Consider the following 57,671-nt stretch of genomic DNA (forward strand, 5'->3'; position numbering starts at 1 on the left):
CAGGACTGACTGACGTAATGGCAAGATTTACCACTGCCCTGGACAAATTGGTTTCTTCTTCGATATTTATGGGGCTGGAAAGCTGGTCAAAGGGGGATGAACAGGATATAAGCATCAGCACGGAGCCGATTGTTGCGATTGCTGCGAGTACAAAAAGACGGAAGAACGAAGCTGGTTTCATAAGTGGCCTCCTCTATTCGGTTGTATAAACAGCATGCCCCCGGTTTTTATTATTGCCTACCAGGAAAAATGTCACAGGCCCTAAGTATTTTTTCCCAGGGAACCAGTCTTGGCTAAAATCTTAAAAAATCCAAAGTATCCACAAATCTATGGTACTATAGCAATATGATTGACCTGCTGCATTATCGAAGGGGGCGAATATTTTTTACTGCCCTTTTTATACTGACCGCAGTTTTCGAAACAAGTGCTGCTCAGGTAGATGTTATCCCGCTTCAAGACCGCTGGCTATTTAGTTTTCAGGACAGAAATCCTATGACCGTTTTGGTTCCGAGCAATTGGATCTTGTACGGCAAAGCCATTCCTGCCCTTGGCTATGGCCGCTACGAGAGGCTCCTTACTTTGCCGCCCCCTGAAGCTCGGCCGCCCCTCATGCTCCGCATCGGGGAAATTGGAACAGCCTGTGAAGTCTATATTGATGACAAATTAATCGGAGGGCAGGGGACTTACAGTCCCGATCCGGCAGCCCATGTGCCTATGGTGGCTCCCTTGTATCTCGAAATCCCTCCAAACCTGCCCGACCAGGTTAAGCTGACCATTAAAGTATCCAACTATGAGGATACCAACGGCGGGGGCATATGGGGGCCCATACAGCTCGGCAGCAAAGATGAGCTTTTAGGCCGCCGTGACCGGGCTTTAATTCGGGACGCGGCTATGGCGGGGATCTTTTTTATCGTGTTCCTCTTTTATCTTATCCTCTACCTGTACCGCAGAAAAAATCAGGCCCTGCTGCTCTTTGCCTTGATATGCCTTGCCTTTGTTTTTAGACAGCTCGTTACGGGAGAAAAAATCCTTCTACTCCTCTTCCCAAAACTTTCTTGGAATCTATTGGTTCGTATCGAATACCTGAGCCTGTATGTGCTGGCACCGCTGTATATCCGGTTCTTTTCAGTCCTCTTTGGTCCCTACCGCTGGCCCAAACCTATTACCCTGGGGCTTACAGCTATAGGACTTGGTTCGAACCTCGCTGTCTTGTTCTTACCTGTACCATGGTTTATTGGCACCCTCATCGGAATACAAATCTATTGGCTCCTTCTCTTTGCCCTTACCTTGGCGGTGCTGGAGGGGGCTCGCAGATCCGGCGCAGAGGATGCGGGGCTGTTCCTCCTCAGTTTCAGCATCTTTGTCCTTGGGGGTCTCAATGACCTCTTGCTCACCCGGCTTTTTCTGCCGACCGTATCGCTTATCACCCTTGCCCAGCTTCTGTTTATCCTCTTTCAGTCCCTGGCGCTGGCCCGGCGTTTTGCCCGGGAATACCGGCGGACTAAAAACCTGGAAGAACTGAACAGCCATCTCCAAAAGCTAGATGAAGAGCGGTCCCGGTTTTTTGCCGCCGCAAGCCATGAACTGCGCACCCCGGTAAGCCTTATCATCACCCCGATAGATGGGATCCAAAAAGGTCTCTATGGCGAAGAGCTCCGGTATGATGCACCGGTTTTTGCCCTTATTCGCAGGAACTGCGACCGGCTCAAACATTTGTCGGAACAGCTTTTGAATGTGCTTAAAATTGATACAGGGATGGTGAAGCCCCTTCTGCAGCCCGTAGACATGCAGGTCTATCTCCAAAAATATATGGCCCTCTTTTCTGCTGAAGCGGAGAAAAAAAAGCTCCGCTTCGAGCTCGAAGCCGCCGAAATGCCCTCTGTGGCCCATACCGATCCGGTGCTCCTTGAAACGGTGGTGCTCAACTTACTGTCTAACGGGATTAAATTTACCCCCCCAGAGGGGGAATTGCGTATTCGTATAATGCCGCCGGAGAATGGATTCATTACGTTTATAGTCCAGGATTCAGGCCCAGGCATCCCCGCAGAACAGCAGGCAATGCTTTTTACCCGCCATGCCGCCGCGTCCCGGGCCCAGGGACCGGGAGTAAGCAGTTTCGGTATTGGGCTCCCCCTCTCTGCAGAAATAGTAAACCTTCTCGGTGGTACCATACGGGTCGTAAGCGAAATGGGTAAGGGGACGAGTTTTTTGGTTTCCCTGCCCCAGTCGCAGAAATCCCAAGAGTGTCAGAAGGCCCAAAGTTCCCGAGAGATTGCCCCAGATAAACAGATACAGGGCGAAACAGACAGGAAATTTCATCAACAGACCGTCATTCTCCTGGTCGAAGACGATGAAGATACCAGGAACATGCTGAGTAATGTGCTTTCATCACGCTTTGCGGTTCACAGCGCTTCATCGGGGGCGGAGGCTCTAGAAAAAATACAGCATGGGCTTGAGCCTGACCTTATCATTTCGGACCTTATCATGTATCCCATGGATGGCCTTACCTTTCGAGAGCGGCTTCTTGCAGAACCTGGCTTTGCTGCTATTCCCTTTTTATTTATATCCGCTAACCAGGAACCGACGATCCGTGAACGAGCCCTTGGTACCGGTGCGGTGGACTTTATCCAGAAACCCTTTTATATTGATGAACTGGTGGCCAAAATTGGATCTCTCCGTTTGCTGATGGAACAAAAGCAGAAACGTATGGAAGAGCGGATTCTGCAGGCCCTTCGCAAGGGCGATTCTCTACCGCGAAAGGATCGGGGCTCCTGGCGAGAGCGTCTGGCGAACATAAAACCCACTGAACGGGATTGGGAAGTGGTGGAGTACCTGCTCCAGGGGTTAAGCGACAAAGAAATTGCAAGCCAGCTGGGCTGTTCTGCCCGCACCATTTCTAACCGGGTATCCTCTCTACTGAAACGGACGGGCCAGCCAAGCAGGGCCGCCCTTATTGCTTATTTAGGCGGGGCTGAGTAAGGGCTATAGAGTAAGGGCTATAATGGAAACTGAACAGTGCTTATGGTGCCGTGGTCATTCTGCATGGTAAAGCTTCCCTTAAGCTCTTCTGCAAGCATATTCACTAAGGTAAGGCCAAAGCCTGTGGACTTACTCATAAGGCTCTGGGCGTCAAAGCCTGGTCCGTCATCTTTAATAACAAGGCGAATCTGATCCTCTGTTTTTTCAAGGCTTATCCTGATAGTTCCCGTTGTTCGGTCCGCAAAAGCATACTTAAGGGTATTGGTTAACAGTTCGTTAGTTATGATTCCGATAATTCCCGCCCGCTTAATGTCCAATGGAATGTCGGAAATATTCATTTCCAGGGTTACAGCGCAATGAAAGGTGAATATTTCCAAAATAGAGTTCACCAGGTCCTCTAAGTAGTTCTTCATGGAAATTTCCCGGTATTCTCCTGATAGGAGGAGTTTTTCATAGAGACTCTGCATGCTTTCTGTGCGGGCGATAGCCTCCTCTAAGCCCTGGCGGACCTCGGCATTTGCTGTCTCGTTGGCCTGAAACTTTAAGAGGGCCATGAGATTCGCCATATTGTTTTTTACCCGGTGATGCACCTCCCGGAGAAGGATCTCCTTCTCGGCAAGCTGCTTTTTAAGGGCCTCTTCCGCCCGTTTTCTGTCCGTGTCGTCATGGACTATCGAGTGGAGCACCGCTTTGCCTCTCATTTCCAGCTTGCTGCTGTAGACCTCCACATCCCGGACCGAGCCGTCGGCCAGGCGGTGCTTAAACTGGAAATAGTTCCGTTTGTTTTCTACTGCTTTTGCCATTTCCTTTGCGACAGCTTCTGGAGACAGGGTGTTAATTTCCTGGATGTGCATAGAACAGAGCTGTTCCCGGCTCCAGCCGTAAAATTCTACCGCCACAAGGTTTGCGTCTAAAATGCGGCCATCCTCTGGATCAATGAGCAGTTTTACCGCCTTGTGCTGTTCAAAAACATGCCGGAACAGGGCTTCGCTTTCCCGCAGCGCCTCTTCTGAATGTTTGCGTTCCGAAATATCCATGATAAAAGCAGAGAAAGTTCCCCCATCCGGACCGGGGTTGTATCGCAGGTGTATTTCTACCGGGTAGGTGCTTCCGTCTTTGCGGCGATGCACTGTTTCAAAATGCAGTTCTTCCTGGCGGCCTTCGATAAGGGGGCGGATGAATTCCCGAAACTTTGCTTCTGTGTATTCTGGTTTTATGTCTATGGGGGTCATAGTTTTTAATTCATCAAAAGTATAGCCCAGATTTCGGATTGCCCCGTTGTTAACATACTCAAAATGTAAGTCCCGGCCATTAAAAATGTATATTTCATCCAGAGCCTTTTCCAGGTAGCCTAATAGTCTCTGCCGTTCTTTCTCCGTTTTTAGATGTTCCATTTTGGATGTAAAAAGTTTCAGGGCCATTTTGATGGACGCATCCAGGACTGTGATGCCTGAGTTTTTTACCACATAGCCGTAGCCGCTTATGTTTTCTGTTTTTTCAACTATTTCTCGTTCATTGTGGGATGAACAAAATAATACGGGCATATCCTTGATGGCAAGAATTTGCGCCGCCGCTTCGGTTCCATCGATGCCGGGCCCCAAATCTATATCCATCAAAATTAAATCCACTGGCAGCTTTTGTTCTGCCACCGTGGCTACCGCCTCTTCTCCTGTTTTTACATGATGGACCTCATAACCATAGCGTTCAAGCTGGTTTTTTCCCATAAGGGCAGTAATGGCGTCGTCTTCTACAAGGAGAATACTGGCCTTTATTTTGTCCATTTCTTTTCCTCCTTGCATTATAGGCATCTCTTTACACTATAATGGATTTAGAATTGTGCTTACAAGGGTTTTTATTATTTGATGTTATTTTAAAAGCCGGTCCCTGTTCTCTTGTAAATCCCTGGCTTAAACAGCTAGAATATACAGTATGACCGGCCAGCTTACGCCCTATCAACTGAAAAAGTTCCGTAAATTATACAATGTTTTTAATGGTTTTAACTCCTTTTCGTTTACTATCCTGTCGGGCAGTGTCATTACCCTCTATGCCCTGCGCCTTGGCGCCACGTCGACTGTTATCGGTGTCTTAAACGCCTTTGTTTTTACCGCCTTCTTTTTTATGCCCGTAGGGAAAATCCTGGTGCGCCGTTTGCCTATTGTGCAGGTTTTTGCAACCGCCTGGCTTACCCGGTACCTGGTCATGATACCCCTGGTCATTGCCCCCTTTTTTGACCGGGTCGGCAGGAATGACATAGCCCTGGGGCTCATGATGATCGGCGTTTTTGCCTTTCATGCAAGCCGCGGTGTTGGTATGATCGGCAATAACCCTGTTCTGAACGAAATGGCCGCAGGACCTGATCGGGGTGCCTATATGACCCATATTCAGGTTATTGCCAGTGCGGTTTCCATGTTTACCAGTCTCGGTATAGCCCTGCTTTTAGGCCGTAAGCCTCCCCTCATGATTTATGCCATCCTGATGTCTATCGGTATTATTTCAGGTGTTATCGGAAGCCTCATGCTGTACCGGATACCTGAACCACCAGCAGAAGAGGAAGGCAAACGGGAAGAATTTTTTGCGGTGGTCCGCCGGGCCCTGCGCCGCGCCCCCTTTCGTCGGTTTATCATCATTTTTTTAGCCCTCAGCCTTATATCATCTGTGTCCCGGGCCTTTATTGTGGTGTACAGCAGGAGCGTCTACCATCAGGGAGATGGCATGGTCTCTCTTTATTCCGTTTTTGGCAGTCTGGGGGCTCTAGCTATTGGACTGCTCACCCGCCTTCTTGTGGACCGGGTCGGTGCAAAACCGCTCTATATTACCTATACCTTCGCTGCCGTCATTGGCCTTTTGCCAGCCCTCTTGTCTCCCTTTGTAGGTTCAGTCCATCCTTGGGCAATACCGCTTTTTTTGGCCCTATTGTTTTTTGTGGTCAACTTTGCCTTTGCAGGCACCGAGGGTGTGGCCCAGACCTATTTTTTTGGGCTTATCCGTCCCACGGACATGCTCGACCTGGGGATCCTTTATTATATCGTGTATGGTATCGCCGGTGCGGCGGGTTCCTTTGCGGCAGGGCTTTTTTTGGACACCCTGGTTGATGCAGGAATAGCGCCGGTGCTCGCCTTTCGGATTCTTTTTGCGAGTCTTACCTTGTTATTACTAGTGGTGCTGTTCTGGCAGCGCAAACTGATCCGTCTCGGAGCGCTCCCCCTGCGGGGAGCCCTGGGGGTGATTTTTTCATTTAGGGACCTGCGGGCCCTGACGCTGCTTGAACGGCTCGAAAAATCCCGCAGTGTCCAGGAAGAACACGAAGTGCTGGAAGCCCTGCACGATATGCCCAGCACGGTAGCACTTACGGAGCTTTTGGACCGGCTCAGGTCGCCCCGGCTTTCTGTCCGTATCGAAGCCCTTCGGGCTATTGAGGCCCTGGAAACCCTGAATTCCGAGGCAGAGGATGCCCTTTTGGAGGATGTGCAGAACAACCCCTATACTACTGCCTATATTTCCTGCCGCATTCTTGGAAACCATGGCGTACGCCGAGCCATCCCGCTGCTGAGAACCCTTTTTACCGCCGAAGACTACATGCTGGTCGGAGAAGCTATGCTCGCCCTGGCCCGTCTTGGAGACACCGAATCCCGGGTCAAAATAGAGGAATACATCAAAACAACTAAAAACCCCCGCATCCGTATTATGGGGGCTTCAGCTTTAGAGACCTTTGGTTCCTCCGAATCAATCCAGGTTTTACTAGATCTGCTGCGGGAGGAAAATCCTCCCCCCTATCTTCGGGACGAGGTTGTTCTTTCCATTGCAGGTATTGTCGGTATTATGGAGCGTTTTTATCCTCTCCTTGTACAGTATAGGGAAGATCCTGCTCTGGCTAATGCCCTTGCTCAGGACGAAATAGAAGAAATCACTGAAAGTATAGCCAGCAGAAAACGCAGCAAATATACCCAAAAGATAAAGACCGCCATTAAGGAACTAAAAGAAGCGGCAGGCCGCTTTACCAACGCTTATGATGGACAGCCCCTTTCCCGTTGGATCCTCACCTATCTCGGTGATACAAAGGATATGGCGGTATATCTCTTTTCCCAGGCTATACTGGAAGATGACCTTGTTGCCCATGACCGCTTTCGTCTGCTAGTATGTACCTGGGCAGCAAACCGTTTGCTGAATAATTAATCGCGTCGGCGATATATAATCGGGAACGGCAAAAAATGAGCATATTTTAGTCGGCCCTCATAACAAGATAAAGGTAGTGATAAGTATGTATATTGTAAGCCGGGAAAAACCAAATTGGTTGTTTAGGGCCCTCTGCATGGTCACCCTCTTTTTATCTATCCTTGGCTCCTGTTCAAGGCTTACAGGATGGGGGGTCCTTTTGTGGAATGTGGAAAATCCGTCCATACCATCGGGCACCCTCGTCCCTGTCTATATAAAATCCAATATCGATTCAGTGTATGTCATTGGCATTCCGAAAGAATATCAATTAAAGCCCGAAAAAAAAGGCGATCCGATTATTGATAAGACAGAAGTGCCCCTCTGGCAGATACAGTTTTTCCCAAGCAAAACCAAGGCTTCCGCGTTTGCAAAGCAATTTGCCGCCTATGCCAGCCTTTATGCCGAAACCCTGCAGGATGGGCTCCCGGTCCGTGCCGAACCAGATAATGGAGCCCGCCGGGTGTACCGCCTCAGACAGGGACAGGTAATTAAAATTCTTGCCAAGGCCCAGGGAAACCCTGCCATGAGCGGCTCAACCCCCCTCCCCGGAGACTGGCTTCAGGTGCTTACCGACGACGGCACGGTAGGGTACTGCTTTTCCTACCGGCTGAGGATTTTCGAAATAGAAGCGGGAAAGGCCGTTGCGGTTGCCCAGGGAAATACCACCCAGCCGGCGGAAGATCCCGCACTGGAAACCGTGGTCAGCAAAACCTGGTACCCCGATTGGTATAAAGACATGGTCGATGCCCAGATGATAGATCTGGACAACTTTACAGACCAGTACGGCTTTTTCCCCAATCCGGACACCGGTGTTATACGCCTTTCCCTTCCCGATTTTGATAAAACCTACAGTTACAGTTCTATCACAAAAGTAGATACCCAAAGCTGGCGTTTCGAAGGCACTCCGCTCATTGTAACCCTCAGGAATGAAAACCTCTTGGCGCTCCAATACCAGCCTCTCACGGGCCAAGGCTCTGCAAACCAGACCGCTGCGGGGCAGACCGCCGCAAACCAGGCCTCTGCGGGACAGGCTGGGAGCCAGACCGGCGGGCTGCGGACTAGCCTATTTGTCACCCTTCCCCAGCCGGTAGGCGACCTCATTGCCCAGGAGCAGGAGCGGCGGCTTAAATTGCTCCAGACCATTTGCGAACAGGGACCGCGGTTCCACAGCGAGAACTATGGCCAGCTCGTTTTATCGGAGGATGGCACCTTTACCTGGGAAGGTTTTGACCTCCTTGTACCGCGGATTATTCCCATTACAGCCGGGACCTCTGGTACCGTAGCCCTGCGGCTCTTTATCCGGGAAAGTATCCGTACTACCTATGACGGCGCCCTGACACTCTACTTTAACCCTGCAAGCAGTGATGCAAAAGCTCCATTGGCGGTGAATTTCTTATACAAGATTGAGCCCCGGGGCCTGCGCCTGGAATATCTTCCCCCCGCTTCCCTTTCAGGCGTTTCGGTGCTTCAGCGCTCCCCATCGCCCATCATCCTATACTTCCCCGCGGCGGAGCAGTAAACCATGGCTTTTGTGCAATTTACCCGGGTCTCCCTTGCCTTTGGCGACCGGGATATCCTTAAGGATGTCTCCCTGAATCTGGCCGCAGGCAGCCGCGCCGCCCTGGCAGGAGCCAATGGGTCGGGGAAGTCTACCTTGATGAAGGTAATCGCCGGTCAGATACATCCGGATTCTGGAGAACGGGCTGTTCAGCGGGGCTGCCGCCTATCCTATCTCCCCCAGTCTGGCATTGTGCACTCAGTTAAAACCCTGCGGGAAGAGGCCGAGACTGCCTTTATTGGCATTCAGAAACTTATAGCACGCATGGACGAGCTCGGAGCCCAACTGGAGCAGTCTAAAAGTGATACCAAGCAAACCGCCCAGCTCCTTGAGGAACACCATCGCCTTCACGAAACGATAGAGAATTCCGGATACTACCAGCGATCCCAGCGGATTGCCATGGTGCTCACCGGTCTTGGTTTTTCCGAAACCGATCTGGATAGGCCTGTTGATGAATTTTCCGGGGGCTGGCAGATGCGTATCGCCCTGGCCAAGGTTTTGTTGGAGGCTCCAGACATTCTGCTTCTGGACGAACCGACCAACTATCTGGATATCGAAGCCCGCTCCTGGCTCGAATCCTGGCTCCAGGATTTTAAGGGCGGGTATCTCCTCGTGTCCCACGACCGCTATTTTCTTGATGTAACGGTGAACGAAGTATACGAGCTTTTTCAGGGCTCCCTGAAGCGTTATGCGGGCAACTATAGCAACTATGAACGGATTCGGAAGGTAGAACTGGAAGGCCTCCTTGCCCGCTACGAAGCCCAGCAGGAAGAGATTGCAAAAACTGAAGACTTTATCCGTCGGTTCAGGTACAACGCTTCCAAGGCCGCCATGGTGCAGGACCGGGTCAAACGGCTTGAAAAAATGGAGCGGATCGAGATACCCGAGTCGCTTAAAAAGATACACTTTTCTTTTCCGCCGCCGCCCCATTCCGGCCGGCTTGTGATGACCCTGCAAGGCCTGGGGAAAAAATATGGCAGCCGCCAGGCCCTGTACGGCGTCGATCTTGTGGTGGAGGCGGGAGAAAAACTCCTCGTGGTCGGCCGGAATGGGGCCGGTAAATCAACCCTGCTCCGTATCCTGGCCGGCATCGATTCCGATTACGAGGGCCAGCTGAGCCTCGGCTCCGGTGTTTCTGTAGGTTATTTCTCCCAGGATGTGGCGGAAACCATGACAGGTTCCCAGTCAGTATTGGAAACCCTGGAAGCCGAGGCTCCCCTGGAACTGATACCCAAACTGCGGGACATGCTCGGCGCCTTTCTTTTCCGGGGCGACGATGTGTACAAAGCCCTTTCGGTGCTTTCAGGGGGTGAAAAAAGCAGACTTGCCCTCCTGAGGCTGCTTTTGCATCCGGTTAACCTCCTTATTCTCGACGAACCGACCAACCACTTGGACCTCCACTCCAAGGATGTCCTTTTAGATGCCCTTAGGGCTTATCCGGGGACCGTCGTCTTTGTATCCCACGACCGGGCATTTATGGAGGCCCTTTCCACCAAAACACTGGAATTGAACCAGGGGCGGCCCCGGCTCTTTTACGGAAACTATGCCTATTACCTTGAGCGGCTTGCTGCGGAAGCGGAGGGCAAGACCGAAGCCCCGGCTTCTGGCCCAGGCTCTCGCTCTTCATCCCGACCCATCGCGGGTTTCGGTACTTCGCAGAGTGTCGCCACCGCGCAAATCGGGCAAGCCACACAGAGTGCGCAAGCTGCACGAAGTGCAGCAGTGTACCGTGAACTAGAAAAACAGCGCCAGGCCCAAATCCGGCGCCTTGAGCGGCAAGAGGCGGAGCTGCTTGCCAGCCTAGAAGAGGCGGAGACCAAAAAGGCCCGTTTAGAAGCGGACCTTGCCAGGCCCGAAGTCTATTCAGATGGTACAAAAGTACGGGATGTTCAAAGCCAGCTTAATGGTATACTACAAAAGATTGATGAACTTACAACCCAATGGGAACAGATTGCCCAGGAACTGGAGACAGTTCGACAGGCTTAGAAGTAGAGAGGAGTAGCACATGAAAATTCTGGTAATTGGCGGTGCCGGTTATATCGGCAGCCATGTATGTCGGGAATTTCTGGACCAGGGACACCAGGTTACGGTCTTAGACAATCTTTCCAGCGGCCTCGAGGAAAACCTATTCCCCGAAGAAACCTTCATTAAGGGTGATATTATGGATGCCCCGGCTCTGGAACGGGTTATGGCCCAAGGTTTCGACGCCCTCATCCATCTAGCGGCTTTTAAGGCCGCCGGAGAATCTATGCTCAAGCCGGAAAAATATTCGGTGAACAATATAAGCGGCACCATCAATATTCTGAACGCAGCCTGCGCGACAGGTATTAAATATGTGGTGTTCTCCTCCTCTGCCGCAACCTATGGAGAACCCAAATATCTTCCAATTGATGAAAACCATCCTACGGAACCGGAAAACTACTATGGCTTTACGAAGCTGGAAATCGAGCGGTTCCTCAAATGGTACGACAAGCTCAAGGGAATAAAATTTGCCGCCCTCCGGTACTTTAACGCTGCGGGCTACGATGTAAAAGGCCGCATTACCGGTCTTGAGCGGAACCCGGCCAACCTGCTCCCTGTGGTTATGGAAGCCGCCGCAGGAATGCGGAGCGAAGTACAAGTTTTCGGCAACGACTATGACACCATCGACGGTACGGGGGTGCGGGATTACATCCATGTCAACGACCTGGCAGTCGGCCATGTGGCAGCCCTGGATTACCTGGTAAAACATAACAAGAGCCTTACCGTGAACCTGGGAAGCGAAAGCGGTCTTTCGGTCCTCCAGATTATCGACGCGGCCCGAAAGATTACCGGCCGGCCCATTCCGGCAAAAATCGTTGGTCGCAGGCCTGGAGATCCGGCAAAACTAACCGCTTCGGCTCAGCTTGCCAAGGAACTTCTCGGCTGGACCGCCCGGTATTCCGATGTGGATACCCTGGTCCGCACCAGCTGGGAAGTTTACCGGAAAAAAGCTGGCCTCTAAAAATGAGATTATAAAGGAACCTAATGATGGATAAAATTTATTCCTATATCGAATCCAGCACCGATACCCTGATAGAACTGGAGACCGAGCTTTGCAAGCATCCGGCCATATCTCCCGATTCTGGCGGGGAAGGGGAGCTTGAAAAAGTAGAAGCCCTCCAAGCCTGGCTTATAGCCCACGGTATTACCCAGCTTGAACGGCACGATGCGCCGGATAGCCGCGCCAAGGGCGGGGTGAGACCCAACCTTATCGCGACCATTCCGGGGGCCAGCGATACCAAGCGGCTTTGGATCATGAGCCATACCGACGTGGTACCTCCGGGTGAGCTTTCCCTCTGGCAGAGCGACCCCTGGCAGGTTGTCGTTAAAGATGGCCGCCTCATTGGCCGCGGTGTGGAAGACAATCAGCAGGGGCTGACCTCTTCCGTGCTGGCAGCCTTGGCGTTGGTTCAACAGGGAATAAGGCCCCCCCATACGGTCAAGCTCCTTTTTGTGGCCGACGAGGAAATGGGAAGCGAATATGGCATCCAGTGGCTCTTAGCGAACCGAAACCTGTTCCGGAGCGATGATATGGTCGTTATCCCCGATGGGGGCGACGAAAGGGGCGAAACCATAGAGGTGGCCGAAAAGAACCTGCTCTGGCTTAAACTTAAGACCGCCGGCAAACAGTGTCATGGGTCCCGGCCAGACCAGGGAGCCAATGCACACCTGGCGGCCTGCGAACTAGCGGTGCGGCTCCACGATGAACTTCCCCGGCGTTTTGCCGCCAGGGACAGCCTCTTTGATCCGGACTATTCTACCTTTGAACCGACAAAGCACGAAGCCAATGTGCCCAATGTGAATACTATCCCCGGGGATGATGTCTTTTATATGGATATGCGGGTCCTGCCCCAATATCCACTCAAGGATGTCCTTGCCGAAGTAGAACGAATTATGAACGAAGTGGCCGCGAAGCGCCATGTCCAGATAAGCTACGAAATACTCCAGCGGGTAGAATCCAAAGCTACCAGTGCAGATGCACCCCTGGTACGCTTCCTATCCCAGGCGGTTAACCGGGTTTACGGTGTGGAGACCCGGCCTATCGGCATTGGCGGCGGAACCGTCGGCGCCTTTTTGCGGAACATTGGCATAGACTCGGTAGTCTGGGGCCGGCTCCATGAAAGTGCTCATCAACCTAATGAATACGCCCTCATCGAAAACATCATCGGGGATGCCAAGGTTATGGCCACCCTGATGATGGAAGAGCGGTAAATAATTAAAGGAAAGGAGGATGTCTATGAAACGAGTACTATTCAGTGTGTTGGCAGCGGTGGGACTGCTCGCCCAGGTAAACGCCGGTGAGCTTTCCATGAATTTCCTGGCCGCTTACTACATCCCCAACCTGGCCGGTTATCAGGCAAGCGGTTTTGCCCCCATAACCTACACGCCCCTGGAAGGCCAGGACGCGCCGGGTGCGCTCAGAACCCTGGGATCCACCTGGGGCGGCGCCGAAGCCAAGGTTGCCTTTTCCTACAGCGATTCCATGCCCTTCCTCACAGGCTCAGGGCTTATGAAGGATAACAACCTGAGCGGCAAGGCAACCTTGGAACTTTCTCCCGTTTCCATTAACGCTGTTGGCCAGGTCTCTCTAACGCCCATTGCATTCCTGGTGTTTACCGGCGGCGCCGCTCTCGGTACAGGCTGGACCGCGGGACCCTTCCAGGGGCTGGGCTTAAATCCTGCGGACAATAATGTATCCGGTATTGAACTTACCCCATTCGGCGGCCTTGTCTGGCGGGTCTGGGGTTCTGGAACCTTCCAGTTTGATCTTGCTGCCCTTATGCCAGGGAACTGGAACCATGTGGTGGTTCAGGCTGTTGGCAAGGTGGAGTACAAGGCCTATACCGGCGCAGCTGACGGAAAAGCCTGGCTTTACGAAGCCGATGGGGGGGAAAACTTTAACGGCGCCAAATTCTACGGTACCTATATTCTCGGCTATCAGATGCCTCTCAAAGTTAATTTCGTAGGCTTTATGGCGGAAAGTGAGGAATGGATCGGTGACGTTCGGGGTTACAGCACCATGGCTTCTGGCGGATGGGGATCGGATTTCCGGTTCTGGCAGCTTGGAAGCCTCACCAATTTCCAGCTTGGTAAAAATGACAGCCTCCTGATGCTCGTCCAGTTCAAAATGGCCCGGGATTATACCGATGCTACCACCCGGAACCGCTCCTTTGAGACCCGGGAATACGAAGCCCCCTACTGGTACTTTAACCGCATTGCCCTTTCCTATACCCACAAGTTTTAGTATATTAAGGTTCAGGCGAAGCTCTGTTGCTTTTGCTTGAACCTCCGGTTGAACCGCCAGGCCCAAGGCACAGCAGCAGGGTGAAGGAGTCAGCTATGGATGCAGTCAACCTGGATAAGCCCTGTGAAAAGGCGGTCAGCCGGGAAGAGCTCGAAAAAAAACTAACCGGGAAACCGGATTTTATACTGGAAGAACACTATTGCCGGGGCCGCAACACCTATTGCGAAGATGCGGGCCCCTGCTGTGTGGAACTCGTAGCCCACGCAGACCTGCCGACCCGTTTTGGCCATTTTACCCTTTATGGTTTTTACGACGCAAAAAACGACAAGGAGCATACCGCCATTGTCAAGGGAACTGTGGATGGCAAAGAGCGGGTTCCCCTCCGGGTCCATTCCCAGTGCCATACAGGAGACGTCCTCGGCAGCCTCCGCTGCGACTGCCGGGACCAGCTCGAAGCGGCCCTTTCTTACATTAACGGCCAGGAATTCGGCGCGGTCATCTATATGAAACAGGAAGGGCGGGGTATAGGGCTCCTGAACAAAATAAAGGCCTACCAACTCCAGGACCTGGGCCTTGATACGGTGGAAGCGAACCTGTATCTTGGCTACCCCGACGAAGGCCGGGAATATTCGGTGGCCGCTAAAATCATTGAACTCTTGGGCATCAAGTCGGTGGCCCTCATGACCAACAATCCCGACAAAATACAGAAACTGAAGAGGGAAGGGGTGCTGGTGGTGGACCGGATACCCATTGTTATTCCACCGAACCCCTATGACGAAGAATACCTTAAAACCAAACGGGAACGGATGAATCACCTTATATGAAGCTTCTCACCCGTATCAACGATCTTCCTCCGGAACTGGCCGCGACGGTCACCGCGGAAGAAACGGCCTTTGTGGAGAGTCTTAAAGCTAAAGGAATACTTCCCTTTGCGGTGACTCCCTTTTATGCAAACCTGGCCTGTGCCGCTGGTATTGCCCCCGAAATCCGCAGGCAGTTTTTCCCAAGCCCTGAAGAAGACCGCATTTTGCCCTATGAGCTCGATGATCCCCTGGGCGAAGCGCGTTACCGTGTCGCTCCCCGGCTTGTACACCAATACCATGACCGGGTGCTGCTTTTAGCTAACGGCACCTGCGCCGGCTATTGCCGCCACTGTTTTCGCCGGTCCTGGACATCGACCCTGCAGGGTTTTATTACCGACGAGGAACTAAAACCCATACAGGCCTATCTGGTTTCTCATCCGGAAGTACGGGAAGTCCTGGTTTCCGGGGGAGACCCCCTCATGGGCAGTGATGAGAAACTGGAACGACTCTTTATTGCCCTCCGGGCCGCAAGGCCCGGCATTTTGCTCCGTATGGGAAGCCGTATGCCCATTATGGCGCCGGAACGAATCTCAGGCGGCTTGGTAAGGCTGTTCCGCGCTTATCGGCCCCTAAGACTGATACTCCATATCAATCATCCCCAAGAACTGGCCCAGGATGTCCGCGCTGCCCTGGGCCGCCTGATCGAATCGGGTATCCCTGTCCATACGCAAACAGTGCTGCTGCGGGGTGTGAACGATTCGGGCCAGGTGCTGGCAGAGCTGTTCCGGGAACTGCTTAATCTTGGGGCCACTCCCTATTATCTTTTCCAGGGAGATCTAGCCCCGGGAACCAGCCATTTCAGGGTAAACCTTGAGCGGGCTTTGTTCATCTATAAGGAACTCACCAATCTTATTTCCGGCTTGGGACTTCCGGTTTTTGCGGTGGATCTACCCGGCGGCGGGGGCAAGGTACACCTGCATCCGGGGATTATTGAAGGCGAAGAAACCGATGCAGCAGGTCAAACTTGGTATTTGCTGCGGAGCAGAAGCGGCGAACCTTGGCGCTATCCAAAAGAACTATAAGGTGAGCCTCTTTCAAATATCAGAACGTCCTCACCGTATCGCCGTATTTTTCTAAATCCGCAAGTACAATCGGATCAAGGAAATGAGAATAGGCTTCCCGGTTTGCCCGAATGTCGGTGGCAGAAATCGGAACCCGGATACGTTCCCGGTCTACCACCCGGTGATCGCAGTGCAATACCTTGGCTGCCCAGTCCCCATAGGCTTCGCTTGAAAAAAACACATCAATTTTTCTGCCCGCCATAAATGACCGGAGAAATTCTTCGTGTATTTTGCGGATTTCTGGGCTGTTGCCAGAAATTTCCGGGGCATCCGGGGCTTCCAAAACTTCTGCCTGAGGATATAGTGTTCTGATCCAGCCTGCTCTCACCTCTAAGGGAATGGGGGTTACGCTTTTCGCTTGGTAAACCACCACAATAAGGTGTTCGGTTTCCGCAAGGGCTGTTTCTATAAGATGCTGATGACCCCGGTGCAGGGGAGCGAATTTGCCAACCGTCAGTCCCGTTTTATACATGGTGCTCCATTCTATACCGCCCGCCCGCTTATGGTCTAGGAGCCGTCCCAGCCGCATGCAAAGGGTACAGCAAAAGTTTCGCAACAGTGTTCGTTAACCCAGCACGCACTCTGCCTTGACCTTTCAAGGAAAGCTTACTATTGTTACAGTACTTCAATCAGGAGGAAACCAGAATGAAGAAATTTTCAATCGTTGCTCTCGTAGCCGTAGCCGCCGTAACTTTTTTCGGCTGCAATGCCAAGAAAGCTGCTCCCGCTGCTAGCGCGGAAAAGCCTGCGGTTACCGTTCGTCTCTTGACCGATGCTACCGGCATCGATGACAAGTCTTTTAATGCCGCTGCATGGCGGGGTATCCTTGAATTTTACGGCGATACCTGGGAAAACCAAACCCAGAAGGGTAAGGCCTACGATGTGGTTACCGCCCAAACCCAGGACCTCTATATCCCCAACCTCAAGCAAGCTTCGGACGAAAAGTATGACCTTATCGTCGTGACCGGCTTTACCTGGGCCGATGCGCTTGGTGAAGTTGCTCCCAAATATCCCGATCAAAAATACATGATTGTCGATGTTGACTGGGTTAACGCTCCCAATGTTATGCAGGTTACCTTCTCCGAGCATGAAGGTTCCTACCTGGTCGGTGTTGCCGCAGCCCTCAAAGCTAAGGCCGATGGTATTAAGAATCCCAAGTTCGGCTTTATCGGCGGTATTCCTGGCCCGGTTATTACCAAGTTCGAAGTTGGCTATGTCCAGGGTATCAAGTCGGTGTTGCCCGACGCCCAGATTGTGGACTATTATGCCAATGACTGGGGTAAGCCCGAACTGGCAAAAGCCCAGGCAAAGAACTGGTATGATTCCGGTGTGTATGCCATCTTCTCCGCCGCCGGCGGTACCGGAAACGGCACCATTGCACAGGCTAAAGAATATCGCTCTCAGGGAAAGAATGTATGGGCCATTGGTGTAGACTCTGACCAGTATGAAGACGGCCTCTATGCGGAAGGCAAGTCCGCAGTTCTTACCTCCATGCTCAAGCGGGTCGAGACCGCCACCAAGTACGGCCTCGAAGCTGTTAAGAGCGGCGCCTTCAAGGGCAGCGTGGTTGTCCTGGATACCAAGGCTGGCGGTGTGGGTTTCTCCACCAAGAATCCCGACCTCGGTGCGGATATTGTAAGCCAGGTCGAAGCTGTCAGGGCAAAGATTGTAGCCGGCGAAGTCAAGGTTGCCGCTACCTATGCGGATGCTAAAAAGCTTCCTGGCTTCCCCACCAATCTGCAGGCCAAGGACTCTCAATAAGCATGAGCCAATAGGCATGGGTTGATGCTGCAGGGACGGATCTGCAGCGTCCCGAGGGCCGGCGTTTTACTGGTTGTACCCAATGCCGGGTGCGTCCGGTAAGACGCCGGCTTTTTGCTTTTTTAAGCATTTCACGGTATAGTGGTGGATGAGGTCCCATATGGAAAACTTTGCAATAGAAATGACCGATATCACCAAGATTTTCCCCGGGGTTATCGCCAATGACCATGTTCATTTTCAGGTCGCCCAGGGAGAAATCCATGCCCTCCTGGGTGAAAATGGTGCGGGCAAATCTACCCTCATGTCCATTCTTTTTGGCCTGTATGAGGCGGACAGCGGGCATATCAAAATACGGGGTAAGGAGGTCCGGATCCGCAACCCGAACGATGCCACGGCCCTAAAAATCGGTATGGTTCATCAACATTTTAAGCTGGTCCATAATTTTACCGTAACCGAAAACATAGTCCTGGGGCTGGAAAGCCGCAACCGGCTTGGCAACCTGGATGTCAGGCGGGCGGAAAAACGGGTGCAGGAACTTTCGGACCAGTACGGTCTTGCGGTCGATCCCCGCTCCCGTATAGAGTCTATTACGGTTGGCATGCAGCAAAGGGTAGAAATCCTAAAAATCCTGTACCGCGATGCAGACATTCTGATTTTTGACGAGCCCACCGCGGTGCTTACCCCCCAGGAAATCGACGAACTCATCGAAATTCTTAAGCGGCTCAAAGCCGAAGGGAAAACAATCGTATTCATCACCCATAAGCTCAAGGAAATAAAGGCCGCCGCCGACCGCTGTACAGTACTCAGGCGGGGGAAATACATCGGCACTGTAGATGTAAAAGAAACAAGCGAAACCCAGCTCGCCGAAATGATGGTAGGCCGAACGGTGAGCTTTAAGATTGATAAACAGCCGCCCCGTATAGGACAGGTGGTTCTTAAACTAGAAAACCTTACGGTCATGGGGCCGAAAGGTGTTCCCGCTGTTCGATCCTTGAACCTCGAAGTCCGTTCTGGCGAAATTGTTGGTATAGCCGGCGTAGACGGAAACGGCCAGTCGGAGCTGGTGGCAGCCATTGCGGGGTTGCTGCCGGTTAAATCAGGCCGGGTGCTCCTGAGAGGCAAGGATATCAGCCACAGCCGTATACGGGACCGGATAGAAAGCGGTGTCGGCCTTGTACCGGAGGACCGGCATAAACATGGCCTTGTACTCGATTTCCGTATTGATGAAAACCTCATTATTAAAAGTTTTCGCCGTGCCCCTTTTTCCAATCGGTGGGGCTTTCTGCAGTTTGATGCGATCCGCGAACATGCACAACGGCTCATCACCGAATTCGACATTCGAGCCGGAAGCGGTGCGGCTACCCCTGCCAAGTCCATGTCGGGGGGTAACCAGCAAAAGGCGGTGATAGCCAGAGAAATCGACCTGTCGCCGGAACTGCTCATCGTAGCCCAGCCAACCCGGGGGCTCGATGTTGGCGCCATAGAATATATCCACCGCCGTATTGTGGAAGAACGGGACAAGGGGCGGGCTATACTCCTTGTTTCCTTTGAACTGGACGAAGTATTAAATCTTTGCGATCGGATTGCGGCCCTCTCCAAGGGAGAAGTGGTCGGCATTGTCAATGCCGAAGATGCGGAGGAACGCTATATCGGCGCCATGATGGCAGGAGTCGCGATGGAAGGAGGCGCCCATGCGTAGCGCCAGAAAATCGAATATTGCTGATCGGATACTCGATGTTATCACCCGTTCGGAGGCCATGGTTTCTATCGTGGTCGTCCTTTTGGGATTTTTGGTTGGAACGTTCTTGGTCATGCTTGTAGGAAGGAATCCTTCGGGTATGTATTCGGCCATTACCCAAGTCCTTACTGGCTGGGATCTCGGCCGGGGAACCTGGAATGCCCGGTATATCGGTGAATGGCTTGTCATGTCCCTGCCCTTAATTCTCTGCGGGCTTTCGGTAGCCTTTGCGGGCCGCACCGGCCTCTTTAATATCGGCGCCGAAGGCCAATATGTTGCAGGCCTTACGGCAGCCCAATTTGTAGCCATTTTCGGTCCCCAAATTCCCTTCGTACACTGGATGCTGGCGATCCTGGCGGCCATAGCGATTGGAGCCCTCTGGGGAGGCATTGTGGGGATCCTTAAGGCAAAATACAGCGTGTCCGAAGTGGTGGCCACCATCATGCTGAACTATGTGGCCTATTTTACGTCCCGGGTCCTCACCATGATGATCCCTGGGGCAAATACTTACCGGACTCCGACCTATCCCCAGACTGCCCGGCTTGCAAGCCCCCTGCTGGAACAGCTCACCAACGGGTCCCGTCTGAACTACGGTTTTTACCTTGCCCTTATTTCGATTATTTTCTTTTGGATCGTAATCGGAAAAACACGGCTTGGTTTTTCACTTCGCGCCACGGGCCTCAATAAAGAAGCTGCCCGCTATGCGGGCATCAATGTAAATGCCAGCATTACCACCGCCATGGCCATATCAGGGGCCTTTGCGGGTCTTGCCGGTGCGGTAGTTGCCCTGGGTTCCTTTACTTATGGCCGGGTACTCGGCGGGCTCGACGGCTACGGCTTTGACGGTATCGCGGTTGCCCTGGTTGGCAACAGCACCGCCTGGGGGACCGCCCTGTCGGGACTCCTTTTTGGCATGCTCAAGTCTGCCCAGCCCCTCATGCAGTCCCGGCAGATTCCCAAAGAAATTACCGCCATTATTATGGGTCTTGTGGTCGTCTTTATTTCTTTACGGGCGGGCTTCAGGATGCTCATGGAATGGCGTATGAAAGAACAGGCTCGGAAAGGAAGGGTAATCGAATGAATGTACTGATACAAATGCTTCCATCTATATTGATGATTGTTTCCCCCATCCTGATCGCAGCGGTGGGCGGGCTTATCAGCGAACGATCCGGCGTTGCAAACATTGCCCTGGAAGGCCTCATGGGTATCGGGGCTTTTGCAGCCGCCACAACCCATGTGCTTTTAGAGCAGAGTTTCCCGCTTTCAATCCCCCTTGCCCTGGTCCTCGCAACGCTTGCCGGAGCCCTTTTTTCGGTTATTCACGCCTTTGCATCCATTACCCTCAGGGCGGATCAAATCGTATCCGGCACGGGTATAAACCTTCTTTCTACGGGAATTACGGTCTTCCTGTGCCAGATAATTTTCAGACAGGAACGGACCGAACCTTTTAGGCTCGGCATGCTGCCGGGCTGGGGCGGAATATATCCCACCGCCTGGATTGCCCTGGCAGTGCTCCTTCTTGCCTGGTATATGCTGTACAAGCGGCCCTTCGGCTTGCGGCTCCGGGCCTGCGGCGAGCATCCCCAGGCGGCCGCCTCGGCGGGCATCAATGTGGAAGCTACTCGCTATATTGCGGTCATCTTGTCTGGAGCCTTGGCGGGCCTTGCGGGAGGCAGTCTTGTGCTGACCCAGACAATTCAATATACGGTCTATACCATTAATGGGGCGGGCTTTATTGCCCTCGCCGCGGTTTCTTTTGGACGCTGGCTTCCCAAAGGGGTGCTGGGATCTTCCCTTCTTTTTGGCACCTCCGTAGCCCTGGCAATTTACATGGTTAATATCCCCTCGCTGCGCTTTTTGCCCAGCGAATTTTTCAGTGTCATGCCCTATCTCATTACTCTGATAACCCTGGTTATTTTTAGCGGCAAGGAATATGCACCCCGGGCTGTCGGTCAGCCCTATGATAAGGGCCGGAGCTAAAGGAGAACTAGTTTATGGAGCACCATATGCACATTTACGCACCAGATCGGGGGACCCCCCACAACAGCGCCCTGCCGGGACAGATTGCACCTACGGTACTGATGCCGGGTGATCCGCTGCGGGCCCAATATGTGGCCCAGACGTATCTGTCCGATGTGGTGCAGTTCAATCAGGTCCGGGGCATGTTGGGCTTTACGGGCACCTATAAGGGAAAGCGCATTTCGGTCATGGGGTCCGGCATGGGAGGCCCTTCCATGGGTATCTATTCCTATGAGCTCTTTTCCCACTACGGTGTGGAGCGGATAATCCGTATTGGAACCTGCGGCGGCCTTACCCCTGACGTGGAAGTGGGAGACCTGGTATTCGCCCAGTCGGCCTCTACGGATTCAAATTACGCTGCCCAATATAATCTGGGCGGCACCTTTGCCCCCTGTGCAGATTACGGACTCCTGGAAACGGCGGTGGCCGCCGCCCGTCGTCTCAACATTCCATTCTGGGTAGGAAACATACTTTCTTCGGATATTTTTTCCCTCTACAATGCCCAGGGAGAAGAGGGCTGGAAAAAATGGGCCCGCATGGGCTGTGCCGCGACCGACATGGAATGCTATGCCCTGTACTGCAATGCGGCATATTTGCACAAAAAGGCGCTGACGATTCTCACCTGTTCCGATTCCAATGTGAGCCACAAGGAAATGTCGAGCCAGGAACGGCAGACGAGCCTGCATAACATGTTTCAAGTTGCCCTGGAATTTGCCCAATGACAGTAACCAACATACCCCATGAAGCGCAGGCCGTGCTTTCAGCAATGGAGCGGCGCTATGCATGCAAGCGATTTGACCCAGAAAAGAAGATTCCCGAACAGGATCTACTCCTCATTCTAGAGGCGGGCCGGCTTGCACCGTCTTCCTTTGGTCTTGAGCATTGGCAATTTTTTGTGTCCCGCAGCCAGAAGACCCTGGATCGTTTTTACGACGCCTGCTTTGCCCAGGAAAACATCAGAACCGCCGCAGCCCTTATAAGCATCGCCGTCAGAACTGCATCATCCTTTCACCCCGAATCGGACTTTGTTCGATCCCGTTCAGAACGTTTCCCTGGAGGCTATAGGGTTTTTGTTGATGAATACCGAGGTTATTGGGATTTTCTTGTGAAAAGCGGCTCCATAGAATCCTGGGCCCGTGCCCAGGGCTATATTGCAGCCACGTATATGATGACTATGGCAGCCAGCCTTGGGATTGACTCCTGCGCCATAGAGGGTTATAACGAAGAAGCTGTACTTTCAATCCTAGAGCTTCCGCGAAGTGACTGGCGTATTTCGCTGTTATTGCCCTTGGGGTATCGGGATGAACCGGTGCGGGAAAAAATCCGCATACCTCTGAATAATCTTGTTACGGAGAAAGACTTATGACCAGATTTAAGCGGTCTCGTCAGCGGGATCGTATTATGTCGCTCCTCTGCAGCACAAAAAGCCATCCAACCGCAGCATGGATCTATGAGACCTTGAAACCTGAAATGCCTGATTTGAGTTTAGGCACCGTATATCGGAATCTCAAAATACTTGCGTTCCAAGGTAAACTGCAGGTACTCCATTCGGGCAGCGGTTTTGACCGTTTTGATGGGGATACAAGGCCCCACTATCACCTGCTCTGTACCCGCTGCGGCGCTGTGGAAGATGTGGATCTGCCGGTTCAGACCGAACTGGAACACAAGGCGAAAGCCCTGCTTGGTCAGCGTATAAGCGGACACCGGCTCGATTTTTTTGGTCTCTGTGTTTCCTGTGCATCCGAACAGTCTCATGGCAAGCATTGATATAACGGGCTTGCTTGATTAAAGTTCACTGCTCTTCAGCACTGGACAAAGCTTAGTCTTTTTGATATATTCGTTTCCGTTACGGCGCCGTACCCAAGCGGTAAGGGAGAGGTCTGCAAAACCTTTATGCGACAGTTCGATTCTGTCCGGCGCCTTTCAGGCACCCCGGTGGAAAGCATCGGGGTGCTTTTTTATTGCAAAAGGAAGTTTTTTCAAAACTCAGGGAGTTTTGAAAGAACTGCAATAAAATCCGCGATTTGGCGCAGCGGTTGCATGCATTCACTATGAAAAAGCATGCAACCGCAAGCAATTGCAAAGCCAATTCCAAAACGCGAAGCGTAGTAACCGATTTTTGAAATTGGCTTAAAGGCCTTTATAAAATTATCAGATGCAATTACACTGGAATCTACTATGAGACCAACAATAAAACGTATTGCGGAACTGGCGGGGGTTTCTAAAACCGCTGTTTCTTTTGCCTTTAATGATCCTTCTAAAATTGCCCGTTCGACCTATGAACGCATTATGGAAATTGCTGAACGGGAAGGCTATGTCCCAGATCCGGTAGCTCGTACCATGACCAGCAAACGGGTTGGAGCTATCGGTGTACTTTTACCCCAGGCAATTCAGGATACCTTTCGGAACCCCTATGTTTCGGAGGTGCTGCGGGGTATTGGTACGGTGTGTCACCAGGAAGACCTCTTTTTAACCATTTTGCCCCCCATTAAGGGCTTCCTTTCACAAGCAGTGCGGAACGCCGTGGTCGATGGTTTTATCTCCCTCGGTGTAGAGGCAGCCCCCGATATTGCGGCCCTCATCCGGCAGCGGAACGTGCCCTTTGTAACAATCGACGGGGACGCCGATTCGGGAATTACCAATGTGGGCATCGATGATACGGTGGCTGCGGAGACCATGATGAACTATGTTCTTTCGCTGGGGCACCGGGATGTCATCATCCTATCTCTAAAAAGTGATGGCCCCGGTACAGCAGAAGAACATTCATCCCGTACGGTAGATCGCCGTCTTGCGGGTTTTGAACGGGCCTTGCAGAACCATGGCCTTTCACTGCATAGCCCGAATATCCGCGTTGTTCCTGTGGATGTGACCATGGAGTCTGCGGAAGAGGCTTTGCTTCCCCTCTTAAGCCATAAAATCCCCACTGCGATAGTGAGTATGAGCGATTCTGCGGCTTTTGGCGCCTATGTAGCCTGTAAGCGTCTTGGCCTCACTATTCCTCAGGATATCACTGTTACTGGTATGGATGACGTTCCCTTCTCAGTCATTACTGAACCGGCTTTGACCACTATCCGTCAGCCGGGGCTTAAAAAGGGATCCTATGCGGTGCGGGCCGTGTTAGACATGATACAGGGGAGGGCAGTCGCCTCGGTAGTGCTCCCCACCGAACTGGTCATCCGGGGCTCCAGCGCTCCCCCCCGGTCTGTGCCCTTGGCAGTAAAGGCTGTTACCTTAGAAGAGGCTTAAAATCGCAAGCGGTGTGGAAAACACACCGCTCAGTTCAATCTAGGCAGAACCGAACCTTCTGATTATTTCTTCTTTCAGCACAGCCACAGGGCGGGGCTCATACCGGCCCTGTACCGAAACAAACCCGTATTCTTGGGCTAAAAGATCTTGGAGACCTTTTCGCAAAAGTCTGCTTGTTTCTGTGAGGGATGATTCAACTTCAGCGCTATGATCGATAAGAACACCTCGCGGACTGGCTAGGAAGGTTTCTAGGAGCATTTTAGCTGCAATAAAGCGGCGGTTTTTCCGTACCGCAATGATTTCCGGTTGCTTCATCAAGCCAAGAATTTCCCAAGTTGTCTGTTCTGCCTGGGCATATTTTCCCGCCTCCTTGTCCTGATCGGAGACCCGAATAGGGAGCCTGTCGGGTATAGTCTCCAGGTTATTTACGAGGTAATCCAAATTAAAGAGGCCCGTAGCGCAGTTAAAGAGCACATGGGCTCCTTGAGCTTCTTCCTCTTTAACCGTATCAGCCTTGATTCTCTGGCCGATTTCTCCAACCGTGAGGCTCCCTTCCGGTTCCTGAACCAGAATACCTCCCTTTACGTCCACCGGGGTCCGCCAGGAAAACTCAAAGGCCGCCTCGGCTCCCTTCGTGTGGGCCCTGAGGGCAAAATAGGCGAGTTCTATGGGATCTACGGTATACCCCGAGTTATCCACATTACCGAGGTACACAAAGCGGATACCTTGGGAATGGAGTTCCCGGTATACCGGTGCAAGGACCCGGAAGTTTTCTCCATGCCCACCCGGAAGGGCAAGGCCCCGGTTCGGTTTACCGTACGCATGGTCAAAAACCCTTCTTGGAAAGCCTTCGCTGGAATGGGTGAGGGCTGCGATAAGGCCCTGTTTGGCACTGAGCGCTGCCGTAGGATCAAGCCCGGTTTCGACAATCAGGGGCTCCAGGATCGGATCCCTGCGATATTGTTCATATGCGGTTTTGAGTTTTGCATCGGTGCTGTCGCTGGTCATTTGAAAAAAAGGCAGTACGGGCCGTTTGTAATCTTTGGTAATCAGCCGGTATTCCAGGGCATGGATGAGGAGGGACCTCATTTTTAAAAGGAGAAATGACGGCCCCGGGCTTCCATCGGCCTCGAAAAAAGCGCTGGTAATACCCTTAGGACTGCTTTTGCACTGTTCTGCATGGGAAAGGAAATCCTCCCGCAGCAGCGAAAAGGCAGCCGGAGAAAGGGCTTCGTTTTTTTTGCTGTCCCCGTAGGTTGTAGCAGACCCACCGTTCAGGACCCCGTAGGCTGTGTACGGATAAAGGTAAATTCCAAGCCTACAGAGATCCGATTTGTTTAATATGTAGGACGTTCCATCGAAATCGATCTTTGAAATAAAAGAAGGGGGGATGGAGAATCTTGAAAAGAAAACCTCTGCTTCGTTTTTTGATATGACCAAAGTCTCAAGCTGTTCAAGGTCCGTAATTCTTTCATCCCCCTCTTTAGGGAGACTTACCGGACCCATCTCGGTTCCGGTCTGTTTATGTTCTGAAAGGATTGAGAGAATTTTAAGGGTGCGTTCAATATCCGCCCCCTGCTGCCTGAGGTCCGCTGCCAATTCAGGGTGCAGCTCAAATGTTATGTTATTCATGGGCCTCCATCATACTATAATTTTCCGTTTGAGGTCTACCAAAACATATTGGCAAAATATGCCCATAAGCTTGACAGAACAAGAGGAGGTCAGGACAATGGGGACGTCCAATAAGTTGAGGGCAGCCCCCTTCTGCTTTTTGAGAAACAGCTTCCTATGGAGGATTATATGAAAAAAATCAAAAAATTGATGAGCCTTATGGCAGCCGTTTTAGGAGTCTTTTATTTGTCTACATGCACCGCTGTTGCAAGTTCTGAACGCCCTGTTCCGGCAAATGCTCCTTATAAAAACCCCGCAGTATCAATCGAAAAACGGGTCGAAGACCTCCTTTCACGAATGAGCCTTGAGGAGAAAATCGGACAAATGACCCAGATAGAGCGAGGAAGCCTAAGATCGGGAGATATTAGCCGCTATAAGTTGGGAAGCATTTTAAGCGGCGGAGGGGGCGCGCCTTCCCCAAATACTATTACTGCATGGCAGCAGATGCTTGCCCAATATCAGGAAGAAGCCCGCAATACCCGCCTGCAGATACCCCTTTTGTATGGTATCGATGCGGTCCATGGCCACAATAACCTTAAGGATGCCACTATTTTCCCCCACAATATTGGTCTTGGCGCTGCAGATGATCCGGATTTGGTCCGTAGAATTGGCGCTGCAACGGCGGCGGAAATGGAAGCTACCGGCATCTACTGGAATTTTGCACCCTGCATTGCTGTGGGCCGGGATCCACGCTGGGGCCGTTTTTACGAGTCCTTTGGCCAGGATAGCAGCCTGGTTGCCAGTCTGGGCAGCGCCTATATACAGGGTTTCCAGGAAGGCCTTCAGGATAGTTTTAAAGCTGGGGGGCAAGTAGTTAATATAAAGCCTATTGCAACGGCCAAACATTTTATAGGGGATGGCGGAACCCGCTGGGGGACCTCTAAAACTGATAACTATAAAATTGATCAGGGAGACACCGCTGCGGACGAACAGTACCTAAAGGACGTTCTTTTTCCGCCCTATCAAAAAGCCTTAGAATCGCATGTTCGTACGGTGATGGTTTCTTTTTCCAGCATGAACGGACTTAAAATGCACGCTCATAAGGAGCTCATTACTACGGTGCTCAAACAACAATGGGGTTTTAGCGGCTTTGTTGTGTCTGACTGGGGGGGGATTGACCAGGTAGATCCAGACTATTCCAAGGCTGTAGCAAAGGCCATTAATGCGGGGATTGATATGGTCATGGTTCCCTATGATGCTAACCGGTTCATCAATACAATGACCCAACTGGTGAAACAAAAGCAGATCTCCATGGATCGTATCGATGATGCGGTGGGTCGGATTCTGCGGGTTAAATTTGAAATGGGCTTATTTGATGCAGCCCAATCTGCTGCCCAGGCTGAACGCAGCATAGTCCGGTCTGCTGAACATCTTGCTTTAGCCCGGGAAGCGGTGGCAAAAAGCGTCGTGGTGCTGAAAAACAATGGTGTCCTTCCGCTGAATGGCGAGCAGCTTGAAAAAAAGACCCTCTATGTCGCAGGCTTTGGGGCTGATAACATGGGCATTCAGTGCGGCGGCTGGACGATAAGCTGGCAGGGTTCTCCGGGGCCGATTACCCAGGGCACCACTATTCTGGGCGGCCTTAAGGAACTGCTTCCAAATAGCAATATCACGTACGATGCGGCGGCGGGCTTTGAAAAAAACGACCCAGGAGCGACCTGTGTTGTGGTCGTGGGAGAACTACCCTATGCGGAAGGCAAGGGCGACTCGGCCGCGCTCAGTTTACCGCCCCGGGAACTGGAAGCAATTCAGAAAGCCCGGAAACTTTTCAAGCATGTGATTCTTGTTATCCTGAGCGGCCGGCCAGTAATTCTGGACCAAACTGCCCGCTCCTGCGATGCCATTGTGGCCGCATGGCTGCCGGGCTCTGAGGGGGCCGGCGTGGCCGATGTTCTTACCGGGAAGGTCCTGAGTACGGGGAAACTTCCCTGCGACTGGCCAGAGTCGGTTGAACAGCTTCCACTTGATAATTTTATCCTGGGGAAGGAGAAAGCTCTTTTTCCTATTGGGTGGCACCAATAGACCAATAAACCTAAGTCAGGGGGAGGATGACCGTAAAGGTGGATCCTACCCCTTCTCGGCTTTCTACCCGCACTTCGCCGTTGTGGAGTGATACCACATGTTTGACTATAGAAAGGCCGAGCCCCGTCCCGCCCGCAGCCCTGCTCCTGCCCTTATCGACCCGGTAAAACCGTTCAAAAATCCGGTCCAGGTCTTTAGCGGGAATGCCCCGGCCCTGATCAATTACATCAATCCGAACATTGTCCCCAGTCGCTTCGATCAGAATGCGAACCTCCGTGCGGGGTTCAGAATACTTTAATGCATTGTCTACTAAGTTGATGAAAGCCTGTTCCAATATGGCATCGTTGGCCTGTATGATAAGGTCCTTCGGCCCCTCCAGCAGCACTCGTATTTGCTTTTCTTCCGCCAGGTACTGGCAGGCCTGCCGGGTGTTCTCCAAAAGGCTGTAGAGGTTGACCGCTTGTTTTTCCAGGTTCTTCCCTTCCTGAGCTTCAAGCCGGGCGAGGGCCAGGAGGTCCTCTACAATGAGCTCGAGCCGGTTTGTATGGGCCGCAGCAATTTCCAAAAAGCGCCTGGCCCGTTCAGGCTCTTCCATGGCCCCGTCCTGAAGGGCCTCAATATAGCCCTTAATAGCCGTAATCGGCGTTTTAAGCTCGTGGGACACATTAGCCACAAAATCCCGCCGGATCTGTTCCAGTTTCATGAGCCGGCTTATGTCATGGAGTACCAGAATGCACCCCTTTTGTTCTGGAACCAGGGCCCCATAAATCTGTAAGGTTTGGGGTGCCATAGTCAGGGGCTGTATCACCGCTTCTTCTTTTTCTCCTGTCCGGTAGACCCGTTCTACTAAATCCCGTAACTCTGTAATTCTCACCACCTCAAGCAGAGACTTCCCTATGCAGCGCTCTGTCTCGGCCAGGTTAAGGATCCGTTTCGCGCTGCGGTTCAGCTGGGTAATCACCATGTCCCGGTTCAGGAAAATAACCCCTTCCATCATGCCGGATAAAATGGCCTCCAGTTCCTTTTGCCTCCCCATGCTTTCATCAATTTTCTGCTGGAGCTGCCCTGCCATTCCCGACATGGTTTCACTCAGGATGGCCAGTTCCTGGGGAATGCTCACCGATGATTTTTTGTACAAATTGCCCCGGCCATATTCGCGAGCCACATCAACTAAGGATTCTATAGGTTCCCGGATACGGTTCACCACAAAGAGCACAAAGACAAAACCGCAACTGCTAATAAAAAGAATACTCACCACTAACTGGAAATAAAAACTGCGCAGAAAATTCTCAAGCAGCACAAGGGGCATAGATGCTCTCAGTACCAGCATGGTTCCGTCATAGCTTTGAAAAGTCTGGGCCAAATAGACCATTTCCTGGGATACAGAATTGGAATAACGGATCGCAAAACCACGCCCAATCTTGCGGGCCTCCGCCACTTCTGGTCTATCGTGATGGTTATCCAAATTCTCAAGCTCCGCTTTTGATTCAGCAATAACCTTACCATCATCTCGAATAACCGTAATACGGTAGCGCTGGCCTGAAAACATCGCTTTAAGTTGAGGGGCGTTTAACAAAACGGGTTGCTCACGAAACAGGTTTTCCAGCAAGTTCAGCGTGTCAGACAAATCTTGACGAGTTTCGTTTATCCCTTGCTGCCTGACGATCCAGGAAACGCTGAGGGAAAGCCCGATTTGGCTTAAAAGGAGAAACAGCAGCACCGGAGGAAACAGCATCTGGAACAGGTTTTTCTTACTGTTAAGCATGATCAATTATGTGTTAGCTCGCGTCCTGAAACCGGTAGCCCACGCCCCGCACCGTTTCTATTCTATTGCCAGCGGTTCCCAGCTTTTTTCGGAGCCCCAGAATCTGTACATCTACGGAACGCTCGGTAACTGGATAATCCTTGCCCCGTACCGCATCGATAATTTGGTTCCGGGAAAACACCCAGCCGGGGTTCCTCATCATAAATTCCAGAATGGCAAATTCGGTAGCTGAGAGATCCACTGGTTTTCCCTCCAGAGTGACCTCATGCCGGCCCGCATCAAGAGCAATAGGCCCTAATTGAACTACCTCATCCTGGGCTCTCGCTTCGTTGAGCCGAGACTGGGTTCGCCGCAGCAGGGAACGGACCCTTGCAATCAGAACCTTGGGACTAAAGGGTTTTGCGATATAATCATCGGCCCCCAATTCAAGGCCCGTGATAATATCCGAATCCTCGCTTTTTGCAGTAGCCATAATGACCGGAACATGGGCGTGACGGCTCCCCTGTTTCAGGTTCCGCAGGACTTCAATGCCATCCATGCCGGGCAGCATAATGTCCAGAACGATGATATCCGGATTGGCAGTTTCGATGAGTTTTAGCGCCTGTTCACCCGATTCTGCCGGTACCACCGTATAGCCTTCCTTGCCCAGATTGTAACTAATCAGTTCTCGGATATCCTGGTCATCTTCCACGACCATGATGGTTGCCTTTGCCACTTGAGCCTCCAGAATTAATTGCTAGCTATCTATTCGTTAAGCTCAACCCTGCGGCCTTCGACACAATAGACGATCATTTCGCAGATATTGGTTACATGGTCTCCCAGTCGTTCCAGATAACCAGAGGTCTGTATGATTTTAGTTCCCTGGGGAGCCTTGTCGGAGTGCTTCTGAACATAATCCAGAATATCCTGTACGAGGGCCTTATGGTCCCGGTCCACCCCATCATCCATGGTAGCCACCGTCCGGGCCTTTTCTGCATCCAGGGTCATGAATGCGGCAACTGCACCCTGAACCATGTTTGCCCCCTGGGTAGCCATCCGCTCGATATAGTCTAATGATTTGATATAGGGTTCCTTTTCCAGTTTGATGGCCGCCTTTGCCAGGTGCACCGCATGGTCGCCAATCCGTTCAAGCTGGTCTGCAATTTTTATAGACGTGATGAGCCATCGCATATCCTGGGCAACTGGCTGCTGGGTTGCAATAATGCGGGCGCAGCGATCCTCAATAGCTTCCTGTAAATGGTTGATAACCTCATCGTCATCCCGGACTTCCTTGGCTAATTGCATATCTTTGTTTTTAAATGCTACAATAGCCTTGCGCAGGTCCTCTTCTACCCGGACTCCCATGCTCAGGATATCCTCCCGGACCAGGCGTTTTTCCTCTTCAAAATGGGCTCGAATATTCATTATACCTCCCCTTAACATGACACCCCATACAGAGTGAATGTGAAAACTATCAGAAAACCATAAATACAATGTAAATATTATGTTAAAAATTGATTAAAATCGAGACTTTTTAAAGTAAAAGGCACAGTATCGCCGGTATCTGCACTATGTACGTGTATGCCTATGCCCCCTTTGGGCTTGAAGGAATTATTATCCGTGTTGAGGCGGATATCCGCCGCGGTATCCCCGGTATCGATATTTCAGGTCTTGCAGACGGCGCTGTCCGGGAAGCCCGGGAACGGGTGCGGGCGGCGATCCGCAACGGCGGTTTTACCTTTCCCCAGGACAGGATTTTAGTAAACCTGGCGCCGGCGGGTATCAGGAAAGATGGCCCCGAACTCGATTTACCCATCGCCTTTGCCATCCTTGCCGCTGCGGGGCATATACCGCCTCCGGAGGGCCTTATGGTACTCGGCGAGCTAGAGCTATCCGGCATGCTGCGGCCCGTACGGGGCGTGGTGGCCGCAACCGCCGCGGGCCTAGCCTCTGGGCTCCGGGGCTTTATTGTACCCCGGGAAAACCGGGCCGAAGCGGACGTGCTTGCCCCCTCTCGCAGCGCGGCGGTTGCGAGCCTCAGCGAGGCAATTAAGGCCCTCCAATACTGGCATCTTCACGGCGTTTTCCCAAACGCCGAAGCGCTTGCTAACGACGAATCTCTAGCTTTCACAAAATCCGCAGCATGCACTCCCACGAGTCTTCGCGCAGATTGCCGCAGCCCTTTTTCCCTCAGCGGCGGCGCCGTGCACCCTTCTGGTCCTGAGACGGTACATAATGAAGTGGGGGATTTTGCCGATGTATACGGTCAGGACCGGTATAAACGGGCTTTGGAAATAGCTGCCGCCGGAGGGCACAATGTGCTTGCCTTCGGTCCTCCGGGGGGCGGAAAAACCCTCCTGGCCCGGCGTATGCCTTCCATTATGCCCGACCTATTGCCCCAGGAGGCTCTGGATGTCCGCAGGCTCTACAGTCTTGCAGGCAGCAGGGATGGGGCTTTTTGGCAGAACAGAAGTTCCCTTGCTCCTCCTTTCCGCAGCCCCCATCACGGTGCAAGCCTCGAAGGACTCCTCGGGGGAGGCAAAACCGTAAGGCCCGGAGAAATAAGCCTTGCCCATTTTGGGGTTCTTTTTATGGATGAAGCCCCCGAGTTTCGTTCATCACTATTAAAAGCCCTGCGGGAACCCCTGGAGGACGGGGTAATCACCATAGCCCGGGCAGAGGGGTCGGTTAAATTGCCTGCCGAATTCCAGCTTGTTTTGGCCGCTAATCCCTGTCCCTGCGGAAGGCTGGGGCAGGACGATGGTTCCGGAACTTCCCTTTGTTTCTGTTCCGATGATGAAATTCATCGGCATTGGCAACGGCTCGGTTCGGCCCTGCTAGACCGCATCGAACTGCGGGTGCCGGTGCTTCCCCAACCCCACTCTTGGGTAGAGGCCTTCGCAATGCCCCAGTATAAGGATGTACAAGAAAAGAGTGCACGTATTGCAGAACGGGTTTTACGGGCAATAGAGATACAACGGGAACGGTTTAGGGGCTCTAGTTGCAGGCGAAACGCCCGAATGCCCCCGGACCTCGTAGAACGTTTCTGCGCAATTCCTGCACTGGCTATTCGGGAGCTAGAAGCGGGCATAAGAAATGCGGGGCTTTCCAACCGAGCGCTCCAGGGAATTATTAAGGTTGCGAGAACTATCGCTGACCTGGACGGACGGACAGACATCAATTCCGAAGACTTAACGGAAGCGCTGGCCTTTCGCCGTTCAGGAGATGATCCCTACGATGTACTGAGCCGGTCAAACCATTGTTCAGTGCCGGGAATACCCCGCATATAGGAAACATCGATGGGCTTTTTGCCCGCCGTGTAACCCAGGTTCCGTTCCTGCCTGGTTGCGCCGTGATAATCGCTTCCGGCGGTTACCACCATCCCAAGGCTTTTCCCCAGTTCTTCCAGCCGTTCACATTCCGCCACCCGTGCAAGGGGGTGCCAGGCCTCAAGGCCCGCTATCCCTTGGTCGTGAAAGTCCCGTATCAATTCGGGCAATTTACCCCATGAGACATAGAGGGATAAGGGATGGGCAAGAATAGGGATAGCCCCCGATGCTTTGATAAGCCTAATAGCCTGCGTCAGTTCCAGAGATCCTTTGGGTGAATAAAAGGGACGACCCTTGGCAAGGTAGGAATCAAAGGCTTGCTGTTTGTTTTTTACGATTTTGCGATTAACAAGAAAGGATGCAAAATGGGGCCGCCCGATGACTGCCCCCTCGGAAAGTTCCTTTATCTCATCGTAGTCGGCCTCAATCCCCATTTCATTCATGCGATCCACGATTTCCCGGTTCCGCTGTTCCCGGAAACGAGCAAGTTCTTCGAGGGCATCTTTAAACTCGTCGGTAGGGTTTTGTAAACCAAGGCCCAAAAGATGGAATTCCCCCGGTTCCCAGGCTATTTCTATCTCTACACCAGGTATAAAGAGCACATTTCTCGTTTGTGCTTGAAGTGCGGCTCTATCTATACCGGAAATCGTATCGTGATCGGTTAGGGCTAGCGCTTTAAGCCCCTTATCGGCAGCCTCGTCTACCAGCTTCTCTGGACTTAAAGTTCCGTCTGAACAGGTAGAATGGGTATGCAAATCTACAATGAAATTTGGAGTTTTTTCCATACTGTGCTAGTATAGATATACGGGCTTGTTTGTAAAAGTCATAATCCTAGTGATAACTCTAAAAATTCAATAAGTTTTTAGAGCTCTAGATAAAAATTATGTTAAAATTTGCCGAAATTATAAAAAGAATGGTTATAACAGCAACAGACTATATTGTTGACTGGTTATATGGTCACATTTAGAATATAACGTAAGGATGGTCCCACGGTGGATAGCTATACATTACAGAATGGTAGAATCATTGCTTCAAGTGCAAGTTCTAATGTTTCCAGCCTCACGGTTAGTAAGGGCAAGATAGGGGAAACATCAGCAAATTCAAAGTTTAGTATCAATCTTGGCAATGCGTCCTATGTATATCCGGCGCTTATCAATATACATGATCATTTGCGGGGTAATTATCTTCCCCGGGTGGGACCAAAAAAGGATTCCTACTATCTTAACTGGCTGCCCTGGGACAATGATCTTAAATCGTCGGCAACCTATTCAGAACGGTCGAACTTGTCGGTGGAAAATCTCTATTTTTTAAGCGCCTACAAAAATCTTTTTTCAGGGGTGACCACCGTTAATGACCATTTCCCCCATGAACTTAATAATGATCTCCTGCCCAAATTGCCCATCCGTGCCTTTAAGGAATACACCCTCGCTCATGAGTGTTCATCTTTTGATCTTAAATGGGGTGAGGGGATCGAAATAGAACATCGCCGGGCAAAACGGAATAACTGGCCCTTTATTACCCATTTGGAAGAGGGTTTTGATCCAGAGTCCCAAGACGGGGTTGGGGTCCTTGAACGGCTTGGCTGCCTGGATGACCATTGCCTGCTTATCCATTGTATCGGTTTTAGCGATGCGGATATAGCAAAGGTAGCCAAGGCAGGGGCAAGCATTTCCTGGTGTCCCGCATCCAACACCTTTATGTTCAACGTTACCTGTAAGATCCGCAAAATGCTTAAGGCGGGCATCAATATTGGGATTGGGACCGATTCAACCCATACGGGGTCCATCAATCTGCTGGAAGAAATGCGATTTGCCCGGCAGATATACCGGGATATGTATGGTGAGGATTTGAATGCGAAAACAATTTTTTCCATGGTTACCTTAAATCCCGCAAAGGCTTTCAGGATGGAAAAACGGCTTGGTACCCTGGAACCGGGCAAGCTGGCTGACATTTTGGTTGCAAAGGCTCGTCTCGATGACCCCTATGAAAACTTAGCCCAGTTACCCATGGAGGATATCGAGCTCCTGGTGATGGAAGGTCGGCCTTTGTACGGTGAACTACGGTTCTTGTCCCTTCTTGGGGATAGTCTGCCTGCTGGGTATTCCACTATAATGGTAGCTGGCCGTGAAATGTTTGTTGTCGGGAATCCAGGGGCCCTGTATGCTGAGGTAAGAAAGAAAGTAGGATTCGCAAAGGTTTTGGATTATTTGCCCTTTGAGCCCCTTTAACAGGAAGGAATAGGAATGCCGAAAGCACTACAATATCGAGCTGGATCAGTTATTTACTTCCAGGGTGATGTGGCAGACAAAATATTTATCCTGCAGTCCGGAAAGATAAGTCTTAACTATCAGGATATCGAAACCGGTCAGGATATCCACGATCCGGTGCAACCGGGGGAGTTTTTTGGAGTAAAGTCTGCCATGGGGCGTTACCCGCGGGAAGAAACAGCCTTAGTGCTGCAGGATGCGGCTGTCATAGCCTTTACGGTTCCCGAATTTGAACAGCTAGCCACCTCCAACATCCGCATTGTAATGAAGATGCTCAAGGTGTTTTCCAATCAGCTCCGCAGAATTCATAAACAGGTCTCGAACCTTATGGAAAAAGAGGAGCAGCAAAGCCCTGAAATTGGACTGTATAAAGTAGGCGAATATTATCTTAAAAACCGTCAATACGCCCAGGCTAAATATGTATTCAGCAGGTATTTGACATATTATCCTGCAGGTAAAATGGCTGCCCAGGCCGCTAAAAATCTTGAAGTTGCCGAATCGTCCCTGGTTCGCTATGGTGACGGCAAGGGGCCGGCTCCAGTTACAGAACGGCCTGCCGCCTTTGCAGCTGGCACGGCCGCAACCGCTTCGGGTATTGGTGCCGCAGCAATGAATGCCGCCATGAATGAACCGGTCTCCAAACAGGGTCCGGAGGAACTCTCGGTGGTTGCTAAGGCCTATTATAATGCGGTGAGCCTCTTTTCACAGGATAAGTATCCTCAGGCCTTTACAGCCTTTAAGAAAATCATCGAGGCTAACCAGGATGCAGAGTATGTCGCAAAGAGTGTTTATGAACTTGGCCGCTGCCTTTACCTGATGGGTAAATACGATGAATGTCTTAAACATTACACGGCTATGATTACAACCTACCCAAAACATCCGGATTTAGGTAATGCCCTCTATTTCATAGCCCAGTGTTATGAGAAGAAAGGTGATAAGGACCGGGCTGCAACATTCTATAAAAAAATCCTATCGATGAATCAGGACGAAGATGATTCGGTCCATTTAAAGGCGAAAAAAGCCTTAAAAACGTTGGAGGCCTAGGTGTCCATGGATTTAGGAGCATTCAGCCGTTTTGCCCGTGGTTTCCAAAAGGGCGAGATTATTTTCTCCGAATTTGAGCCTGGAGATGCTTTTTATCTTATCCAGTCTGGCCGGGTTCAACTAGTGAAAATCATTGGGGATATTGAAAAAACCCTGGACATTCTGCACCCTTCGGAAATGTTTGGCGAAATGGCCATTTTGGAGGACTCTCCCCGGTCTGCCACCGCCATAGCTTTAGATGATGTAAAGGTGCTTGAGTTTAACCGAGCTAATTTTGAAGTCCTTATGATGGGAAACCCTCAAATTGCACTCAAGCTCTTAAAACTGTTCACAAAACGTATTTATGATCAGAAACGACGGTTTATGATCCTGACCCTGGAAGACCCCCAGGCAAAAATTGCCGATGTATTCCTTATGCTCGATGAAACCCAGCCCGCTATAGACCGGACAACCGAGCGGCGGGAGTTTAAAACAACCGTGGATGACATAGCCCATTGGGCTGGTATGACAGGGGACCAGGCTAAGGATGTGATTAACCATTTTGTTAACCAGCGACGGGTAGAAATTTATGCGGACCGGATTATCGTTAAAAACATTAATGACTTCCAGCGCTTTGTAAACTCCCGCCGCAAAAAAGCCTGATGCAGGACCTTGTTTCGCCAAATGAGGTTCTTTCAAAACTCAGGGAGTTTTGAAAGAACTACCTTGAAATCCGCGATTTGGCGCGACGGTTGCATGCGTTCTCTGTTAAACAGCATGCAACCGCAAGCAATCGCAAAGCCAATTTCAAAACAAGAAACCTAGTAACCGACTGTTGAAATTGGCTAAATCTTGACCTTTTTCCTGCTTTCAGTTAGATTCTCCCCAGTGCCAAGATGGCTCAGTCGGTAGAGCAACGCACTCGTAATGCGTAGGTCCCGGGTTCGATTCCCGGTCTTGGCTTGGTAATGGGGATGTCCATGAATACTTCGTGGACATCCCCTTTTTTATTTACAAGAGGTAATTATTTCTGTACGGATGTAAATGACTGATGTATAATTCTATCCGTTATGATTCAGGAAGCCGACGAGTATCGTCTCGTGTTCGAAAATGCCCCACTAGGACTTTTATCTTTTAACCGAGAAGGTATTATACAAACCTGCAATGACCGCTTTATCAAAATTATGGGGTCATCCCGGGAAAAGCTTATTGGTCTCAATATGCTCCGTCTGCCTGATACAAAGGTGGTGGAAGCGGTACAACAGGCGCTTGCTGGCGGAACAGGTCGTTACGAAGGGCTCTATCAATCAGTGACTTCCGGTAGAATTATACCGCTTCGTGGTTTATTTACTTCAAAAAGGCAAGGCGATCAGCCAGTACAGGGTGGTGTGGGAATTATCGAAGACATCACCGAACAATATATGGCTGCCCAAGTACTCAAGGACAGCGAAGAAAAGTTCAGACTGGTTTTTTCACATTCCAAAGACGGCCTCTTGATTGCTGACCCGGACGGCAGAATAAGTGATTGGAATCATACCTATGAAGAGATAACCGGTATTAGTGAATCAGAAGCACGGGGCCGCTCTATTTGGGATATACAATTTGAATCTACCCCACCAGAGAAGCGGAGTCCTGAGTTATACAACATAATAAAACAAAGCCTGCAGCAAGCCCTGGCAACTGGCATTGGCTCCTTTTTAAATAAACCAATCGAAACGGAGCTTGTATCCAAGTCAGGCAAGCGTATAGCGGTAGAGAATGTGGGATTTTTAATTCCAAGTTCCAGGGGCTTCCTGTTTGGCGACCGTATGACGGACATTAGTGAAAGAAAGGCTGCGCAAAGCAGAATTCACGCCCTTTTGGAAGAAAAAAGTCTTATTCTTAAGGAAGTGCACCACCGGATCAAAAATAATATGGCCACCGTGGTGAGTCTATTAACCCTGCAAGCCGGTATGATAAATGACGAGACTGCCCGGGATGCCCTTTTAGCCGCTGCGGGCCGGGTAAACAGCATGATGCTCCTCTATGAAAAACTTTATACCGGCTCTATGGTAGGGTCTGCAAAGGCAAGCGACTATATTCCGTCCCTTGTAGATGAGATACTTCAGAATAATGGCTCTTCCACTCAAATTTCTTCAGAAATATCAGTAGAAGATGTGGAACTTGATGTAAAAACCCTCCAGACTTTGGGCATCATTATTAATGAATTAGTCACCAATGCGATCAAGTATGCCTTTGTAGACCGAGAATCAGGAGTTATTACGGTTTCGCTGAAGAGATCTCAGGATGGTTTCATGTTATATCTTGCTGATAATGGCTGGGGCTTTGATCTGTCGGACGGGTTTATTCAGGATTCTGATCAAAAACAGGGCAAACATGGGTTTGGTATGACATTGGTGCATCTTTTAGCAGAACAACTGCAGGGTAAACTCCACATTGAATCGGAGGGGGGCACCAAAATTACCCTGCAGTTCAGAGTCTAATAGGTTTTGTTTATCCTTTGATGAGGAGCGCGCCTTGGGGAATGTCTATGCGGCCTTTCAGGTGCACCGCTTTGCCGCTGAGCAAGTCTGTTCCTTCCAATGGCTTTGAAAGTTCTATAAAACCACTACGGCCATCAAGATTACAGAGACAAGAGAACTTTCCATTGTTTCCCTGTCGTTCTAGGAGAACCAGGCCTTCTGCCAGTTCGGTCCATGAAAACCTGGGGGCTTCTGATTTTATTTTTTGGGTTATATTAAATAGTTTGCCAAAATATTCTCTAAAAGCCTTATCTCCCTGTTCCCATGGAACAGGATTTTTTTCAAAAAGAGTGGGATATTCTTCGATAGCCCATTCTTGCCCCATGTATGCAAAGGTGCATCCCGGCAGCAATTGGTAAAAGGCGGTCCATGCTTCAAGCCGTTTTCCCTTGCCAAAGCGCGAAGCGGCTCTTCGTTGGTCATGGTTTTCTAGGTACCGAATCTTCTGTGCCCAAGCAGGATAGGCTGCCCGCTGTACCTCAAGAAAGTCAAGATAATAGGCGAGGGGGCGTTTCCCAGACCATACCTGTTCGAGCCGCTGCCAGCCGTCATAGTCATAGGTTAGGTCAAAGGCATCGTGCAGTTCCGGTTCTGACCATGCATGGAAGCCTGCATCTCGCAGATACAGAAGGAATGAAGGGTGGACACTTTCGGCAAGCCAGAGGGTGGGCCGTTTTTCTGCCCCTGTTGCGGGATCCCGTAGGTTTACGCGTCTCCGGGCCTCAACCCAGAACTCTCGGGGAACCAATGAAGCCACATCGCAGCGGAATCCTTCTATCCCCAATTCCCGCCAATAAATCAGCGTATCGATGAGTTCGTCCCATAAGGATTCCCGGGATTCGGGTGATAAATAGTCTAAATCAATGACATCGGACCAGTCTTCGCACTTTCGGCCAGGCTTGCCATCGGCTCCCTTCAAAAACCACTCAGGATGTTCATGGGCAAGCCGGGAATCCGGGGCGGTATGGTTGTATACCACATCGATCATCACCTTGAGGCCAAGCCGATTCGCCTCGGTGATAAAGTTTTTAAGGTCATCCACAGTACCAAGTTCTGGATCTACCTTGCGATAATCGGCGATAGCATAGGGGCTTCCCTGGCTGCCCTTACGATTGACTTTGCCAATGGGATGAATAGGGGTAAGGTATACCCAAGAAAACCCCAGGTTCTTTACTTCCGATAGTTTTTTAATGGCCGCTGCAAAGGTTCCTTCTTTGGTATAATTGCGAATAAAAATTTGGTACAATGCAGTGGTCTCTGGGATACCCCGGCCGGTTCTAACAAAAGCTGCCATAGTTCCTCCTCTTGAAAGATTTTTCAATTTACGACATCGTATATCGTCAAAATTGGGTTTGTTGGCTACTAATCCAATTTCCAGATTATAGATTATATTAAACCGGTTTAACTAGTTTGGCAAGCCGGTATATAGGATTAAAAGCTGGTCAAACAGCCTAAAAGCCGTTCAATGAGGAGCTATAATGGCATTCGAACGAAATACAAGAATCATTTGTACCATGGGACCGGCGGTCCGCAGCGTCGAAATGATCCGGGCTTTGATTCGCAATGGCATGAATATTGCCCGCTTTAATTTTTCTCACGGAGATCATGAGTATCATGGCGAGGGTATTCGCCTTGTTCGGGAAGCTGCCCGATTGGAATCTGTCCCTGTTGCGCTTATTTTGGATACCAAGGGCCCTGAAATTAGGACTGGTCAGATTAAAGATGGAGGAACAATAACACTCCAAAATGGCCAACCTATAGAAGTGCTATCTGAACGGGATGCCAAAGAAATCTATGGCGAAGAGGGAGCCTTTGCGACCTCTGAGCGGCTGACAGTGTCCTATGAAGGTTTAGTTCAGGATATCAAAGTTGGAGCACGGATTCTTATTGCTGACGGTCTTTTCTCTTTGGATGTTACTGGCGTTGAGGGTAAGCGTATTCTGTGCAAAGTGACCAATGGAGGTGTCTTGGGCAGCCGGAAAAATGTCAATGTCATTGGGGTGCGCACTAAACTTCCTGCGTTATCAGAACAGGACAAGGCTGACATCGCCTTTGGGGTGGAACAGGGGATGGATTTTATCGCCGCTTCTTTTGTCCGGAAAGCTTCCGATGTTACCGCTATCCATAAATACCTAGCAGAGCTTGGTTCTGATATGCCGGTTATTGCAAAAATAGAAGATGAAGAAGGTTTGGAAAATATTGAGGAAATAATCCGGGTATCCGCGGGCATCATGGTAGCTCGAGGTGACTTGGGTGTGCAAATCCCTACCGAACGGGTTCCTCTGGAACAGAAGCGCATTATCCGGCTCTGTAACCAGGCTGGTAAACCGGTTATCACTGCAACCCAGATGCTTGAGTCGATGATTAAAAATCCCCGGCCTACCAGGGCAGAGGCAGGCGATGTAGCTAATGCAATTTTAGATGGCACCGATTGTGTTATGCTCTCTGGGGAAACCGCTAACGGCCAGTTCCCTGAGGCTGCTGTGGCTGTTATGGATCAAATTGCCCGGGCTGTAGAAGCTTCCGATGAATATAAACGGGCCTTGGAAGAACGCCGAAATCTTATGTTCTCTCGTGATGATATTGCCGATGCTATTGCTGATGCTGCAGCACAGACTGCGGATAGGATTGGGGCTGCAGCCCTTGTAGTACCGACTTTGAGGGGCAATACTGCCCGGCTTATTAGCAGGCACAGGCCCCGCCGGCGAATCGTGGCTGCCACTCCTAATGCCGCGGTTCAGAGGCGGCTCCTTCTGCATTGGGGTGTGGTTCCAATAAAAGTAGAACAGGAATCTGATTCAGAATCCATGATACAGCAGGCGATTAGCGGTGCTATTAAGGAGGGATTTGCAAAAAAGTTGGACAAAGTAGTCGTAGTAGCCGGCGTCCCGCTCAACTCTCCACTCATGACTAACAGCATCCGGGTCCATGTGATTGGCAATATATTGGGCCGGGGACTAACGGGTTTTGGCAAACGTTGTACTGGCCGCATTGTAAAAGCCAGATCCCTCGAAGAAGCTGCATTAGCCTTGCGGAAAAATGGCGGCGAGATACTTCTGACCCATACCTTAGACGAAAATTTCATACCAATCCTGCGTGTTGTGGATGGTGTTATTTTGGAAGGCGTCTCGGAAATGCCCTGGGAAATGGTGCGGACCATCAATCCTGATATTGTATACATTTCTCAGGTCCCCCAAGCGCTTATCCGTTTCGAAGAGCATATCACCGTTACCCTGGACGGAAACGAAAAGCTCATATATGAAGGTTCACTTCTGTAAAATGGTTTGACAGACTAATAAACAGGGCTAAAATTGTAGGTGGAATAGAGCAGTAAACAGGAGGCAGGTAGATGGCCGAACGTTATTTGTTGCTCGTGGATGATGAGCCTAACATTTTAAAAGCCCTAAGCCGCGAACTTGAAGATTGGGCGGATGAACGCTCTATTACTATCATTACCGCTCCACATGCACTTAAAGCCCTTGAAATTTTAAAGGAAAAAGGGCAGGAGACGCTACTTGTCATTTCTGATCTCCGGATGCCCGAAATGAAAGGATCGGATTTTCTCCAGATTGTAAAAGATACCTATCCACATATTCTTTCCATATTGCTAACCGGATTTTCTGAAACGAATGAGGTTATAAAAGCGGTTCGGGCAGGTATTTTTAGTTATATTTTAAAACCCTGGGATTCTGAGTACCTTTTAGCTGAGGTTGACAAGGCATATAAAACGATCATGCTCAAGCAAGAACATGATCAACTCACAAAAAAAATACAAGAGGAACTGAGATGGGCCGGCGAAATGCAAAAAGCCCTCCTCAGGCCTGCGCTCCCCCAATCAACGAGTGTAGAATATAGGGTCAGTTATCGTCCGGTCTCTCACCTCTATTGTGGCGGTGACTATTATGATGTAATTACCCTTGCACCTGATCGATATCTTATTCTCATTGGCGATGTCGCAGGTCATGGTGTTCGAGCTGCGTTTGTAACTGGAATTCTCAAAGCAATCATATACCCTGAATACGTCCGCGTTAACTTAACAAAAAAAATAACTCCCGCTTCTTTTTTAAGTTGGCTGAACGATCGTATGAATTTTGAACTGCGCCGTACAACCGGGTTACTGATTACCTTTTTTGCAGGTATCCTCGATTCTAAATCTCAAAATTTTACCTATGCAAATGCAGGACAATGCCATCCCTGTATACTGCGTGGAAATGCTATATCCGAACTGCCAATCTCAGGTTCGGCAATTGGATTTGCCTCTAATATCATGTATGCTGAACAGGGTGTCCAACTTCAGAGCGGAGATGTTATCACCCTATATACAGATGGATTAATAGAATTCACCGAAAATGATAAGCCTGTTAAGTTGGCTCCACGAGAAGTGTTTTCTGGAATCCCTTATAGCCCCGAATATCATCGCCAATTGCTTACCTGTGCACTTGAGCTTTCACGAGCCAAGGATTTTAGCGACGATGTAAGCATCCTGTCAGCTCAGCTCTTCTAAAGCTATGGAAATCTCAGAAATGCTCCGGCAATTTAACGAGAAGAACAAGTACGCAAAAATATTCATCAATACAGAACAAGAAGATCTTTGGGTTATCCAGATCGAAGGTGAACTGGATTTGCAAAGTTCGGCTGATGCTCAGGTTATCCTGGACATGATTATGAATGAGATGCCAAGCAGAAGCCGTCTTATTTTTAATCTTCAGAAATTGTCATATGTTTCCTCCACAGGTGTAGGACTTTTTGCAAATGTGGTTGTAGCTGGTAATAAACGGGGGATACAGGTCATTTTGAGGGATCTACAGCCAAAAGTTGAACAGGTGTTCAGTTTGCTGGGGATATTATCTTTTTTTTCAATTGAATATGGACCATGACACCGGAAAAACTACTTTTGCAGTTGGTTTTATTGTATGCTAAGGATACTTCGGAACATGCGGACATTCTGGTTGCCAATCATCTTTGCAAATTACTGAAAGCTAAAATTACCGCTATTTTTTACAAGGATATTTCAGGCATATGCCATCTCAGACTGTCAGGATCAGATTATTCGATCAAACTATCAAATGCTGACTGGGACCATGTGGTGCGTACCCTAGATACTGCCAATAGTGGTGAAGCCTATACTTTTGGACCCTGGGAAATACCACAGTTTGGCAGCACAGAAAAATATTGGGTTACCTGTGGTCTATTTAACTCCCGGTCAATTATAAAAGGGTTTATTGTTCTTGGAAGATCAGACGTCCCCTGGGATGCACTAACAGTAGGATTAATACAAAAGATAAGCCGAACAATCGGAACAATTCTGATAATGAGGATGCGGCTCTATATCTCTGAATACGAAAAGAAGAAATTGCTGGATAAACTTACTTTCGAAGAAAAGCGGCTCAGAAATCTTTTTGATGCATCTCCGAATATCATTTATACCTGTGATGCTGATGATTATATTGCCAGTGTCAATTTTGCAGGGCTCCGCGCTTTTGGGCTCTCGGCCCCGGACGAAATATTAGGAAAACCTTTTAGCCAGCTTCTCTACAATCCTGAAGACCGTAAAGTAGGGCTTAAACGGTTATTCACGAACGGTAATTCAGCAACTTATGAAACAATATTAAAGACCTTTGATGACAGGCTAATATATTGCATGGAATCTATTGCTGTACTTCGGGATGAGCATGGAAAAATACGGGAATTACAGGGTATCATCAATGATATTACTGAAAGAATAGAAAAAGAACGAGAACTATGGCGTACAAATCTTGAACTATCAGAACTGAACAACAAACTTCAAAAGACGCAGGAAATGATGGTTCAACAAGAAAAGTTGGCATCTATTGGTCAGCTTGCCGCAGGTGTTGCTCATGAAATTAATAACCCTCTAGGTTTTTTAAAAAGCAACCATGGTATTTTAAATACATATGTCAATAAGGTTTCCAGCCTGTTGGAGGAACTCAAGGTTACTCCGTTGAATGAATCTCAAGTCGCACTTGTAAATAAACTTTATAAACATTTTGATAGCATTAAAGAAGTTTTAAATGAGTCTTCTGAAGGATTTGAAAGGATTATCCGGATCGTAAGCGACTTAAAGACTTTCTCCCGCCTTGATCAAGGAGAAGGGTTTGCCGAATATGATGTCAATGCTGGCATAGAAAGTACATTGGTGGTTGCTTGGAATGAGATAAAATATGTGGCGGATGTAGAAAAAAGACTTGGTTCTATTCCAAAAATCATGGCTAGGGGAAATGAATTAAACCAGGTTTGGTTGAATATATTAGTAAATGCAGCCCAAGCAATAGAAAGCGCAAAGAAAGAAGAACACGGTCGTATTGTCATATCAACCTGGGATGAAAAGGATTACATAATGGTCTCCATAAAGGACAATGGTCCTGGAATCCCTGAATCAATCAGAAAAAAATCTTTGACCCCTTTTTTACCACCAAAGAGCCAGGTAAAGGAACCGGGCTAGGACTATCGATATCTTACAGCATAGTTGTAGAAACCCATAAAGGCCATATCAACGTAAATTCTGATATGGGTAAAGGGACCGAGTTCTTAATTGATCTCCCTAAAAATCGTTGACATTTACCGCTGTGGAAGCTAGACTTTTATATCGTGAAACCAATAAAGAATGTCCTTATTCTTGTAGATGACTCAGATGTTATTAAGGATGTGGGCAGACAGCTCGCTGTCCATCTTGCTCCCGCGCATGTTGCAATAGTGGATGCCGCTGATTTCGCCGCTACGGACATGCTCCCCGCGGATGCCTACCTTTTCGGATGCCAGGAACCGCATCCTGCCCGGTTTAGCGAGGTTGAGCGGGTCCTTAAGGGGATAAATCTTGCCGGACGACCCTGCGGCCTCTTTACTCTATCCTCAAAAAGTGCTATCGAATATCTTCGCGCTATCACTCAGGATGCGGAAGTGGCGGTTTTTTCTGAACCCTTGCTTTACGAAGTGCTTCCGCCGGAAAATAGGGCGGCCCGGGTGAAATCCTGGGTTCAATCAGTGCTGGGATGGAGTTAATTTGCCGATGGATACCACCTTTGATCTTGATGCTGCAATTCGCAAGGTCCCCGATTTCCCCAAAAAGGGGATTCTTTTTTATGATATTACGAGCATTCTGGCAAACCCCAAAGCTTTTGCATACTGCCTGGATGCAATGGAGGATCTGTATCGCAATGAGTCCATAGACGCGGTGGCCGCCATTGAGTCCCGTGGTTTTGTTTTTGCCGCTCCTTTTGCTGATCGTCTGGGGATTCCCCTTATACTTATCAGAAAGAAGGGAAAACTGCCCGGAAAAACAATCTCTAAAAAGTATCAGCTTGAATATGGCGAAGCAGAAATAGAAGTACATCCTGATGACGTGCCAGTGGGAAAGCGGGTTCTCGTTGTGGATGATCTCATCGCAACTGGAGGTACCCTGCGGGCCGCCACAGACCTTATTGCTGCCGCGGGTGCAGAGGTCGCGGGGCTTTTCGGCGTGGTTGGACTCCCCTTTTTGAATTATCGTGCTCTTTTAGGGTCTATCCCTATAAAGACGCTGATAGAATATCACGGAGAGTGAAAGGCTTCTGAGTCTTATTGACAAAGAATCCATAATATGCTACTGTCCGTTCATCAGCTTTGATGCTTATTCCCCGGTTGTGTAAGGGTAGCACGGCAGACTCTGGATCTGCTTGTGGGGGTTCGAATCCTCCCTGGGGAACAAGAAAAGCCCTCTGGGGCTCGCCCCGCAGGGCTTTTTGCGTCTTTGGCCCCTTCGTCTATCGGTTAGGACATGAGATTCTCAATCTTAAAAGAGGGGTTCGATTCCCCTAGGGGCTAAAAACTCTAAATTATCAAATTTCCATAGTTTATAAATAATTTTCATATAAAATCGTTGACCAGAGCCGGAGCAATCTTTTATAGTTCTATACATGCAGCCTTCTGAAGGGATAGATACCTTTGAACGATTAGCTTCCCGTCTTTCTATGGAAGAGCGCCAAGCCCTCCTTTCCAAACTTTCCAGCTATGCAGTGCTTTCTAAAGAAGTGCTATTTCATGAAGAAGAAGTTCCTCCCAAGGTTGATGTAGAACGGCAATACAAAGAAATTCCCTGGTATTATAAGCTCTACCTCACTATTCTTAGTTTTTTCAAAGGGAAATCGCCCCTTAAACTCTATGAAGATAGGCTTATTTCATCCCTCGGTGCTATGATCGAAAGCCGCGCGCCGGGTTTATTCGACCACCGGCGCAATATCTTACTTTCTGGCTTTATGGAGGAAATTGGTTCCCTGAAAGAGGCCGCCAGGTTTTTTTATGAGGCTCTTGATATTAGTCTTAACCGGGATAAGGGTGCTTTTTTCTCATTTCTTGCTTCCCTTGAGCTAGATTATGTACATCGCAGACTCCTTAATGAGACCGATCCCGAAGAAATAGCCAAAGGCAATCCTCAGCTTACCGAAACGGATGTTAGGAATATCGCGAACCGCACATTGGACAGCGTTTTTCAGTCTATCAATGAAGACGAACGGCGGATCATGTACCGGAACGCCCGGTCTCTTCAATGCTTAAAAGAACTCTCCTCCTTTCTTTTTGATCGCCTATTGTCAAATTTTGCGCGGGATTCAAGCAATAAAGGTCTTACCGCACCTGCATATTTAGCTATGGATCAACTCAGTGCTTTGAACAATATTTTGTACTCGCTGCAGGATCCGCCTTCGATGGCTCTTCTGGAAACTTTGTTTATCTTTCTCCTCCAAGAACGAAACACCGAACCCAAAATTGACCTTGCTCTTGAATTAAAAACCCTCTTATCCCGAGCCGAGGAAGCCTTGGGAAGAATTCGACAGTTTAACAAGCGTATCCCCCTTACCGCCATTATTCGCTGTTCCAGCCGAAACCTCTCTTATTTTCCCCAAAGTATTACCGGCGGCGAAGACTGGTTTGCCGTATATCGGGATTATTGGAAAAAACAAGTAGAAGACCGCTGTAACCGCTATATTCAAGAGCAGCGCCGCCAAGAACTGGTGGAGGAACTGCGGGATTTTTTTAAGGGAAATCCGATAAAATCGCTCCAGTATGTAGCAGGTATCAATAATCCGGATGGTATCCCTATCCATGGAGCCTTTAGCCTAGCTTTTTTGTTTACTTTTTACAACGTATTATTTGTCGAAGAAATAAACCGGGCATTAAAACCCATTTTAATTGACGGAGAATTTTACAAAAAAGAAAATCGTACCGAATTTACTGAGGCTTATAATGAGCTTCTTCAGCTGGGAGAAACAATACGGGCTTTTGATCAAAAATTATCACCCACCGGGGACCTCGGAAAGCGTTATGATATTGCCCGGCAAGAAATTACAGCCCTTTCAGTAAAGCGACGAAAAATACAGGTGATCGAGACGGAAGCTTCTGATGAAGCTTCTGAAATTATTAATCGGGCAATGAAGGCCCTTAAGTCCCTTTCTCTGGTGCTCGAAGGGATTCTAAAGGGAGAAGCCGGCGGCCGCTATGATTCACTGATTAATTTAGGCAGTCTTGCCGGTAAAAGCGGGTCGTACCTGGTGCTTCTCAAAGGTACCCGGGAAAAGCTGGAAAAATCTCTGAGCTTACTGAACGAGATTGAAAAAGCAGGGATTTAATGAGAAAGTAGGCCTATGCATATCTATCCTTTTCGTCTTGAATATCACGATACATACAGGGCTTTTGGGTTTCCTTTTATCGATAATGGCAACGCTGTTTCCGGTCCTTCCTGTTTTTTGTCTCCTATCGAAGCCGGAGATATGAAGTTTGATCCTTATACCCAGAATCCTCACCGGGAGCAATTTTTTTCTGCCCTTGCAAAAAGAAAAGGGATAGAACATCTGCCGGTATATGCGGTCCAGCAAGTCCATTCCCGGAATGTGGTGATTGTAGATGGCTCCTCTCACCTTGCAGGGGTCGAGGCTGATGGCCTTGTAACAGACAAGGTAGGCCTCTGGCTTTCGGTAACCGTGGCGGATTGTCTCTCGATTTATTTGCGGGATAGAAGCGGGACATACAGAGCTATGCTGCATTCTGGCTGGAAAGGAACTGGCATTGTACGACGCGCATTAGCTATCTTTATTGAACAGTGGCAGGTAGCCCCCAAGGACATACTTGCCGTATTAGGACCCTGCATTTGTTCTGAGTGCTATAAGGTCGATGAAGAGCGGGCTCGACAATTCGAAGCCGAATTCGGCGGTTCAGAGGGTCCTTTCCCGCTGGGATCGGTGGTAAAACACAGCGTTGACCCGAATGGGGCTTTTAATTATTCCCTCGATCTCAAGGCTGCCAATAGCCGGCTGCTTGCCCAGGCTGGGGTTCAGGAAATAGCGGTCTGTTCCGATTGCACCGTATGTAATACCCGATTAGGTTCTTTCAGGAGACAGGGGCCAGATTCTTACACCAGGATGGTGGCCCTTATCGATTGAGCTAAATCGAAAACTATGCTATGGTGGCCTCTCAGGATGGAAATATGCAGGACATAAAAGAAATTTGGAAACAGGCTGTAGCCGCTGCACTTACCGAATTAGCTCAGCAGAGTGGCAGTGTAAATATAATAAGGGCAGAACAGGTTGTTGTGGAAATTCCGCCGAAACCCGAGTTGGGTGACCTGGGTATTCCTATGTTTCCCTTTGCCAAAGTGCTTCGTAAGGGACCGCCTCAGATTGCCCAAGCAGTAGCGGAACGACTCACCTCATCAGGGATTGCTCAATGGGGAACCGTTGCAGCGGAAGGCCCCTATGTCAACATAAGGCTGGAAAAGGCTGCGGTAACAAAGCAGATTTTACAGGCCGTCCTGGAACATCCTGAGGATTTTGAAAGACCCCAGAGTCTTAAAAATCGCAAAATCATGGTTGAGTTTTCCAGCCCGAACACTAATAAGCCCCTTCACCTGGGGCATTTGAGGAATGATGTGCTCGGGGAAAGTATTTCCCGTATCCTTGCAGCCTGCGGAGCAGAGGTGCGCAAGGTTTGCATTATCAATGACCGGGGTATTCATATCTGCAAGTCCATGCTTGCATATAAAGAATTCGGACAGGGGAAAACCCCCGAATCAGAGGGAGTAAAGAGCGACCGTTTTGTAGGAGACTGGTATGTCCGCTTCCATAAAATGAGCCAGGAAGATCCTTCTGCGGAAGAACGAGCCCAGGAATTGCTGCGGAAATGGGAACAGGGAGACGCCGAAACAGTGAGTCTCTGGAAGCAAATGAATAGCTGGGCTGTAGAGGGAATTAAAAAAACCTATGAACGGACCGGTGTGTCCTTTGACCAATATTATTTTGAAAGCCAAACCTACCTGAAGGGTAAAGAAGAGGTTCTTAAAGGCCTTGAACAGGGCTTTTTCTATCGGGAAGAAGACGGTTCAGTATGGGTTGATTTAACCGCCGATGGACTTGATAAAAAGGTGCTGCTGCGCAAGGATGGTACATCCCTGTATATAACCCAGGATATTGGAACCGCCATTTTCCGTCACCATGACTGGCCTTTTGAGCGCCTTGTGTATGTGGTAGGTTCAGAACAACAGTACCATTTCAAGGTTCTTTTCAAGGTGCTGGAAAAACTCGGCTATGATTGGGCTAAAAACCTCTATCATCTCTCTTATGGCATGGTAAATCTGCCGGAAGGAAAAATGAAGAGCCGGGAAGGGACTGTCGTAGATGCGGATGACCTTATAGACAGTCTTAAGGCTATGGCGTTGCAGGAAATAAAGGAGAAAAACCGAGAAGAGGCTGTTGGGAATGGCGAATCGGTGGCAGAAAAAATTGCGGTAGGAGCCCTTCATTATTACCTTTTACAGGTCTCTCCCACAAAGGATATGCTCTTTAATCCCCGGGAGTCCCTCTCTTTTAACGGGAATACGGGTCCCTACCTTCAGTATATGGGGGTGCGCATCTCTTCCATGCTCAGGAAGAAAGCCGGATCCCTTGCTGAATCCGGATCGGTAAAGCCTGAATTGCTTTCAGATGAAGCCGAGTGGGCCCTTGTAAAAACCTTGTCCCAATATCCGGAAACGGTCAGTCTGGCTGCAAGCCAAATGGATGCCTCGGTTATTGCGGCCTACTTGTATGAACTTTCAAAGGCATTCAGCAGATTTTACCATGACTGTCCCATATTAAACGCCGAATCGGCTGATTTGGCCGCAACGAGGCTCGCTCTTTCCAAAGCGGTACTGGAGGTGCTTAAATCTGCCATGAATTTGGTATGTATACCCTTCCTGGATGTCATGTAAAGCAAAGGCGAGCGCAGTGCCTATTGACTTAATAATAGAGACCGGTGTATAAACACCGAAGTATTATCATCCGAATAGAATCGAGGGCGATTGTTCATGTACGCACTGGTAGAATTTAAAGGCAAACAATACAAGGCTGAGAAAGGTGCTTTGTTAAAAGTGGATAGGATCGATGCTGAGGTTGGTTCCGTTGTGGATATCGACTCGGTACTCCTTGTATCCGGAGATTCGGTTTCCGTCGGCGCTCCCTATGTAAAAGGAGCCGCGGTGAAGGCGGTTGTGGAAAATCATGGCAAGGACAAGAAAATTATTGTCTTTAAATATATGCCAAAGAAAGATTACCGCCGCAAAAAGGGTCACCGGCAGCAATATTCTTATATCCGTATCCAGGACATTGTCGGGGCCTAATTAAAGCCTATGATTCGCGTTGACGTCATCCTTGATACTGCAGGGATACTGAAATCCTGTGCAGTAGTGGGACACGCCAGCGCAGGGCCGCGAAACGAGGACATAGTTTGTGCCGCCGTTTCAGTCCTTTCCCGGACGGCCCTCAGGACCCTTTCCAAAACAGAGGGGGTTACTGTACGGGGAAATGCCCCTGCACGGGGTGAATTGTTTATGGAAATTGAATATGCCGCGGTCTGCAGAGACCAGGTAGCCGGAATTACAAACTTTCTGTTGGAAGGTTTGTTATCTATTTCGGAAGAGTTTTCTGAACATTGCTGTGTTCGAATACAAAGAGAGCGGAGGTAGCAATATGGCTCGGAAACGGGGCGGTAGCGGTGCTAAAAACGGACGGGATTCTAATCCCCAATACCTTGGAATAAAGGCTTCTGGTGGTTCATTTGTAAAGGCTGGCTCAATAATCGTGCGTCAGCGGGGTACCAAGATACATCCTGGTGTAAATGTCGGATGCGGTTCCGATTATACCCTTTTTGCGCTGGTGGATGGCACGGTCAACTTTTCTGAACGCCGGGGCCGGAAGCTGGCAGGGGTAACGCCTGCTGGTGCAGCCGAATAATTTCACGGACTGGGATAGCCCTCGGGGCCATATCTCGGAACAGTGCGCGGCGCGCCCCTTGGGCGCGCCGTTTGTGTTTATAAACTTATGCAGAAATTTGCAGACGAAGCGATAATAGAAGTATCCTCAGGCAATGGTGGCAACGGCTGTGTTGCCTTCCGGCGGGAAAAGTATGTCCCCTTAGGAGGGCCCTCGGGGGGTGATGGCGGCCGCGGCGGAGATGTGGTGTTTGAGGTCCGACGGAATCTGCGTACCCTCGCGCATCTTAGATATAAACAGGTTTTTAAGGCAGAAAACGGTCGTGATGGCGAAGGATCTCAGAAATATGGCCGCCATGGCGAAGATGTTATCGTACCGGTTCCCCCCGGGACGATTATAAAAGACGCCGACACTGGGGAGCTTATTCGGGATTTTGGTAAAGACGAAGGCCGTTTTGTGTTCCTTAAAGGCGGTAACGGCGGGTGGGGAAATGTACACTTTAAGTCTTCGACCAACCAGGCACCCCGTAAAGCCTTACCGGGTCAGAAGGGCGAAACCCGCAGGCTTAAGGTGGAACTGCAGGTTATGGCTGATATTGGCTTTGTTGGTTTCCCGAATGCGGGTAAATCGAGCTTGCTGGATCGGTTCACTAACGCAAGGCCCAAAATTGCTCCCTATCCGTTTACTACCAAAATCCCCAACCTGGGAATTCTGAACATCGATGACCGGGATATAATCCTTGCTGATATTCCGGGGCTTATAGAAGGTGCCTCGAGCGGTGCAGGGCTCGGTATCAGATTTCTCAAGCACATCTCCAGAACAGCGGGCCTTGCGTTCCTTATCGACCTTTCTGATGAAAAATATCTTGAGGCCTTTGATATCCTGAAAGGTGAACTTGAAGCTTTCTCGAACGATTTGGTACAAAAAAAACGTATTATTGTGGGTACTAAATTGGATCTGGAAGGTACCCAGGACCGGCTCGAAGAATTGCGCCAGCGCTATCCAAAGGAAACTGTGCTCGGAATTTCTGTTTTTACCGGCCAAGGGCTAACGGAACTTTCCCATGCTTTTGCTCAAATGGTTACTGATATGGACGGCGGAGGGCAATAACAGCCTTGAACGTAGCAGTTTTGGGGGGTAGCTTTAATCCGGTTCACTATGGACATCTTGCTCTTGCAGAAACAGTGCTGAGAACACTGGACTATGATGTTGTAGTTTTTGTTCCCACTAATCAATCCCCGTTTAAAACGGGCCCTGAAGGGGCTACTTCCCGTGATAGAGTTGATATGCTCATGGCCGCCATTTCTGGCAATCCTCGGTTCATGGTAGACGACTGTGAAATAAAACGGGGAGGGCTTTCCTATACGATTGATACCATACTCGATATTGAACGGCGGTACCAATGCGACAAAAAAATAGGTCTTCTTCTTGGGGATGATCACCTCGGTGCTTTTCACCGTTGGAAATCCGCAGATCTGCTTGCACAAAAAGCCGATCTTCTGCTTGCAACAAGAATCAATACAGAAATAACTGATTTTCCCTATCCCTATAAGGCTATTTCCAATCCTCAAATACCGATTTCTTCGAGCCAGGTAAGATCCGCCATAAGGGAAGGCTCTGCATGGACCCATTTGGTGCCCCCTGGGGTTGCCCATATGATTCGAGACCGAGGCTTATATGCTGCGGAATATGTCGGAAATAACGATGTTTCTGCATCTTTGATATCCCTTATTGAAGATCTAGCCCGTGCCTGGCTGCCGCAAAATAGATTCCTCCATTCAAAGAATGTAGCTGTCTTAGCTGCTCAGCTTTGCAGGCGTTATGGGATGGATGAGAAACAAGGGTACCTTGCCGGCATAGCCCATGATATGTGCAAAGCCTGGACTCCCGATGCAATTATGAAGCTGGTCAAGCTTGATGCTTTGCCGATAAATACGGTGGAAAGTAAAAAGCCTGAATTGATGCATGGCAGGGCCGCTGCAGTCTATTTGTATACCTATCATGGACTTGAAAACCAGTCCTTGTTACAGGCTCTGAGGATGCATACCTTCGGAGGGCCTGCAATGGAGCCTCTCGCTAAAATTGTCTATATAGCCGACAAGATCGAACCTTCGCGAATGGGAATTGATCCATCCTTACGGATTGCTTGTAGAACCGACAGTTTGCCTGTATTATTCGCAAAGGTAGTCTCTCAGACCCTGTTGTATTTAAAACAGCGGGGCAAACTACTGACAGAAGAAAGCGAAGCCATGTTAGCCGAACTGCGCCAGGAGGGGCTCCTATGAAACGGCTCAGTTTTGATTCAATTTTTATGTTATTGCTGCTTATAGTATTAATTCTTATAAGCGGCGGAGTTGGCATTTATCTTTTCAGCAGAACCGATCCGCTGGAAGAAATACTAAGCGATGAAAAGGTGCTGAACGTTCTGCTTAATCTAGAGCAGGACCGTAAGGTTATTGGTTCCTATGTTATATTATATTATCCGCCTACTAGACGGGCTGCAGTATTCGATGTACCGATAGAGACGGGGCTAATTATAAAATCCCTAAATCGTGTAGATCGAATAGACACATTATATAAGGGCTCAGAAAGCACTGAATATACCAAGGAGATTGAAAATCTTCTGGGGTTGCGGATCCCCTTTACGGTTACTCTGACCTTAGATCATCTTGAAAAACTTGTTGACCTGGTAGATGGAATTTCGCTCTTTATTCCTGAACCGCTTGAACAATATAATCCGCAAAAACCCGTTTTGTTGCCTTCAGGTTTTGTTAAACTAGATGGAAGCAAAGCCATTGCATATGCCACTTATACATTGGACAAGGATGCTATCGAAATAGAATCGGATACGCTACGAAAACAAAAGCTTATTCAGTCCTTACTGACCAGCCTTAACGAAAAGCGGGTATTACTGAAAGATCCTGCGGCTCAAAAAATATTGACATCCCTTATAACTACCAGATTGGATACAGAGTCTACCCTGCGCATTTTTAGGGAGCTTACCAATCTGGATGTCCAAAAATTCTCGATTCAACAGATTGGGGGCAATGTAAAACAGGTATCTGGGAAAAAGTTGTTGTTCCCATTCTATGATGGGGTTCTTGCCCAAGAAATAGTAAAGCAAACAATCTCGGGGCTGGTACGCCAGGGCGAAGGAGAAATTCCTGACCGGGTCTTTACGGTAGAGGTCCTCAATGGAACCCCAACCATAGGTCTTGCTCGCAATACGGCAGAGCTGCTTAAGGGCTTTGGGTATGATGTGCTATCCTATGGCAATGCAGAGCGGAGTGATTATGAAAAGACCCAGATTATTAGCCGCTCAAGATACCCTGAAGTCGCACAAGCGTTGGGCAGTGTTTTGAAATGTAAAGTAATTATCACTGAGAATGACACTGAAAGCCAAAATCTTTCTCAGGATATGAATTATAAAGCTGATTTTACACTTATTATAGGGAAGGACTTTAATGGTAGATATGTTATCAACTAAACAATTGGATCTGGCGAAAAAGCTCGCCTCTCTTATTGCAGATCATAAGGGGCAGCACGTGGTGGTTTTAGATCTTCGTGGGCTCCATACATGGACGGATTTTTTTATTATCAGCACGGTAACCAGCAGTACTCATCAGCAGGGTTTGCAGCGGCATATTAAGGAATTTGCTCAATCTGAACAAGTCGAAATTCTTAGGCGCCAAAGGAAGGCCCCTGCTGATGACGAGTGGAACCTGATAGATTTGGGTTTTATTGTAGTGCATCTGATGACTGAAAAAGCTCGATCCTTTTATGATCTTGAACGGCTCTGGAGTGAGGCTCCGGTGCTCTGGAAATCAGAAAACTAGTACAAGTGATAAAAAAAGACTGCCAACACTCGCTGGCAGTCTTTTTTTTTTTGAGGAGTCTAATACCCCAACGGTACTAGTAGTAAGCTAATTACTCGTCAAAATCATCATAGTCGACATCGTCGTCGTAATCGTAGTCCTCGTCTTCGTCGTCGAAATCTTCATCTTCATCATCGAAATCGTCGTCGAAGTCATCGTCGAAGTCGTCATCTTCATCATCGAAGTCGTCATCTTCGTCGAGGTCGTCAAAATCTTCGTCTTCTCCCTCGTCTTCGAAGTCATCATCAAAATCATCATCGAAGACAGCCATGGGGAAGGGAAGTCCGTCGTTCTGCTCAAGGGTCAGGGGGACCAGGCTGAGCATATCATCATTATTGATGGTCTCGTAAGGAACCATAGCATACTCCATACATAACTGATATTACCCTTGAAACATAAGGGAGAGATTGACTATCTGTCAACAGGTATTTATATCAATTTGCTATTTTTAATGGCAAAAATGCAAGTAAAATATCCAAAATCACCAGAAACATCAAAACAGTAGTCTTTGTCAGACTCGGGGAGCATGGCTTGCACTCCAGAACCGCTTAAGATTATAGGAGGGGTTATCATGCAGTCAACTCCCTTTTGAGATAAAAGGTTTACAAAAGCTCCTCCAATCTGATTTGACAACTCAGCAATGGCTTCTTTATTGAACTGATGACTTTGTTCTGCATCCATGCCAAGATGAGAGACAAGCTGTGAAACAAAAGAATCGGAAATGGTAGGTGGAAACGCTAATATCAATTGGCCCTTAAGTGTTCCAACAAGACCAATCAGCGCGAGAATATCATTCTTTCCCACATTTTGGGCGGCCTTGTGCCTATCTGCTTCTTTAACAGCCTTTTGGCCCTGTTCAATGACGATATTAGAAAAACCGATTTCCATGAAAATGTCTTTACATGCTTTCATCAATAAAGCGTTTATTTGTGTATCCACAGAATGAGTATAGATATACTTGGCTCAGTCGTCAATAAAATGAAGTATTTACGCTCATTTCATTAGTGAAAGACTTTTGCAATTGGCATAGGTCTTTACAAAAAAAAGTTTTTAAGTATAATAGGATGCCGATCATGAGAGGTGGATTACGAGTTGCGGCACCTTGCAAAATCAACCTCCATCTCGGTGTTTTTGATCGCAGATCCGATGGATATCATCCAATAGAAAGCATTTTTCAGCTTCTTGAATTTGGTGATGTCCTATGGATTGATTCTTTGAAAAAAAGCTCTGGTATTGAACTGTGTGTTGAGGGACCTGTCTCTTTGAACAGTTCCGTGCCGCCG

At 49.5% G+C, this 57,671-nt stretch carries 50 protein-coding genes, 4 tRNA genes and 1 pseudogene (1 of these 55 running past the window's edge); 44 read left to right on the plus strand and 11 right to left on the minus strand.

Annotated elements, in window-relative coordinates; translation table 11 throughout:
* Positions 1 to 181, minus strand: a 181-nt coding sequence (locus Q7P68_RS02205; RefSeq protein WP_304222259.1) for a hypothetical protein, incomplete at its 3' end; no start/stop codon positions are given.
* Positions 182 to 345: 164 nt separating this feature from the next.
* Between Q7P68_RS02205 and Q7P68_RS02210 the strand changes: the two genes are divergently transcribed.
* Positions 346 to 2,979 carry an ATP-binding protein gene (locus Q7P68_RS02210; RefSeq protein ID WP_304222261.1) on the plus strand — a complete coding sequence of 878 codons (2,634 nt, stop codon included), beginning with the start codon at positions 346 to 348 and terminating at the stop codon, positions 2,977 to 2,979.
* Positions 2,980 to 2,996: 17 nt separating this feature from the next.
* Here Q7P68_RS02210 and Q7P68_RS02215 read toward each other — a convergent pair whose 3' ends face one another.
* Positions 2,997 to 4,760, minus strand: a complete 1,764-nt coding sequence (locus Q7P68_RS02215) for a PAS domain S-box protein (protein ID WP_304222263.1) — start codon at positions 4,758 to 4,760, stop codon at positions 2,997 to 2,999.
* 148 nt (positions 4,761 to 4,908) lie between these two features.
* On the opposite strand from Q7P68_RS02215, the gene Q7P68_RS02220 reads away from it, so the two are divergent.
* The 8 genes from Q7P68_RS02220 (at position 4,909) to Q7P68_RS02255 (ending at position 15,900) form a co-directional block, all read left to right on the plus strand.
* Positions 4,909 to 7,152, plus strand: a complete 2,244-nt coding sequence (locus tag Q7P68_RS02220) for an MFS transporter (protein ID WP_304222265.1) — start codon at positions 4,909 to 4,911, stop codon at positions 7,150 to 7,152.
* An 85-nt stretch (positions 7,153 to 7,237) separates the two neighbouring features.
* Entirely contained in the window at positions 7,238 to 8,710 is a 1,473-nt protein-coding gene (locus tag Q7P68_RS02225; protein WP_304222268.1) for an SH3 domain-containing protein, read from the plus strand.
* Between the two features lie 3 nt (positions 8,711 to 8,713).
* Entirely contained in the window at positions 8,714 to 10,735 is a 2,022-nt protein-coding gene (locus Q7P68_RS02230) for an ABC-F family ATP-binding cassette domain-containing protein (RefSeq protein ID WP_304222271.1), read from the plus strand.
* A gap of 19 nt (positions 10,736 to 10,754) precedes the next feature.
* Complete coding sequence (gene galE / locus Q7P68_RS02235; protein WP_304222274.1) at positions 10,755 to 11,732, plus strand: UDP-glucose 4-epimerase GalE; 978 nt, start codon at positions 10,755 to 10,757, stop codon at positions 11,730 to 11,732.
* A 23-nt stretch (positions 11,733 to 11,755) separates the two neighbouring features.
* On the plus strand, positions 11,756 to 12,982 hold the full coding sequence (locus tag Q7P68_RS02240; RefSeq protein WP_304222275.1) for a M20 family metallo-hydrolase: 1,227 nt from the start codon (positions 11,756 to 11,758) through the stop codon (positions 12,980 to 12,982).
* 25 nt (positions 12,983 to 13,007) lie between these two features.
* The gene (locus tag Q7P68_RS02245; protein WP_304222277.1) at positions 13,008 to 14,015 is read left to right on the plus strand and encodes a hypothetical protein; all 1,008 of its coding nucleotides are present in this window, start codon (positions 13,008 to 13,010) and stop codon (positions 14,013 to 14,015) included.
* 95 nt (positions 14,016 to 14,110) lie between these two features.
* Entirely contained in the window at positions 14,111 to 14,839 is a 729-nt protein-coding gene (gene ribA, locus Q7P68_RS02250; protein ID WP_304222280.1) for a GTP cyclohydrolase II, read from the plus strand.
* Complete coding sequence (locus Q7P68_RS02255) at positions 14,836 to 15,900, plus strand: KamA family radical SAM protein (protein WP_304222283.1); 1,065 nt, start codon at positions 14,836 to 14,838, stop codon at positions 15,898 to 15,900. Before ribA ends, Q7P68_RS02255 begins: the two co-directional genes overlap by 4 nt.
* A gap of 19 nt (positions 15,901 to 15,919) precedes the next feature.
* Here the strand turns inward: Q7P68_RS02255 and Q7P68_RS02260 are convergent, their stop codons facing one another.
* Positions 15,920 to 16,468 (minus strand): adenylyltransferase/cytidyltransferase family protein, encoded by a 549-nt coding sequence (locus tag Q7P68_RS02260; protein ID WP_304222285.1) that lies wholly within the window; start codon positions 16,466 to 16,468, stop codon positions 15,920 to 15,922.
* A gap of 116 nt (positions 16,469 to 16,584) precedes the next feature.
* On the opposite strand from Q7P68_RS02260, the gene Q7P68_RS02265 reads away from it, so the two are divergent.
* The 9 genes from Q7P68_RS02265 (at position 16,585) to Q7P68_RS02305 (ending at position 24,703) form a co-directional block, all read left to right on the plus strand.
* Positions 16,585 to 17,700, plus strand: coding sequence for a BMP family lipoprotein (locus Q7P68_RS02265; protein ID WP_304222287.1), 1,116 nt, complete (start codon positions 16,585 to 16,587; stop codon positions 17,698 to 17,700).
* 160 nt (positions 17,701 to 17,860) lie between these two features.
* Complete coding sequence (locus Q7P68_RS02270) at positions 17,861 to 19,399, plus strand: ABC transporter ATP-binding protein (protein WP_304222289.1); 1,539 nt, start codon at positions 17,861 to 17,863, stop codon at positions 19,397 to 19,399.
* Positions 19,392 to 20,519: an ABC transporter permease gene (locus tag Q7P68_RS02275; RefSeq protein WP_304222291.1), complete on the plus strand. Its 1,128-nt coding sequence runs from the start codon at positions 19,392 to 19,394 to the stop codon at positions 20,517 to 20,519. The genes Q7P68_RS02270 and Q7P68_RS02275 overlap by 8 nt, the downstream gene beginning before the upstream one ends.
* Entirely contained in the window at positions 20,516 to 21,418 is a 903-nt protein-coding gene (locus Q7P68_RS02280) for an ABC transporter permease (protein WP_304222294.1), read from the plus strand. The genes Q7P68_RS02275 and Q7P68_RS02280 overlap by 4 nt, the downstream gene beginning before the upstream one ends.
* Before the next feature lie 26 nt (positions 21,419 to 21,444).
* Entirely contained in the window at positions 21,445 to 22,179 is a 735-nt protein-coding gene (gene deoD / locus Q7P68_RS02285) for a purine-nucleoside phosphorylase (RefSeq protein WP_304222296.1), read from the plus strand.
* Complete coding sequence (locus Q7P68_RS02290; RefSeq protein ID WP_304222299.1) at positions 22,176 to 22,823, plus strand: NAD(P)H-dependent oxidoreductase; 648 nt, start codon at positions 22,176 to 22,178, stop codon at positions 22,821 to 22,823. The genes deoD and Q7P68_RS02290 overlap by 4 nt, the downstream gene beginning before the upstream one ends.
* Positions 22,820 to 23,224, plus strand: coding sequence for a Fur family transcriptional regulator (locus Q7P68_RS02295; protein ID WP_304222301.1), 405 nt, complete (start codon positions 22,820 to 22,822; stop codon positions 23,222 to 23,224). Before Q7P68_RS02290 ends, Q7P68_RS02295 begins: the two co-directional genes overlap by 4 nt.
* 83 nt (positions 23,225 to 23,307) lie before the next feature.
* A tRNA-Cys gene (locus Q7P68_RS02300) sits at positions 23,308 to 23,379 on the plus strand.
* Between the two features lie 256 nt (positions 23,380 to 23,635).
* A complete protein-coding gene (locus tag Q7P68_RS02305) occupies positions 23,636 to 24,703 on the plus strand; it encodes a LacI family DNA-binding transcriptional regulator (RefSeq protein ID WP_304222303.1) in 1,068 nt (355 codons plus the stop codon).
* 39 nt (positions 24,704 to 24,742) lie between these two features.
* Here the strand turns inward: Q7P68_RS02305 and Q7P68_RS02310 are convergent, their stop codons facing one another.
* Entirely contained in the window at positions 24,743 to 26,335 is a 1,593-nt protein-coding gene (locus tag Q7P68_RS02310) for a UTP--glucose-1-phosphate uridylyltransferase (protein WP_304222307.1), read from the minus strand.
* A 168-nt stretch (positions 26,336 to 26,503) separates the two neighbouring features.
* On the opposite strand from Q7P68_RS02310, the gene Q7P68_RS02315 reads away from it, so the two are divergent.
* Positions 26,504 to 28,396: a glycoside hydrolase family 3 protein gene (locus Q7P68_RS02315; RefSeq protein WP_304222310.1), complete on the plus strand. Its 1,893-nt coding sequence runs from the start codon at positions 26,504 to 26,506 to the stop codon at positions 28,394 to 28,396.
* Positions 28,397 to 28,406: 10 nt separating this feature from the next.
* Here the strand turns inward: Q7P68_RS02315 and Q7P68_RS02320 are convergent, their stop codons facing one another.
* Genes Q7P68_RS02320 through phoU form a run of 3 tightly spaced genes read right to left on the minus strand, consistent with a single transcriptional unit; the run spans position 28,407 to position 31,565 of the window.
* Positions 28,407 to 30,161, minus strand: coding sequence for a sensor histidine kinase (locus Q7P68_RS02320; protein ID WP_304222313.1), 1,755 nt, complete (start codon positions 30,159 to 30,161; stop codon positions 28,407 to 28,409).
* A 13-nt stretch (positions 30,162 to 30,174) separates the two neighbouring features.
* Positions 30,175 to 30,876: a response regulator transcription factor gene (locus Q7P68_RS02325; RefSeq protein ID WP_304222316.1), complete on the minus strand. Its 702-nt coding sequence runs from the start codon at positions 30,874 to 30,876 to the stop codon at positions 30,175 to 30,177.
* Positions 30,877 to 30,905: 29 nt separating this feature from the next.
* Positions 30,906 to 31,565, minus strand: coding sequence for a phosphate signaling complex protein PhoU (gene phoU, locus Q7P68_RS02330; RefSeq protein ID WP_304222318.1), 660 nt, complete (start codon positions 31,563 to 31,565; stop codon positions 30,906 to 30,908).
* A gap of 146 nt (positions 31,566 to 31,711) precedes the next feature.
* Between phoU and Q7P68_RS02335 the strand changes: the two genes are divergently transcribed.
* On the plus strand, positions 31,712 to 33,430 hold the full coding sequence (locus Q7P68_RS02335; RefSeq protein ID WP_304222320.1) for a YifB family Mg chelatase-like AAA ATPase: 1,719 nt from the start codon (positions 31,712 to 31,714) through the stop codon (positions 33,428 to 33,430).
* Here the strand turns inward: Q7P68_RS02335 and Q7P68_RS02340 are convergent.
* Entirely contained in the window at positions 33,373 to 34,254 is an 882-nt protein-coding gene (locus Q7P68_RS02340; protein WP_304222323.1) for a PHP domain-containing protein, read from the minus strand. The two genes, Q7P68_RS02335 and Q7P68_RS02340, sit on opposite strands and share 58 nt — an antisense overlap.
* Before the next feature lie 207 nt (positions 34,255 to 34,461).
* On the opposite strand from Q7P68_RS02340, the gene Q7P68_RS02345 reads away from it, so the two are divergent.
* From Q7P68_RS02345 to Q7P68_RS02365, 5 genes are all read left to right on the plus strand, one after another.
* Positions 34,462 to 35,697, plus strand: coding sequence for an amidohydrolase family protein (locus Q7P68_RS02345; RefSeq protein WP_304222325.1), 1,236 nt, complete (start codon positions 34,462 to 34,464; stop codon positions 35,695 to 35,697).
* A gap of 15 nt (positions 35,698 to 35,712) precedes the next feature.
* Entirely contained in the window at positions 35,713 to 36,780 is a 1,068-nt protein-coding gene (locus tag Q7P68_RS02350; protein ID WP_304222327.1) for a cyclic nucleotide-binding domain-containing protein, read from the plus strand.
* Positions 36,781 to 36,786: 6 nt separating this feature from the next.
* Entirely contained in the window at positions 36,787 to 37,422 is a 636-nt protein-coding gene (locus tag Q7P68_RS02355; RefSeq protein ID WP_304222524.1) for a Crp/Fnr family transcriptional regulator, read from the plus strand.
* Positions 37,423 to 37,649: 227 nt separating this feature from the next.
* Positions 37,650 to 37,722: transfer RNA gene (locus tag Q7P68_RS02360), tRNA-Thr, on the plus strand.
* Between the two features lie 107 nt (positions 37,723 to 37,829).
* Positions 37,830 to 39,242: a PAS domain S-box protein gene (locus Q7P68_RS02365; RefSeq protein WP_304222330.1), complete on the plus strand. Its 1,413-nt coding sequence runs from the start codon at positions 37,830 to 37,832 to the stop codon at positions 39,240 to 39,242.
* 10 nt (positions 39,243 to 39,252) lie between these two features.
* Here Q7P68_RS02365 and Q7P68_RS02370 read toward each other — a convergent pair whose 3' ends face one another.
* Positions 39,253 to 40,575 carry an alpha-amylase family glycosyl hydrolase gene (locus Q7P68_RS02370; RefSeq protein WP_304222332.1) on the minus strand — a complete coding sequence of 441 codons (1,323 nt, stop codon included), beginning with the start codon at positions 40,573 to 40,575 and terminating at the stop codon, positions 39,253 to 39,255.
* Between the two features lie 184 nt (positions 40,576 to 40,759).
* Between Q7P68_RS02370 and pyk the strand changes: the two genes are divergently transcribed.
* The 18 genes and pseudogenes from pyk (at position 40,760) to rsfS (ending at position 56,349) form a co-directional block, all read left to right on the plus strand.
* Positions 40,760 to 42,559 carry a pyruvate kinase gene (gene pyk / locus Q7P68_RS02375; protein ID WP_304222333.1) on the plus strand — a complete coding sequence of 600 codons (1,800 nt, stop codon included), beginning with the start codon at positions 40,760 to 40,762 and terminating at the stop codon, positions 42,557 to 42,559.
* 71 nt (positions 42,560 to 42,630) lie between these two features.
* The gene (locus Q7P68_RS02380) at positions 42,631 to 43,785 is read left to right on the plus strand and encodes a PP2C family protein-serine/threonine phosphatase (RefSeq protein ID WP_304222336.1); all 1,155 of its coding nucleotides are present in this window, start codon (positions 42,631 to 42,633) and stop codon (positions 43,783 to 43,785) included.
* A 4-nt stretch (positions 43,786 to 43,789) separates the two neighbouring features.
* The gene (locus Q7P68_RS02385) at positions 43,790 to 44,158 is read left to right on the plus strand and encodes an STAS domain-containing protein (RefSeq protein ID WP_304222339.1); all 369 of its coding nucleotides are present in this window, start codon (positions 43,790 to 43,792) and stop codon (positions 44,156 to 44,158) included.
* Between the two features lie 440 nt (positions 44,159 to 44,598).
* Positions 44,599 to 45,857: pseudogene (locus Q7P68_RS02390) on the plus strand (sensor histidine kinase).
* Between the two features lie 33 nt (positions 45,858 to 45,890).
* The gene (locus tag Q7P68_RS02395) at positions 45,891 to 46,301 is read left to right on the plus strand and encodes a hypothetical protein (RefSeq protein ID WP_304222343.1); all 411 of its coding nucleotides are present in this window, start codon (positions 45,891 to 45,893) and stop codon (positions 46,299 to 46,301) included.
* A 7-nt stretch (positions 46,302 to 46,308) separates the two neighbouring features.
* On the plus strand, positions 46,309 to 46,842 hold the full coding sequence (locus Q7P68_RS02400; RefSeq protein ID WP_304222345.1) for an adenine phosphoribosyltransferase: 534 nt from the start codon (positions 46,309 to 46,311) through the stop codon (positions 46,840 to 46,842).
* Between the two features lie 70 nt (positions 46,843 to 46,912).
* A tRNA-Gln gene (locus Q7P68_RS02405) sits at positions 46,913 to 46,983 on the plus strand.
* Positions 46,984 to 47,030: 47 nt separating this feature from the next.
* Positions 47,031 to 47,102: transfer RNA gene (locus Q7P68_RS02410), tRNA-Glu, on the plus strand.
* A gap of 92 nt (positions 47,103 to 47,194) precedes the next feature.
* A complete protein-coding gene (locus tag Q7P68_RS02415) occupies positions 47,195 to 48,901 on the plus strand; it encodes a DUF5312 family protein (protein ID WP_304222346.1) in 1,707 nt (568 codons plus the stop codon).
* 15 nt (positions 48,902 to 48,916) lie between these two features.
* Positions 48,917 to 49,711: a purine nucleoside phosphorylase YfiH/LACC1 family protein gene (locus Q7P68_RS02420; RefSeq protein WP_304222348.1), complete on the plus strand. Its 795-nt coding sequence runs from the start codon at positions 48,917 to 48,919 to the stop codon at positions 49,709 to 49,711.
* A gap of 44 nt (positions 49,712 to 49,755) precedes the next feature.
* Positions 49,756 to 51,513, plus strand: a complete 1,758-nt coding sequence (argS, locus tag Q7P68_RS02425) for an arginine--tRNA ligase (RefSeq protein WP_304222350.1) — start codon at positions 49,756 to 49,758, stop codon at positions 51,511 to 51,513.
* A 96-nt stretch (positions 51,514 to 51,609) separates the two neighbouring features.
* Entirely contained in the window at positions 51,610 to 51,921 is a 312-nt protein-coding gene (gene rplU, locus Q7P68_RS02430; protein WP_304222352.1) for a 50S ribosomal protein L21, read from the plus strand.
* A 9-nt stretch (positions 51,922 to 51,930) separates the two neighbouring features.
* Entirely contained in the window at positions 51,931 to 52,266 is a 336-nt protein-coding gene (locus Q7P68_RS02435; RefSeq protein WP_304222354.1) for a ribosomal-processing cysteine protease Prp, read from the plus strand.
* A gap of 4 nt (positions 52,267 to 52,270) precedes the next feature.
* Entirely contained in the window at positions 52,271 to 52,534 is a 264-nt protein-coding gene (rpmA, locus tag Q7P68_RS02440) for a 50S ribosomal protein L27 (protein ID WP_304222356.1), read from the plus strand.
* Between the two features lie 87 nt (positions 52,535 to 52,621).
* Positions 52,622 to 53,623 carry a GTPase ObgE gene (gene obgE / locus Q7P68_RS02445; protein WP_304222358.1) on the plus strand — a complete coding sequence of 334 codons (1,002 nt, stop codon included), beginning with the start codon at positions 52,622 to 52,624 and terminating at the stop codon, positions 53,621 to 53,623.
* Positions 53,624 to 53,628: 5 nt separating this feature from the next.
* Positions 53,629 to 54,798 (plus strand): nicotinate (nicotinamide) nucleotide adenylyltransferase, encoded by a 1,170-nt coding sequence (nadD, locus tag Q7P68_RS02450; RefSeq protein WP_304222360.1) that lies wholly within the window; start codon positions 53,629 to 53,631, stop codon positions 54,796 to 54,798.
* A complete protein-coding gene (locus tag Q7P68_RS02455) occupies positions 54,795 to 56,000 on the plus strand; it encodes an LCP family protein (protein WP_304222362.1) in 1,206 nt (401 codons plus the stop codon). Before nadD ends, Q7P68_RS02455 begins: the two co-directional genes overlap by 4 nt.
* Positions 55,978 to 56,349, plus strand: coding sequence for a ribosome silencing factor (gene rsfS / locus Q7P68_RS02460; RefSeq protein WP_304222364.1), 372 nt, complete (start codon positions 55,978 to 55,980; stop codon positions 56,347 to 56,349). Before Q7P68_RS02455 ends, rsfS begins: the two co-directional genes overlap by 23 nt.
* Before the next feature lie 91 nt (positions 56,350 to 56,440).
* Here rsfS and Q7P68_RS02465 read toward each other — a convergent pair whose 3' ends face one another.
* Together Q7P68_RS02465 and Q7P68_RS02470 are read right to left on the minus strand one after the other, a co-directional pair.
* Positions 56,441 to 56,758: a hypothetical protein gene (locus tag Q7P68_RS02465; RefSeq protein ID WP_304222366.1), complete on the minus strand. Its 318-nt coding sequence runs from the start codon at positions 56,756 to 56,758 to the stop codon at positions 56,441 to 56,443.
* A 59-nt stretch (positions 56,759 to 56,817) separates the two neighbouring features.
* Positions 56,818 to 57,327, minus strand: coding sequence for a chemotaxis protein CheX (locus Q7P68_RS02470; RefSeq protein WP_304222368.1), 510 nt, complete (start codon positions 57,325 to 57,327; stop codon positions 56,818 to 56,820).
* Between the two features lie 125 nt (positions 57,328 to 57,452).
* Here Q7P68_RS02470 and Q7P68_RS02475 point away from each other — a divergent pair, with 125 nt between their 5' ends.
* Positions 57,453 to 57,671 carry the beginning of a 4-(cytidine 5'-diphospho)-2-C-methyl-D-erythritol kinase gene (locus tag Q7P68_RS02475; RefSeq protein WP_304222370.1) on the plus strand. Its footprint extends 798 nt past the window's final position, so the window shows 219 of its 1,017 coding nt (coding positions 1-219); it begins with the start codon at positions 57,453 to 57,455; its stop codon lies beyond the right edge, outside the window.

Source organism: Gracilinema caldarium (assembly GCF_029265695.1).
GTDB lineage: Bacteria > Spirochaetota > Spirochaetia > Treponematales > Breznakiellaceae > Gracilinema > Gracilinema caldarium_A.

Excerpts from the sequence above, each read along its gene's own strand:
- Q7P68_RS02210 (WP_304222261.1), top strand. The coding sequence starts at position 346 with ATGATTGACCTGCTGCATTATCGAAGGGGGCGAATATTTTTTACTGCC.
- Q7P68_RS02215 (WP_304222263.1), bottom strand. The coding sequence starts at position 4,760 with ATGGACAAAATAAAGGCCAGTATTCTCCTTGTAGAAGACGACGCCATT.
- Q7P68_RS02220 (WP_304222265.1), top strand. The coding sequence starts at position 4,909 with ATGACCGGCCAGCTTACGCCCTATCAACTGAAAAAGTTCCGTAAATTA.
- Q7P68_RS02225 (WP_304222268.1), top strand. The coding sequence starts at position 7,238 with ATGTATATTGTAAGCCGGGAAAAACCAAATTGGTTGTTTAGGGCCCTC.
- Q7P68_RS02230 (WP_304222271.1), top strand. The coding sequence starts at position 8,714 with ATGGCTTTTGTGCAATTTACCCGGGTCTCCCTTGCCTTTGGCGACCGG.
- galE (WP_304222274.1), top strand. The coding sequence starts at position 10,755 with ATGAAAATTCTGGTAATTGGCGGTGCCGGTTATATCGGCAGCCATGTA.
- Q7P68_RS02240 (WP_304222275.1), top strand. The coding sequence starts at position 11,756 with ATGATGGATAAAATTTATTCCTATATCGAATCCAGCACCGATACCCTG.
- Q7P68_RS02245 (WP_304222277.1), top strand. The coding sequence starts at position 13,008 with ATGAAACGAGTACTATTCAGTGTGTTGGCAGCGGTGGGACTGCTCGCC.
- ribA (WP_304222280.1), top strand. The coding sequence starts at position 14,111 with ATGGATGCAGTCAACCTGGATAAGCCCTGTGAAAAGGCGGTCAGCCGG.
- Q7P68_RS02255 (WP_304222283.1), top strand. The coding sequence starts at position 14,836 with ATGAAGCTTCTCACCCGTATCAACGATCTTCCTCCGGAACTGGCCGCG.
- Q7P68_RS02260 (WP_304222285.1), bottom strand. The coding sequence starts at position 16,468 with ATGCGGCTGGGACGGCTCCTAGACCATAAGCGGGCGGGCGGTATAGAA.
- Q7P68_RS02265 (WP_304222287.1), top strand. The coding sequence starts at position 16,585 with ATGAAGAAATTTTCAATCGTTGCTCTCGTAGCCGTAGCCGCCGTAACT.
- Q7P68_RS02270 (WP_304222289.1), top strand. The coding sequence starts at position 17,861 with ATGGAAAACTTTGCAATAGAAATGACCGATATCACCAAGATTTTCCCC.
- Q7P68_RS02275 (WP_304222291.1), top strand. The coding sequence starts at position 19,392 with ATGCGTAGCGCCAGAAAATCGAATATTGCTGATCGGATACTCGATGTT.
- Q7P68_RS02280 (WP_304222294.1), top strand. The coding sequence starts at position 20,516 with ATGAATGTACTGATACAAATGCTTCCATCTATATTGATGATTGTTTCC.
- deoD (WP_304222296.1), top strand. The coding sequence starts at position 21,445 with ATGCACATTTACGCACCAGATCGGGGGACCCCCCACAACAGCGCCCTG.
- Q7P68_RS02290 (WP_304222299.1), top strand. The coding sequence starts at position 22,176 with ATGACAGTAACCAACATACCCCATGAAGCGCAGGCCGTGCTTTCAGCA.
- Q7P68_RS02295 (WP_304222301.1), top strand. The coding sequence starts at position 22,820 with ATGACCAGATTTAAGCGGTCTCGTCAGCGGGATCGTATTATGTCGCTC.
- Q7P68_RS02305 (WP_304222303.1), top strand. The coding sequence starts at position 23,636 with ATGAGACCAACAATAAAACGTATTGCGGAACTGGCGGGGGTTTCTAAA.
- Q7P68_RS02310 (WP_304222307.1), bottom strand. The coding sequence starts at position 26,335 with ATGAATAACATAACATTTGAGCTGCACCCTGAATTGGCAGCGGACCTC.
- Q7P68_RS02315 (WP_304222310.1), top strand. The coding sequence starts at position 26,504 with ATGAAAAAAATCAAAAAATTGATGAGCCTTATGGCAGCCGTTTTAGGA.
- Q7P68_RS02320 (WP_304222313.1), bottom strand. The coding sequence starts at position 30,161 with ATGCTTAACAGTAAGAAAAACCTGTTCCAGATGCTGTTTCCTCCGGTG.
- phoU (WP_304222318.1), bottom strand. The coding sequence starts at position 31,565 with ATGAATATTCGAGCCCATTTTGAAGAGGAAAAACGCCTGGTCCGGGAG.
- Q7P68_RS02335 (WP_304222320.1), top strand. The coding sequence starts at position 31,712 with ATGTACGTGTATGCCTATGCCCCCTTTGGGCTTGAAGGAATTATTATC.
- Q7P68_RS02340 (WP_304222323.1), bottom strand. The coding sequence starts at position 34,254 with ATGGAAAAAACTCCAAATTTCATTGTAGATTTGCATACCCATTCTACC.
- Q7P68_RS02350 (WP_304222327.1), top strand. The coding sequence starts at position 35,713 with ATGCCGAAAGCACTACAATATCGAGCTGGATCAGTTATTTACTTCCAG.
- Q7P68_RS02355 (WP_304222524.1), top strand. The coding sequence starts at position 36,787 with ATGGATTTAGGAGCATTCAGCCGTTTTGCCCGTGGTTTCCAAAAGGGC.
- Q7P68_RS02365 (WP_304222330.1), top strand. The coding sequence starts at position 37,830 with ATGATTCAGGAAGCCGACGAGTATCGTCTCGTGTTCGAAAATGCCCCA.
- Q7P68_RS02370 (WP_304222332.1), bottom strand. The coding sequence starts at position 40,575 with ATGGCAGCTTTTGTTAGAACCGGCCGGGGTATCCCAGAGACCACTGCA.
- pyk (WP_304222333.1), top strand. The coding sequence starts at position 40,760 with ATGGCATTCGAACGAAATACAAGAATCATTTGTACCATGGGACCGGCG.
- Q7P68_RS02380 (WP_304222336.1), top strand. The coding sequence starts at position 42,631 with ATGGCCGAACGTTATTTGTTGCTCGTGGATGATGAGCCTAACATTTTA.
- Q7P68_RS02385 (WP_304222339.1), top strand. The coding sequence starts at position 43,790 with ATGGAAATCTCAGAAATGCTCCGGCAATTTAACGAGAAGAACAAGTAC.
- Q7P68_RS02400 (WP_304222345.1), top strand. The coding sequence starts at position 46,309 with ATGGATACCACCTTTGATCTTGATGCTGCAATTCGCAAGGTCCCCGAT.
- Q7P68_RS02415 (WP_304222346.1), top strand. The coding sequence starts at position 47,195 with ATGCAGCCTTCTGAAGGGATAGATACCTTTGAACGATTAGCTTCCCGT.
- Q7P68_RS02420 (WP_304222348.1), top strand. The coding sequence starts at position 48,917 with ATGCATATCTATCCTTTTCGTCTTGAATATCACGATACATACAGGGCT.
- argS (WP_304222350.1), top strand. The coding sequence starts at position 49,756 with ATGCAGGACATAAAAGAAATTTGGAAACAGGCTGTAGCCGCTGCACTT.
- rplU (WP_304222352.1), top strand. The coding sequence starts at position 51,610 with ATGTACGCACTGGTAGAATTTAAAGGCAAACAATACAAGGCTGAGAAA.
- Q7P68_RS02435 (WP_304222354.1), top strand. The coding sequence starts at position 51,931 with ATGATTCGCGTTGACGTCATCCTTGATACTGCAGGGATACTGAAATCC.
- rpmA (WP_304222356.1), top strand. The coding sequence starts at position 52,271 with ATGGCTCGGAAACGGGGCGGTAGCGGTGCTAAAAACGGACGGGATTCT.
- obgE (WP_304222358.1), top strand. The coding sequence starts at position 52,622 with ATGCAGAAATTTGCAGACGAAGCGATAATAGAAGTATCCTCAGGCAAT.
- Q7P68_RS02455 (WP_304222362.1), top strand. The coding sequence starts at position 54,795 with ATGAAACGGCTCAGTTTTGATTCAATTTTTATGTTATTGCTGCTTATA.
- rsfS (WP_304222364.1), top strand. The coding sequence starts at position 55,978 with ATGGTAGATATGTTATCAACTAAACAATTGGATCTGGCGAAAAAGCTC.
- Q7P68_RS02465 (WP_304222366.1), bottom strand. The coding sequence starts at position 56,758 with ATGGAGTATGCTATGGTTCCTTACGAGACCATCAATAATGATGATATG.